The 57671-nt window shown below is 65.2% G+C and carries 44 protein-coding genes, 2 pseudogenes and 1 riboswitch (2 of these 47 cut by a window edge); of the genes and pseudogenes, 24 read left to right on the top strand and 22 right to left on the bottom strand.

The genetic code is table 11. The features are described from left to right. The 4 genes from GKC70_RS21805 to GKC70_RS21790 form a co-directional block, all read left to right on the top strand. Window positions 1–987: the final stretch of a methyl-accepting chemotaxis protein gene (locus GKC70_RS21805; protein ID WP_116890006.1), read on the top strand. Its footprint begins 1035 nt before the window's first position; the window shows 987 of its 2022 coding nt (coding positions 1036–2022); its start codon lies beyond the left edge, outside the window; the stop codon is at window positions 985–987. Window positions 988–997: 10 nt separating this feature from the next. Next, on the top strand, window positions 998–6292 hold the full coding sequence (locus tag GKC70_RS21800) for an Hpt domain-containing protein (RefSeq protein WP_342649905.1): 5295 nt from the start codon (window positions 998–1000) through the stop codon (window positions 6290–6292). Further along, window positions 6285–6758, top strand: coding sequence for a chemotaxis protein CheW (locus GKC70_RS21795; RefSeq protein ID WP_039582751.1), 474 nt, complete (start codon window positions 6285–6287; stop codon window positions 6756–6758). The genes GKC70_RS21800 and GKC70_RS21795 overlap by 8 nt, the downstream gene beginning before the upstream one ends. A 96-nt stretch (window positions 6759–6854) precedes the next feature. Further along, window positions 6855–7472, top strand: a complete 618-nt coding sequence (locus GKC70_RS21790; protein WP_342649904.1) for a hemolysin III family protein — start codon at window positions 6855–6857, stop codon at window positions 7470–7472. A gap of 6 nt (window positions 7473–7478) precedes the next feature. Here GKC70_RS21790 and GKC70_RS21785 read toward each other — a convergent pair whose 3' ends face one another. Both GKC70_RS21785 and GKC70_RS21780 read right to left on the bottom strand, forming a co-directional pair. Beyond that, window positions 7479–8198, bottom strand: a complete 720-nt coding sequence (locus GKC70_RS21785; RefSeq protein ID WP_342649903.1) for a 16S rRNA (uracil(1498)-N(3))-methyltransferase — start codon at window positions 8196–8198, stop codon at window positions 7479–7481. 87 nt (window positions 8199–8285) lie between these two features. After that, entirely contained in the window at window positions 8286–9692 is a 1407-nt protein-coding gene (locus GKC70_RS21780) for an adenosylmethionine--8-amino-7-oxononanoate transaminase (protein ID WP_342649902.1), read from the bottom strand. A gap of 305 nt (window positions 9693–9997) precedes the next feature. On the opposite strand from GKC70_RS21780, the gene GKC70_RS21775 reads away from it, so the two are divergent. From GKC70_RS21775 to GKC70_RS21765, 3 genes are all read left to right on the top strand, one after another. Continuing rightward, window positions 9998–11914 (top strand): flavin monoamine oxidase family protein, encoded by a 1917-nt coding sequence (locus GKC70_RS21775; RefSeq protein ID WP_342649901.1) that lies wholly within the window; start codon window positions 9998–10000, stop codon window positions 11912–11914. 203 nt (window positions 11915–12117) lie between these two features. Continuing rightward, window positions 12118–12669 carry a cytochrome b gene (locus GKC70_RS21770; RefSeq protein ID WP_342649900.1) on the top strand — a complete coding sequence of 184 codons (552 nt, stop codon included), beginning with the start codon at window positions 12118–12120 and terminating at the stop codon, window positions 12667–12669. A 34-nt stretch (window positions 12670–12703) separates the two neighbouring features. Beyond that, on the top strand, window positions 12704–13282 hold the full coding sequence (locus GKC70_RS21765; protein WP_342649899.1) for a YceI family protein: 579 nt from the start codon (window positions 12704–12706) through the stop codon (window positions 13280–13282). Window positions 13283–13336: 54 nt separating this feature from the next. On the opposite strand, the gene GKC70_RS21760 is transcribed toward GKC70_RS21765, so the two are convergent. The 5 genes and pseudogenes from GKC70_RS21760 to ahcY form a co-directional block, all read right to left on the bottom strand. After that, window positions 13337–15235, bottom strand: a complete 1899-nt coding sequence (locus GKC70_RS21760; protein ID WP_342649898.1) for a DEAD/DEAH box helicase — start codon at window positions 15233–15235, stop codon at window positions 13337–13339. 219 nt (window positions 15236–15454) lie between these two features. Beyond that, the gene (locus tag GKC70_RS21755) at window positions 15455–16243 is read right to left on the bottom strand and encodes a transporter substrate-binding domain-containing protein (RefSeq protein WP_342649897.1); all 789 of its coding nucleotides are present in this window, start codon (window positions 16241–16243) and stop codon (window positions 15455–15457) included. A 47-nt stretch (window positions 16244–16290) separates the two neighbouring features. Further along, window positions 16291–17366 (bottom strand): annotated as a pseudogene (locus GKC70_RS21750) (hypothetical protein). A gap of 91 nt (window positions 17367–17457) precedes the next feature. Next, window positions 17458–18303, bottom strand: coding sequence for a methylenetetrahydrofolate reductase [NAD(P)H] (metF, locus tag GKC70_RS21745; RefSeq protein ID WP_342649896.1), 846 nt, complete (start codon window positions 18301–18303; stop codon window positions 17458–17460). A gap of 162 nt (window positions 18304–18465) precedes the next feature. Continuing rightward, window positions 18466–19875, bottom strand: coding sequence for an adenosylhomocysteinase (ahcY, locus tag GKC70_RS21740; RefSeq protein ID WP_342649895.1), 1410 nt, complete (start codon window positions 19873–19875; stop codon window positions 18466–18468). 21 nt (window positions 19876–19896) lie between these two features. Continuing rightward, a riboswitch (S-adenosyl-L-homocysteine riboswitch) is annotated at window positions 19897–19992 on the bottom strand. A gap of 179 nt (window positions 19993–20171) precedes the next feature. On the opposite strand from ahcY, the gene GKC70_RS21735 reads away from it, so the two are divergent. Next, the gene (locus GKC70_RS21735) at window positions 20172–20573 is read left to right on the top strand and encodes a hotdog domain-containing protein (RefSeq protein ID WP_029614545.1); all 402 of its coding nucleotides are present in this window, start codon (window positions 20172–20174) and stop codon (window positions 20571–20573) included. Window positions 20574–20623: 50 nt separating this feature from the next. Here the strand turns inward: GKC70_RS21735 and GKC70_RS21730 are convergent, their stop codons facing one another. After that, entirely contained in the window at window positions 20624–21859 is a 1236-nt protein-coding gene (locus tag GKC70_RS21730) for a sodium:proton antiporter (RefSeq protein ID WP_029614544.1), read from the bottom strand. A gap of 262 nt (window positions 21860–22121) precedes the next feature. On the opposite strand from GKC70_RS21730, the gene GKC70_RS21725 reads away from it, so the two are divergent. After that, complete coding sequence (locus GKC70_RS21725; protein ID WP_342649894.1) at window positions 22122–22508, top strand: MAPEG family protein; 387 nt, start codon at window positions 22122–22124, stop codon at window positions 22506–22508. 76 nt (window positions 22509–22584) lie between these two features. On the opposite strand, the gene GKC70_RS21720 is transcribed toward GKC70_RS21725, so the two are convergent. Continuing rightward, window positions 22585–23742, bottom strand: a complete 1158-nt coding sequence (locus tag GKC70_RS21720) for a murein transglycosylase A (RefSeq protein WP_342649893.1) — start codon at window positions 23740–23742, stop codon at window positions 22585–22587. Window positions 23743–23861: 119 nt separating this feature from the next. Here GKC70_RS21720 and GKC70_RS21715 point away from each other — a divergent pair, with 119 nt between their 5' ends. Further along, window positions 23862–24308: a cytochrome c gene (locus tag GKC70_RS21715; protein ID WP_342649892.1), complete on the top strand. Its 447-nt coding sequence runs from the start codon at window positions 23862–23864 to the stop codon at window positions 24306–24308. Window positions 24309–24348: 40 nt separating this feature from the next. On the opposite strand, the gene GKC70_RS21710 is transcribed toward GKC70_RS21715, so the two are convergent. From GKC70_RS21710 to GKC70_RS21700, 3 genes are all read right to left on the bottom strand, one after another. Further along, a complete protein-coding gene (locus tag GKC70_RS21710) occupies window positions 24349–24744 on the bottom strand; it encodes a DUF1090 domain-containing protein (RefSeq protein ID WP_342649891.1) in 396 nt (131 codons plus the stop codon). A gap of 187 nt (window positions 24745–24931) precedes the next feature. After that, on the bottom strand, window positions 24932–26122 hold the full coding sequence (gene metK / locus GKC70_RS21705; protein WP_029614541.1) for a methionine adenosyltransferase: 1191 nt from the start codon (window positions 26120–26122) through the stop codon (window positions 24932–24934). A gap of 12 nt (window positions 26123–26134) precedes the next feature. After that, window positions 26135–27133: a metalloregulator ArsR/SmtB family transcription factor gene (locus GKC70_RS21700; RefSeq protein WP_116887424.1), complete on the bottom strand. Its 999-nt coding sequence runs from the start codon at window positions 27131–27133 to the stop codon at window positions 26135–26137. A 260-nt stretch (window positions 27134–27393) separates the two neighbouring features. Here GKC70_RS21700 and tkt point away from each other — a divergent pair, with 260 nt between their 5' ends. The 8 genes from tkt (at window position 27394) to GKC70_RS21660 (ending at window position 36980) form a co-directional block, all read left to right on the top strand. Continuing rightward, a complete protein-coding gene (tkt, locus tag GKC70_RS21695; RefSeq protein ID WP_342649890.1) occupies window positions 27394–29391 on the top strand; it encodes a transketolase in 1998 nt (665 codons plus the stop codon). Between the two features lie 153 nt (window positions 29392–29544). Next, window positions 29545–30621, top strand: a complete 1077-nt coding sequence (epd, locus tag GKC70_RS21690) for an erythrose-4-phosphate dehydrogenase (protein ID WP_039582772.1) — start codon at window positions 29545–29547, stop codon at window positions 30619–30621. Continuing rightward, window positions 30618–31781 carry a phosphoglycerate kinase gene (locus GKC70_RS21685; protein ID WP_342649889.1) on the top strand — a complete coding sequence of 388 codons (1164 nt, stop codon included), beginning with the start codon at window positions 30618–30620 and terminating at the stop codon, window positions 31779–31781. Before epd ends, GKC70_RS21685 begins: the two co-directional genes overlap by 4 nt. A gap of 33 nt (window positions 31782–31814) precedes the next feature. Next, a complete protein-coding gene (locus tag GKC70_RS21680) occupies window positions 31815–32033 on the top strand; it encodes a hypothetical protein (protein ID WP_342649888.1) in 219 nt (72 codons plus the stop codon). A gap of 85 nt (window positions 32034–32118) precedes the next feature. Further along, the gene (locus tag GKC70_RS21675) at window positions 32119–32445 is read left to right on the top strand and encodes an MliC family protein (RefSeq protein WP_342649887.1); all 327 of its coding nucleotides are present in this window, start codon (window positions 32119–32121) and stop codon (window positions 32443–32445) included. 100 nt (window positions 32446–32545) lie between these two features. Then, window positions 32546–33610 carry a class II fructose-bisphosphate aldolase gene (fba, locus tag GKC70_RS21670; protein ID WP_029614535.1) on the top strand — a complete coding sequence of 355 codons (1065 nt, stop codon included), beginning with the start codon at window positions 32546–32548 and terminating at the stop codon, window positions 33608–33610. Between the two features lie 185 nt (window positions 33611–33795). After that, window positions 33796–35079 carry a GGDEF domain-containing protein gene (locus GKC70_RS21665; RefSeq protein WP_039582776.1) on the top strand — a complete coding sequence of 428 codons (1284 nt, stop codon included), beginning with the start codon at window positions 33796–33798 and terminating at the stop codon, window positions 35077–35079. A 122-nt stretch (window positions 35080–35201) separates the two neighbouring features. After that, window positions 35202–36980, top strand: coding sequence for an acyl-CoA dehydrogenase C-terminal domain-containing protein (locus GKC70_RS21660; protein ID WP_342649886.1), 1779 nt, complete (start codon window positions 35202–35204; stop codon window positions 36978–36980). 282 nt (window positions 36981–37262) lie between these two features. On the opposite strand, the gene GKC70_RS21655 is transcribed toward GKC70_RS21660, so the two are convergent. After that, the gene (locus tag GKC70_RS21655) at window positions 37263–38168 is read right to left on the bottom strand and encodes a LysR family transcriptional regulator (RefSeq protein WP_342649885.1); all 906 of its coding nucleotides are present in this window, start codon (window positions 38166–38168) and stop codon (window positions 37263–37265) included. 209 nt (window positions 38169–38377) lie between these two features. Between GKC70_RS21655 and GKC70_RS21650 the strand changes: the two genes are divergently transcribed. The 3 genes from GKC70_RS21650 (at window position 38378) to GKC70_RS21640 (ending at window position 44854) form a co-directional block, all read left to right on the top strand. Beyond that, complete coding sequence (locus tag GKC70_RS21650) at window positions 38378–39562, top strand: aminotransferase class III-fold pyridoxal phosphate-dependent enzyme (RefSeq protein ID WP_342649884.1); 1185 nt, start codon at window positions 38378–38380, stop codon at window positions 39560–39562. A 287-nt stretch (window positions 39563–39849) separates the two neighbouring features. Beyond that, window positions 39850–41991, top strand: a complete 2142-nt coding sequence (locus GKC70_RS21645; protein WP_342649883.1) for an EAL domain-containing protein — start codon at window positions 39850–39852, stop codon at window positions 41989–41991. Window positions 41992–42067: 76 nt separating this feature from the next. Next, window positions 42068–44854, top strand: coding sequence for an RHS repeat-associated core domain-containing protein (locus GKC70_RS21640; protein ID WP_342649882.1), 2787 nt, complete (start codon window positions 42068–42070; stop codon window positions 44852–44854). Between the two features lie 15 nt (window positions 44855–44869). On the opposite strand, the gene GKC70_RS21635 is transcribed toward GKC70_RS21640, so the two are convergent. The 8 genes from GKC70_RS21635 to GKC70_RS21600 form a co-directional block, all read right to left on the bottom strand. Then, window positions 44870–45802 carry a carbohydrate kinase gene (locus GKC70_RS21635; RefSeq protein ID WP_342649881.1) on the bottom strand — a complete coding sequence of 311 codons (933 nt, stop codon included), beginning with the start codon at window positions 45800–45802 and terminating at the stop codon, window positions 44870–44872. Between the two features lie 35 nt (window positions 45803–45837). Beyond that, complete coding sequence (gene xylB, locus GKC70_RS21630; protein WP_342649880.1) at window positions 45838–47328, bottom strand: xylulokinase; 1491 nt, start codon at window positions 47326–47328, stop codon at window positions 45838–45840. A gap of 14 nt (window positions 47329–47342) precedes the next feature. Further along, complete coding sequence (locus GKC70_RS21625; RefSeq protein WP_342649879.1) at window positions 47343–48818, bottom strand: mannitol dehydrogenase family protein; 1476 nt, start codon at window positions 48816–48818, stop codon at window positions 47343–47345. An 11-nt stretch (window positions 48819–48829) separates the two neighbouring features. Continuing rightward, on the bottom strand, window positions 48830–49936 hold the full coding sequence (gene ugpC, locus GKC70_RS21620) for a sn-glycerol-3-phosphate ABC transporter ATP-binding protein UgpC (RefSeq protein ID WP_342649878.1): 1107 nt from the start codon (window positions 49934–49936) through the stop codon (window positions 48830–48832). A 70-nt stretch (window positions 49937–50006) separates the two neighbouring features. Further along, window positions 50007–50840 carry a carbohydrate ABC transporter permease gene (locus GKC70_RS21615; protein ID WP_039582787.1) on the bottom strand — a complete coding sequence of 278 codons (834 nt, stop codon included), beginning with the start codon at window positions 50838–50840 and terminating at the stop codon, window positions 50007–50009. A gap of 10 nt (window positions 50841–50850) precedes the next feature. Next, window positions 50851–51774 (bottom strand): sugar ABC transporter permease, encoded by a 924-nt coding sequence (locus tag GKC70_RS21610; protein WP_342649877.1) that lies wholly within the window; start codon window positions 51772–51774, stop codon window positions 50851–50853. A gap of 76 nt (window positions 51775–51850) precedes the next feature. After that, a complete protein-coding gene (locus GKC70_RS21605; RefSeq protein WP_342649876.1) occupies window positions 51851–53161 on the bottom strand; it encodes a sugar ABC transporter substrate-binding protein in 1311 nt (436 codons plus the stop codon). Window positions 53162–53342: 181 nt separating this feature from the next. Then, window positions 53343–54248, bottom strand: coding sequence for an AraC family transcriptional regulator (locus GKC70_RS21600; RefSeq protein ID WP_342651562.1), 906 nt, complete (start codon window positions 54246–54248; stop codon window positions 53343–53345). A 105-nt stretch (window positions 54249–54353) separates the two neighbouring features. Here GKC70_RS21600 and GKC70_RS21595 point away from each other — a divergent pair, with 105 nt between their 5' ends. The 3 genes and pseudogenes from GKC70_RS21595 (at window position 54354) to GKC70_RS21585 (ending at window position 56058) form a co-directional block, all read left to right on the top strand. Beyond that, entirely contained in the window at window positions 54354–54854 is a 501-nt protein-coding gene (locus GKC70_RS21595; RefSeq protein WP_342649875.1) for a M48 family metallopeptidase, read from the top strand. An 11-nt stretch (window positions 54855–54865) separates the two neighbouring features. Then, complete coding sequence (locus GKC70_RS21590) at window positions 54866–55162, top strand: winged helix-turn-helix domain-containing protein (RefSeq protein WP_342649874.1); 297 nt, start codon at window positions 54866–54868, stop codon at window positions 55160–55162. 159 nt (window positions 55163–55321) lie between these two features. Beyond that, window positions 55322–56058 (top strand): annotated as a pseudogene (locus GKC70_RS21585) (transporter substrate-binding domain-containing protein). Between the two features lie 12 nt (window positions 56059–56070). Here the strand turns inward: GKC70_RS21585 and yccS are convergent. Next, on the bottom strand, window positions 56071–57671 hold the 3' portion of the coding sequence (yccS, locus tag GKC70_RS21580; RefSeq protein WP_304484429.1) for a YccS family putative transporter. 583 nt of this gene lie beyond the right edge of the window; the window shows 1601 of its 2184 coding nt (coding positions 584–2184); its start codon lies beyond the right edge, outside the window; its stop codon occupies window positions 56071–56073.

The raw sequence follows: 57671 nt of genomic DNA, 5'->3' as shown, positions 1-57671 counted from the left end.
CGCCTGCTCGACGAGATCGAAGAACTGGCCGACGGCGACCTGACCGTGAATGTCTCGGTCACCGAAGACTTCACCGGGGCCATCGCCGATTCCATCAACTATTCGGTGGACCAGTTGCGCGACCTGGTGGCGACCATCAACCACAGTGCCGAGCAGGTCGCCGCCGCCGTCCAGGATACCCAGAACACCGCGCGCCAGTTGGCCAAGGCCTCGGAGCACCAAGCCGATCAGATCAGCGAGGCGTCGCTGGCGGTGGGCGACATGGTCGAGTCCATCGACCGCGTGTCGGCCCACGCCTACGAGTCGGCCAAGGTGGCCGAGCGCTCGGTGGCCATCGCCAACAAAGGCAACGAAGTGGTGCACAACACCATCGACGGCATGGACAACATCCGCGAGCAGATCCAGGACACCGCCAAGCGCATCAAGCGCCTGGGCGAGTCGTCCCAGGAGATCGGCGATATCGTCAGCCTAATCGACGACATTGCCGAGCAGACCAACATCCTGGCGCTCAACGCGGCGATCCAGGCGTCGCTGGCGGGCGAGGCCGGTCGCGGTTTCGCGGTGGTCGCCGATGAAGTCCAGCGCCTGGCCGAGCGCTCGTCGTCGGCCACCCGGCAGATCGAGGCGTTGGTGCGCACCATCCAGGCCGACACCAACGAAGCGGTGATCTCCATGGAGCAGACCACCGCCGAAGTGGTGCGCGGCGCGCGCCTGGCCCAGGACGCCGGCGTGGCCCTGGCCGAGATCGAAGGCGTGTCGCAGACCCTGGCCGACCTGATCCACAGCATTTCCGATGCGGCGCAGTTGCAGACCTCGTCGGCCGGACAGATTTCCCACACCATGGCGGTGATCCAGCAGATCACCGCACAGACTTCCCACGGCTCCGGCGCCACCGCCGACAGCATCCGCCACCTGGCGAAGATGGCCAGTGAGATGCGTCGCTCGGTCTCGGGGTTCACCCTGCCGCCGCCGGCCGAGCCGAGCTGAGGCGCCGTCGATGGCCATCACCCCCATGAACCCCGCACGCCACGACACCGTCGCCCTGAGCTGGAGCAAGCCGGCCATCGCCGGATGCCTGGCACAGGCCCGCCAGGCCCTCGAACGCTTCGCCAGCGAACCGGGCGAGCCTGCCCACCTGGCGCCGATGGTGGACAACCTGCACCAGGTCCATGGCTGCCTGGCGCTGCTCGAACTCAAGGGGGCCGCGCGCCTGGCCGAAGAGCTCGAACAGCTCGGGCGGGCGCTGCTCGACGGCCAGGTCAGCCCGCGTGGCGACTGCCTCGGCGCGCTGTTCCGTGGCCTGGAGCAACTGCCGTCCTATCTCGAGCGCCTGCGCGGCGCGCGCCACGACCTGCCGCTGGTGGTGCTGCCGCTGCTCAACCAGTTGCGCCTGTGCCGCGGCGCCGAGGCACTGGCTCAGGACAGCCTGATGGGCGAGGCCGCGCAGCGCCTGGCCGGGGCCAGTGATCTGGCCAATCTCGACCTGTCGCTGGGCAGTTGGCGCGACCAGTTGCAGGCCGGTCAGGGGCGCGATGCCCTGCGCTCGGTGATCACCGCCCTGTGCGACGACCTGGTGCGCATCAAGGAGCGCCTCGACCCGTTCATGGCCGGTGGCCAAGCCCCGCGCGAGCCGCTGCAACGCTTGCTGGCGCCGCTGCGGCACGTGGCCGACACCCTGGCGGTGCTTGGCTTCCAGCAGCCACGGCGGGTGATCATCGACCAGGTGCTGGCGTTGCAGGCGCTGGTCGAGGGTGAGAAGGCGGTCAGCGATGCGCTGCTGATGGACGTGGCCGGCGCCCTGCTGTACGTCGAGGCGACGCTCAACGGTATGGTTGGCGGCCTGGCCGAAGGGCTGGAGGGCGGCATGCCCGGCGCCGAGCTGGGCGAAATCCGCCAGCGGGTGTTCGAAGAATCGCTGTCGGTGCTGCAACAGGCCAAGGACCTGCTGAGCGACTGCCTGGAGTGCGACTGGTCGCGTCAGCGCCTGTTGCCGTTGCCGGGCCTGTTGCAGCAAGTACGCGGCGCGCTGGCCATGCTCATGTTGGCGAACGCGTCCGAGTTGTTCGGCCTGTGCGCGGCCCATGTGCAGGACGCGCTGCTGCCGCTGGAACAGGTGCCGCCCGAGGCGCAGCTCACACCGCTGGCCGAGGCCCTGAGTGCGCTGGAGTGTTACCTGCAATGGCAAGTGGCGGACCCGCTGGCCGATGCCGGGCATTTTCTTGACCTGGCCGGCACCCGCCTGGCCTCGCTGGGGCTGCGCGGCAGCGGCGAGACCGAGGCGGCTGGACTGCCCGCCGCACAGGACGGCGTTGACGAGACCCTGCGCGAGGTGTTCCTCGAAGAAGCCGGCGAGCTGCTGCCGGAAATCGAGCGCCAGTGGTTGCGCTGGCGCGCCGACGATCACCCGCGCGAGGCGTTGATCGCCCTGCGCCGCGCCCTGCACACGCTCAAGGGCAGCGGGCGGATGGTCGAGGCGCGGGCCGTGGCCGAACTGGCCTGGGCGGCCGAACATTTGCTCAATCGCGCCCTCGAAGGGCGCGTCGCGCTGGGCGGCGAGGGCCTGGTGGCCTTGCAGCAAGCCTTCGTGCATCTACCCGACCTGCTCGCCGATTTCGCCGTCGGTCAGCCGCCACGCCTGGCGGAGCTTGAGCGGCTGGGCGATCACTTGCATGCCCTGGCGGTGCGTGACAAGCCGCCGCCCAGCACCGTCGAAGGGCTCGACCCGCAGTTGCTGGAGATCTTCCGCAACGAAGCCCAGGGCCACCTGGCCAGCCTCGACGCGTTTCTGCTTGCTGCCCAGGGTCAGGAGGCAGCGGTCACCGACGCCCTGCAACGTGCCCTGCACACGCTCAAAGGCAGCGCGGCCATGGCCGGGGTGATGCCCATCGCCGAGTTGGCCACTGCCTTCGACCGTCTGGCGCGCGAGTACAAAGTGCATCAATTGCCGGTGCAGGTAAGCGATCTGGACGCGCTGACTGCGGCTGGCACGCTGTTCCGGCAGGGCCTGGCGCAGCTCGACAGTGCGCCACTGGCGGCCATCCCCGGCGCCGCCGCCCTGATCGAACAGGTCGGCGAGGCGGTGGATGCGCGCCAGGCTGCATTGCAGCACGAGCCGGCGCACGCGCGCCGCGTGCGCCGCGACCCGCAGATCATCGCCAGCTTCCTGGCCCAAGGCATGGACAGCCTGCTCGATGCCGAATCGCTGCTGTCGCGCTGGCAGGAGCACCCTCGCGAGGGCCAGGCGCTGGAGACCTTGCTGGACGAATTGACCACCCTGGGCCACGCCGCCCACCTGGCCGATTTCTGGCAGGTGGACGCGCTCTGCGAAGCCTTGCTCGACGTCTACGGGGCCGTGGAGGAGGGGCGTCTGGTGGCCGATGCGCGCTTTTTCGTCCAGGCGCGCCAGGCCCACGAACGGCTGCTCGACATGTTCGACGAGATCGCTGCCGGGCAGGACATCACGCCAGCCGACGACTGCCAGCACGCCTTGCGCGCGCTGCTCGACGGTGCGCTCGACCCGGCCGCCAGCGGTGTGGTCCGTGCCGACGGCGTAACGCCGCTGGCGGCGGCCGTGGACCTGCCGGAACCGGCGGTGGTGCAACTGTTCCTCGACGAAGCCAGCGACCTCCTCGATAGCGCCCAGCAGGCCCTGCAGCGCTGGCAGCAGGCGCCGGAGGGCGTCTCGGCGCTGTCGGCCCTGCAGCAGGACGTGCAGACCCTGCGCGGCGGCGCGCAACTGGCGGCGATCGGCCCGGTCGAAGTGCTGGCCCAGGAGCTGGCACGGGTCTACGAGGGCCTGGTCGACCGCCGCCTGCGCGCCGACAGCACGCTGGCCGAGTTGCTGCAACGCAGCCATGCGGCGTTGGCGCAGATGCTCGACGACCTGCGCCAGGGCCAACTGCCCGCCTCGGCGGTAGCCCTGCTGGGAGAACTGCGCGAGTTTCGCCATGCCCCACCGTCGCAGTTGCCCCTGGACGCGCCGGTCGATGACGAACAGGCACCGGCCGACAAGGAACTGCTGGAGGTTTTCCTCGAGGAAAGCTCCGACATCGTCGAGAGCGCCGCCGCCGCGTTGGCCCGTTGGCAGGCCGACCCGCGCAATCGCGCCGAAGCGGAGAACCTGCTGCGCGACCTGCACACCCTCAAGGGCGGCGCGCGCATGGTGCAGATCGCCGCCATCGGCGATCTGGCCCACGAGCTCGAGTTTCTCTACGAACTGCTTGCCGCCGGTCGCCTACCGCCGACCCCGGCCTTATTCAGCCTGTTGCAGAACTGCCACGACCGTGTGGCGCAAATGATCGATGCCGTGCGCCTGGGCCAACCGCTGCATGCGGCGACCGCGCTGATCGACTACATCCGCAACTTCTCCAGCGCTGCCCTCACCGACAGCGCAGCGGGCCAGGCGACGGTTCAGGCCGAACCTGCCGAGGCGCCGGCACTGGCACCGGAGCGCACGCCTGCAGACCTGGTCAAGGTCGATGCCGAACTGCTCGACGACCTCGGCAACCTGGCCAGCGAGCACGCGATCATTCGCGGGCGTATCGAGCAGCAGGTCAACGATGCGCAGTTCGCCTTGAGCGAAATGGAAACCACGTTGGAGCGCATGCGCGACCAACTGCTGCGCCTGGACACCGAGACCCAGGGGCGCATGGCCGGTCGCTGGCAGGCCGAGGGCGATGTCTACGATGACTTCGACCCGCTGGAGATGGACCGTCACTCGCAGTTGCAGCAGTTGTCCCAGGCCCTGTTCGAATCGGCCTCCGACCTGCTCGACCTGAAGGAAACCCTGGCGCTCAAGACCCAGGAAGCGCAGGGCCTGTTGCAGCAGCAGGCGCGGATCAACAGCCAGTTGCAGGAGGGCCTGACCGCCACCCTGATGGTGCCCTTCGAGCGTCTGGTGCCGCGCTTGCAGCGCGTGGTGCGACAAGTGGCCAGCGAGCTGGGCAAGCAGGTGGAACTGGTGGTCGGCAATGCCGAGGGCGAGCTCGATCGCAGCGTGCTCGAACGTATGGTTGCGCCGCTGGAGCACATGCTGCGCAACGCCGTGGACCATGGCCTGGAGCCGCGCGAGGTGCGCCTGGCGGCCGGCAAGCCCGAGCAGGGCACCATTCACCTGGACCTGCTCCACGAAGGCGCCGACATCGTCATCGAGATGAGCGACGATGGCGCCGGTGTGCCGCTGGAGGCGGTGCGCGACAAGGCCATCAAGCGCGGCCTGCTGGCGCCGCAGGCGCAGTTGAGCGATCACGAGATTTTGCAGTTCATCCTGCGCCCTGGTTTTTCCACCGCAGAGAAGATCACCCAGATTTCCGGTCGCGGCCTGGGCATGGACGTGGTGCATGAAGAGGTCAAGCAGCTCGGCGGCTCGATGAGCATCGAGTCCAGTGCCGGCAAGGGCGCGCGCTTCCAGATCCGCCTGCCGTTCACGGTGTCGCTGAATCGGGCGCTGATGGTGCACCTGGGCGAGGAGCAGTACGCGATCCCGCTCAACACCATCGAAGGCATCGTCCGGGTGCCGCCCGCCGAGCTCGAAGCCTGTTACCAGCAGGACCCGCCGCGCTACCGCTACGGTGGCCAGGACTATGCCCTGCGCTATCTCGGTGAGCTGCTCCAGGCGGTCGCGCGTCCGCGACTGTTGGGGCAGCGCGTGCCGTTGCCGGTGCTGCTGGTGCATGCCCAGGAGCAGTCGTTCGCGATCCAGGCCGATGGCCTGTCACCCAGCCGCGAGATCGTGGTCAAGAGCCTGGGGCCGCAGTTCGCTGCGGTGCCGGGGTTGTCGGGCGCGACCTTGCTGGGCGATGGCCGGGTGGTGCTGATTCTCGACGTGCTCGGGCAACTGCGCGGCCAGCAACGGCGCCTGGCGCGGCTGCCGTTGGGCGAGGGCGGACGACGCCCGCTGCTGGGCCCGGCGCCGCGACGTCAGTTGCTGGTGATGGTGGTGGACGACTCGGTGACCGTGCGCAAGGTCACCAGCCGCCTGCTCGAGCGGCACGGCATGAGCGTGCTGACCGCCAAGGACGGCGTCGATGCCATGGCGCTGCTGGAGCAGCACCGTCCGGACGTGCTGTTGCTGGACATCGAGATGCCGCGCATGGACGGTTTCGAGGTGGCCACGCGGATCCGCCGCGACAGCCGTCTGAGCGCGCTGCCGATCATCATGATCACCTCGCGCACCGGCCAGAAGCACCGTGAGCGGGCCATGGCCATTGGCGTCAACGAGTACCTCGGCAAGCCGTATCAGGAGTCGCTCCTGCTGCAAAGCATCGCCCACTGGAGCCAGCCCCATGCTTGAACATATCGCCGGCCAGCGCAGCAGCCTGACCGGGCTGTTGCTGCCTTTGGGCGACCGCACCCTGGTGCTGCCCAACGTCGCCGTGGCCGAACTGATCGGCGAGCGTGCCTGGGTGTGCGAGCGCTTCGCGTTGAACTGGCACATGGGCTGGCTCGACTGGCGCCAGCAGCGCCTGCCGCTGATCGGCTTCGAGGCCGCCTGCGGCGGGCAGACCCCGTGCGGCGAGCGGGCGCGCATCGTGGTGCTCAACGCCCTGGGCGATACCGGCCTGCGCTACCTGGCGCTGCTGCTGCAGGGCATTCCTCGCTCGTGCAAGCTCGACAGCCAGCTCAACTATGTGGACGTGCCCCTGGGGCCGTTCGAGCTGGCGGCCGTGCAGGTGGGCGAGCAAGTGGCCCACGTTCCCGACCTCGCGGCGCTGGAGCGCCTGGTGCGTGACGCCGATCTGCAACCTGGGGCGGGGTAGAGTTGTCGTTTTACCGGTCTGGTCGCGGGTTGCCCGTGATCTGGCGGCATGGTCTTCAGGCCGGAACCCCGTCTTTTTCATAAGGTCTCTGTCTGCATGTATTACGGTGAACGTTTCAATGCTTGGACTCACCTGTTTGGCGCCTTGCTGGCGGCGGTCGGTGCCATTTGGCTGGTGGTCATCGCGGGGTTGCAGGGCGACCCGTGGAAGATCGTCAGCTTTTCGATCTACGGTTTCACCCTGCTGCTGCTCTACAGCATCTCCACGCTCTACCACAGCACCCGTGGGCGGACGAAGGTGATCATGCGCAAGCTCGATCACCTGTCGATCTATTTGCTGATTGCCGGCAGCTACACGCCGTTCTGCCTGGTCAGCCTGCGCGGGCCGTGGGGCTGGAGCTTGTTCGGTGTGGTCTGGGGGCTGGCGCTGATCGGCATGCTGCAGGAGATCAAGCCGCGCTCCGAGGCGCGCATCCTGTCGATCATCATCTATGCGGTCATGGGCTGGATCGTGCTGGTGGCGGTCGATCCCTTGCTGCGTCAGTTGGGCACCGCTGGCTTCGCCTGGCTGGCGGCCGGCGGCGTGTTGTACACCGTCGGCATCATTTTCTTCGCCTTCGACAGCCGCTTCCGTCACTGGCACGGCATCTGGCACCTGTTCGTCATCGCCGGCAGCCTGATGCACTTCGTCGCGGTGTCGCTCTACGTGGCCTGAGCGGCTTTAGAAGTCGCCCCACAGCTGTTGTGCCACCGACAGCGCCACCACCGGCGCAGTTTCGGTGCGCAGCACGCGCGGGCCGAGGCGGGCAGCCTGGAAGCCGGCGGCGTTGGCCTGCTCCACTTCCACCTCGCTCAGGCCGCCCTCGGGGCCGATCAAAAAGGCCAGGCGCGCGGGTTTGGCGTGGCTGATCAGCGGCTCGGCCACCGGGTGCAGCACCAGCTTCAGGTCGGCGTCGGTCGCTTTCAACCACTCGGCCAGGGTCACCGGTGCATGGATCGTCGGCAGGCTGGAGCGGCCACATTGCTCGCAGGCGCTGATCGCCACCTGCCGCCAGTGGGCCAGGCGCTTGTCGGCGCGCTCATCCTTCAAGCGCACTTCGCAGCGCTCGCTGACGATCGGGGTGATGGCGTTGACGCCCAGCTCGGTAGCCTTCTGGATCGCCCAGTCCATGCGCTCGCCGCGCGACAGGCCTTGACCCAGGTGGATGTGCAGCGGTGAGTCCGGCTGCCCGGACAGGGCCTGGTCGAGGCCGACCCGCACGGATTTCTTGCCCACTTCGAGCAACTGGCCGAGGTACTCCTGGCCGCTGCCGTCGAACAACTGCACGGCGTCACCCGCGTTCATGCGCAGCACGCGACCGATGTAATGGGCCTGGGCTTCGGGGAGTTCGTGCTCGCCGAGGCTCAGGGGGGCGTCGATGAAGAAGCGGGACAGTCTCATGGTTTGGCTCGAAAGGGTCGTGGGCATCATCCTCTGTCGGCGCGGCGAACTGCCGTGCCGACAGGGTCTGGCGGTGGGCTCGAGGGGTTAGCCCGGATCGCGGAAGTCCGGGTGAAAATCAGCGGGCACGGCCACGCTAACCCGATCACGGGTAGCGATATCGATGCCTTCGCTGGCCACCTCGGCGAGGAAGTCGATCTGCTCCGGGGTGATCACGTACGGCGGCAGGAAGTACACCACACTGCCCAGCGGGCGCAGCAGGGCGCCCCGGCTCAGGGCGTGCTCGAACACCTTCAGCCCGCGACGCTCCTGCCAGGAGTAGGCGAGCTTGCCGGCCTTGTCCTTGACCATCTCGATGGCCAGGGCCATGCCGGTCTGACGGACCTCGGCCACGTGCGGGTGATCGACCAGGTGCGCGGTGGCGCTGGCCATGCGCGCCGAAAGCGCTTTGTTGGCCTCGATCACCTGGTCCTGTTCGAAGATGTCCAGCGTGGCCAAGGCCGCCGCGCAGGCCAGCGGGTTGCCGGTGTAGCTGTGCGAGTGGAGGAAGGCGCGCAGGGTCGGGTAGTCGTCGTAGAACGCCTGGTACACGTCATCGGTGGTCAGGCACGCGGCCAGCGGCAGGTAGCCGCCGGTCAGGGCCTTGGACAGGCAGAGGAAGTCCGGGCGGATGTCGGCCTGCTCGCAGGCGAACATCGTGCCGGTGCGGCCGAAGCCCACGGCGATTTCGTCGTGGATCAGGTGCACGCCGTAGCGGTCGCAGGCCTCGCGCAGCAGCTTCAAGTACACCGGATGGTACATGCGCATGCCGCCGGCGCCCTGGATCAGCGGCTCGACGATCACCGCGGCGACGCTGGCATGGTGCTCGGCCAGGGTCTGCTCCATCACCGCGAACAGGTTGCGCGAGTGCTCCTCCCAGCCCATGCCTTCCGGGCGCAGGTAGCAGTCCGGGCTGGGCACCTTGAGGGTGTCGAGCAGCAGCGCTTTGTAGGTTTCGGTGAACAGCGGCACATCGCCCACCGACATCGCGGCGATGGTCTCGCCGTGGTAGCTGTTGGTCAGGGTGACGAAGCGCTTCTTTTCCGGCTGGCCCTTATTCTGCCAGTAGTGGAAGCTCATCTTCAGCGCCACTTCGATGCACGACGAGCCGTTGTCGGCGTAGAACACCCGGTCCAGGCCGGCTGGGGTCATGGCCACCAGGCGTTCGGACAACTCGATCACTGGCTGGTGGCTGAAGCCTGCGAGGATCACGTGTTCGAGCTGGTCGACCTGATCCTTGATGCGCTGGTTGATGCGCGGATTGGCGTGACCGAACACGTTGACCCACCAGGAGCTGACCGCATCCAGGTAGCGCTTGCCTTCGAAGTCCTCCAGCCACACGCCTTCGCCGCGACGAATCGGTATCAGCGGCAGGTGCTCGTGGTCTTTCATCTGGGTGCAGGGGTGCCACAGGACCTTGAGGTCGCGCTGCATCCACTGTTGATTCAGGCCCATGGGCAAATCTCCTGGCGGGGGCATTTAGGCTCTGTCTGAACGGCATCGACTCGCCCATACGGCGTTGAAACGGGGCTCGCATGCGCGTGCGCTCCCCGCTACAGATGCTTTCCAGACAGACCCTGGGACGGCGTAAGCCTAAGCAAAGGCACCTGTGGCGACAACCTTGGCTTGCCTGGCGCCCTGGTCTGGCTCACGTCATAGCGCCGCGCTGGCGGCGCCGAGGGCTCCTGACGTATTCTTCACGCGCCTCCCGGGGAATCCCTCCCTACTTACATTTCGCTTCTGATCCGGAGTTCGCCGACATGGCTGCTGCTTGGGTGCGCCTGTGCGCATTGGTGTTGATAGGTGCATCCAGCGCGACTGCGCTGGCGAAGGACAAAACGCCCTCGGCCATCGTGGTCGGTGGCGGCATGGCGGGCTTGACGGCCGCCTACGAGCTGCAGGCCAAGGGCTGGCAGGTGACGTTGCTCGAGGCCAAGGACAGCATGGGCGGGCGCTCGGGGCTGGCGACCGGTGAGTGGATCGGCAACGACAAGGCGCAGCCGGTGCTCAATCAGTACCTGCAACGCTTCAAGCTCGATACGCTGCCGGCGCCGGAGTTCGTGCGTACCCCCGGCTACCTGATCGACGGCGAGTATTTCAGCGCTGCCGACCTGGCCATCAAGCAGCCTGCCACGGCCGACGCGATCAAGCGCTACGAGAAGACCCTCGACGACCTCGCCCGCTCCATCGACGACCCGCTCAATCCTGCGGCCAGCAGCACGCTGTTCGCCCTCGACCAGATCAACGTGTCGGCCTGGCTCGACAAGCTGCAACTGCCCGCCACTGCGCGTCAGTTGATCAATCAGGAAATCCGCACCCGTTACGACGAGCCTTCGCGCCTGTCGCTGCTGTACTTCGCCCAGCAGGCGCGGGTGTACCGGGGTGTCGGCGATCGTGACCTGCGTGCGGCGCGCTTGCCCGGCGGCAGCCCGGTGCTGGCCCAGGCCTTCGTCAAGCAGCTCAAGACCCTCAAGACCCATTCGCCGGTCACTGCCATCGTCCAGGACAAAGACGGCGTGACGGTGAAGGTCGGTGCCGTCGGCTATCAGGCCGACTACCTAGTGCTGGCCGTGCCGCTGCGGGCGCTGGCGAAGATCCAGATGACCCCAGGCCTGGATGCCCAGCACATGGCTGCCCTCAAGGGCACCAACTATGGCTGGCGCGACCAGTTGCTGCTCAAGTTCAAGAATCCGGTGTGGGAAAGCCGCGCGCGGATGTCGGGCGAGATCTTCAGCAACGCCGGTCTCGGCATGCTGTGGGTCGAGCCGGCGCTCAAGGGCGGCGCGAACTTGGTGATCAATCTGTCCGGCGATAACGCCCGCCTGCTGCAGGCCTTCGGCGACAAGCAGATGGTCGATCAGGTGCTGATCCGCCTGCACGCCTTCTATCCGCAGGCCCGTGGCGCGTTCACCGGCTATGAGGTCAAGCGCTACAGCGCCGACCCAGGCACCGGTGGCGCCTACCTGGCCTACGGCCCGGGGCAGATCAGCAAGTACTGGCGTCTGTGGGAACGTCCAATGCAGCGGGTCACCTTTGCCGGTGAGCACACCGACGCGCTGTATCCGGGCACGTTGGAAGGCGCGCTGCGCAGCGGCCAGCGTGCGGCAGGTCAGGTCGAGGACCTGGCGGCGGGCAAGTCCTTCGACCCGGTAGCCAAGGCCGCGCCGGTCGCGGCTGCAGCCGGAGCAGCGGCCGCTGGCGCTGTGGCTACGAAGGAAAAACCGGGCTTCTTCTCGGGGCTGTTCGGCGGTGGCGACAAGCCGGCTGCCAAGCCTGAACCGAGCGCCAAGCCTGCGCCAGAGGCTGCGCCGGCCAAGGAAAAGCCGGGCTTCTTCTCGCGCCTGTTCGGTGCTGACGAGGCGCCTGCCGCGCAGCCGCAACCGGCCGTCAAGGCCGCAGAGCCAGCTGTGATGCCTCCTCCAGCACCGGCTGCCGAACCCGTTGCCCCAGCCGCTGCGGCTGCCGCGCCTGCGGTGAAGCCGGAGCCGGTAAAGGCAACCAGCAAACCCGCTGCCGCCAAGCCGGCACCGGCCAAGGCCGCCGTGAAGCACGCGCCGGCCCACAAGCCTGCCGCCAAGCAACCCAGCAAGGCCGAGGCGGCGAAGAAGAAGGCGCCGAGCAAAACCGAGCCGGTGAAGAAGCAGCCGGCTGCTGACACCGCTACCCAAGCCAACTGACGCCAACGTCGTCCAGGGGCTCCGACGAGACACGCTCGTCGGGGCTTCGGGGGTGAACTGAATCGTTCGCGTTAATGTTTCCTTAATAGGCTGATTACAGAATAATCAATCGACTCTATCGATAATATGAAGCGGTTTTTTCTTCTTTATTTCGATACTTAGTGCGTTATCGTGTGCACAGCTCTCACGGGGATTCCGCCACCATGCAATTGCGCAATTCTGCTTCGCGCTACGGCGCCGTCAGCATCATTCTTCACTGGGGTGTGGCGCTTGCCGTCTTCGGTCTGTTCGGCCTGGGGCTGTGGATGGTCGGGCTCGACTACTATGATCCATGGCGCAAGGCCGCGCCTGACCTGCACAAGAGCATCGGTCTGGTGCTGCTGGCGGTGATGGTGCTGCGCGTGCTCTGGCGTCTGCTCAATCCGCCGCCACCGGCACCGGCCAACCACGGGCCATTCACCCGTGTGGCGGCCAAGTTCGGGCATCTGGCGCTGTATCTGGGGCTGTTCGCGGTGATGACCGCCGGCTACCTGATTTCCACCGCCGACGGTGTCGGCATCCCGGTCTTCGGTCTGTTCGACGTGCCGGCGCTGGTCAGTAATCTGCCCGATCAGGCAGACACCGCTGGCGTGATTCATCTGTACCTGGCCTGGGGGCTGGTGATTTTCGCCGGTCTGCATGGCCTGGCCGCCCTGAAGCACCATTTCATCGACCGTGACGCGACCCTCATTCGCATGCTGGGCCGCAAGGCTTGACCCTCAACCTCAATTGCAAAGGAAGGAAGTAAGGATGTTGAAGAAGACTTTTGCCGCCCTGGCGCTCGGTACCGCTCTGCTCTCTGCCGGCCAGGTCATGGCCGCCGAGTACAAGATCGACAAGGAAGGCCAGCACGCCTTCGTCGACTGGAAGATCAGCCACCTGGGCTACAGCTTCATCCACGGCACGTTCAAGGACTTCGACGGTGCCTTCAGTTGGGACAGCGCCAAGCCTGAGGCCAGCAAGATCAGCGTCGATGTGAAGACCGCCAGCCTGTGGTCCAACCACGCCGAGCGTGACAAGCACATTGCCAGCGCCGACTTCCTCGATGTGGCGAAGTACCCGGACGCCAAGTTCGTCTCCACCGCGGTGAAACCGACCGGTGACAAGACTGCCGATGTGACCGGTGATCTGACCTTGCACGGCGTGACCAAGCCGGTCACCTTCAAGGCCGTCTTCAATGGCGAAGGCAAGGATCCGTGGGGCGGCGAGCGTGCGGGCTTCAACGCCAAGACCACGCTGAACCTGAACGACTTCGGCATCAAAGGCCCAGGCCCGACGTCCCAGACGCTGGATCTGGACATCACGCTGGAAGGTGTGAAGCAGAAGTAAGTTTCTCCCGCCGAACGAAAGAGGGGCCGCAAAAGCGGCCCCTCTTTTTTACTGTCAGCCCTTGCGGGTCAGCAGTGCCGGACGCTCGCCCCGTGGGCGGCTCGGCATGTCTTCCAATTGCTCAGGCGTCGGGTAACGGTCGAGCTTGGATTCCTTGCGGATGATCACGGGCGCCGACTGCGATTCGCGCGGGTTACGCACGGCCGGTTCCTGGCGTGCGCTGTCTTCACGACGACCACGTCCCGGATTACCGTCACGACGCGCGCCACCGTTGTTGTTGCGAGGACGCTTGTCGCCTGCGCCCTGACCGCCTTGGCGCTGAGCACCGCCGCCGTTGTTGCTGCGCGGCTGACCGGAGCCTGCCCGCTGCTGGCCTTGGCCTTGCGCCTGTCCACCGCCGCCGGGACGGCGATTGCGGCCCTGGCCCTTGCCGTTCTGGTACGGGCTGACGTAGTCGGCGCGGTTACCAAAGTTGTCTACGTCATCGTCCAGGAACTCCTCCGGGTCGCGGTCGGCAGGCGCCTTGGGCGCGCTGGTCTGGCCCTGGCCGGCCTGCTGTTGACGAGGCTTGCGATTGTCGCGCGGCTTGCGCGGCTCCTGCTTCCTGGCCTGCGACTTGTCGGCAGAGGCGTCTTTGTCGGCAGGCTTCTCGGCGGCCTGGGACTTGGCCCGACCTTTATCCTTGCCTTTGTCCTTGCGGCCGCCGCTGCTGTCCTTGCTGCCTTCGCCACGCGGCTGATTGCGACCGCCGCGCCCGGCGTTCGGCTGGCGCTCGCGCACCTCGGGCTTCTCGGCTTCGACTTGCGAGGCATCGAAGCCCATCAGGTCGCCATCGGCGATCTTCTGCCGAGTGACGCGCTCGATGCTCTTGAGCAGCTTTTCCTCGTCCGGCGCGACCAGCGAGATCGCTTCACCGGAGCGACCGGCGCGGCCGGTACGGCCAATACGGTGGACGTAGTCTTCCTCGACGTTGGGCAGCTCGAAGTTGACCACGTGCGGCAACTGATCGATGTCCAGGCCGCGGGCGGCGATGTCGGTGGCGACCAGTACACGTACGGTATTGGCCTTGAAGTCGGCCAGGGCCTTGGTGCGGGCGTTCTGACTCTTGTTGCCGTGGATCGCGGCGGCGGTCAGGCCGTGCTTTTCCAGGTACTCGGCCAGACGGTTGGCGCCGTGCTTGGTACGGGTGAACACCAGCACCTGTTCCCAGGCACCGAGGGTGATCAAGTGCGCCAGCAGCGCGCGCTTGTGGCTGGCGGCCAGGCGATAGACGCGTTGCTCAATGCGCTCGACGGTGGTGTTCGGCGGCGTGACCTCGATGCGCTCGGGGTTGTGCAGCAGCTTGTCGGCCAGGTCGGTGATGTCTTTGGAGAAGGTGGCCGAGAACAGCAGGTTCTGGCGCTTGGCCGGCAGGCGGGCCAGCACCTTCTTGACGTCGTGGATGAAGCCCATGTCGAGCATGCGGTCAGCTTCATCGAGCACCAGGATTTCGACCTTCGACAGGTCGACGCTGCCTTGGCCGGCCAGGTCGAGCAGGCGGCCCGGGCAGGCGACCAGGACATCGACGCCCTTGGCCATGGCCTGGACTTGCGGGTTCATACCGACGCCGCCAAAGATGCAGGCGCTGACGAAATGCAGGTCGCGAGCGTAGAGCTTGAAACTGTCGTGGACTTGCGCCGCCAGTTCGCGGGTCGGGGTCAGGACCAGCACGCGCGGTTGGCGTGGGCCGTGACGCTGGGATTTGTCGGGATGGCCATCCGGGAACAGACGCTCGAGGATCGGCAGGGCGAAGCCACCGGTTTTACCAGTACCTGTCTGCGCGGCGACCATCAGGTCGCGACCTTGCAACACGGCGGGAATGGCCCGCTGTTGCACCGGGGTGGGCTGGGTGTAGCCCGCAGCCTCGATAGCGCGGACAAGTGCCTCGGAGAGACCGAGGGAAGCAAAGGACATGGGCAATCCTGTTCTCGTGTGGGCTGGGCCCTGTGGGATGTTCTGCCTGGCGCGACGGGCATCGGTGAGATGCGATCGCGTCCGGTCCAGCTGGGCTTACACTGCGCATCCGGGAGGCGGCGGGCGGGCACCTGAGGTGCGTCGCTGCTGGTCGAGATGCCTGTTGCGAGGCCGAGCGTCCGGGCGTGAGCCGGGCGGGAAGGCCCGAGTATAACAGAGCTAGCGCGGCGTGCTGCGATCGTGCTGCTCAACGGTGTCGAGAAAATCCTCGGCGGCCTGGGTGTAGCGGGCGGCGAGGGCGGCATACGCCGGTTCCTGCTTGAACCGCTGCAGCTCTTCGCTGAAGGCCTTGGCCAACGCTTCGCGGCCCGGTTTGCGTGCCAATCCGAGGAATTGCGGCTGGCGTTCGATCACCAGCGGCAGCTCCCGGACACTGTCCTGCAGGCCCAATTGCTGACGCAGATAGCGGCCGGCACGACGATCGGTAATGAGCAGATCGATACGCCCGAGCATCAGTTTGCCGAAGTTGGCTTCATGGGTGGGGGCGTCTTCGCGGTGCAGCCGCGTGCTGTCATCGAGCGCATTGCCATAGGTGTAGCCAGGTGAGGTGCCGATCCTGAGGCCTGCCAGGTCGTCCAGGCGCTGTACGGGATGCGGCCGGGCGTTGGCTTGGTAGAGCACGAACTCGACCGTCGACAGCGGCTCTGACGGGTAGATCAGATAGGATTCGCGCTCGCCGACGTGAAAGGTGTCCATGATGCCGTCGGCCAAGCCCTGCTCGACCATCGCCAGGCAGCGCTTCCAGGGCAGGAATTGCCAATCGACTTCGATACCCAGGCGTTTGAACACTTCGCTGACCACTTCGTGATCGATCCCGGCGGGTCGCCCGTACTGCCGATAGATGTACGGCGCCCAGTCGTCGCTGACCAGGCGCAACCGTTCGGCCTGGGCCAACGGGCTCAGGCAGGCGAGCAGCAGTAAGCAGACCAGACGGTTGAAGGCGGACATCAGGCGAGAGTACGCGGTCCCTACTGGCCTGGCCAGTAGGGACCGCTTCAGTCTTTGTGGGTGGCCAGCAAATGCTGTTCGACTTCTTTACGACGTGAGCCCAGCGTCAAGCGCAAGCCGGGCCGGCGCAGGCACCGACGCAACTGCTCAGGACCGAGGTGGCCATGTCGCTGATCCATATTCTCCCGCGCCTTGTCCCACCACGCCGTCGCACAGGCGCGATCAAACTCGTTGGCATAGGGGTAGCTGCCATACAGCAGTTCACGCGCGAATTGGCGTTGTTGGCTAGGCAAGGTCAAGCTCATGACCTTGTAGCTAAGGCGGTGCAGCAATGGTGGGCGTGGGAGTTGGTCGCTGACGTTCTGAATATCGGCCAATGCGGCATGGCTCAGTGGGTCGGCGCCGTGTTTGTGCAGCCAGGCCTGGATCTTGGCGCGGAATTGCTTTTTGTGGCTCCAGTAATGATGGATGACATCGGTGCATTCGCTGAGCTTCAGTGTGGAGGCAGCGACCACTGCCAAGCAGAACTCCTCGAGCGAATAAGCTTCGCGGGCCAGCGGGTAGCATTCATCCATCAAGGCAATGGAGCGGTCGAGAATGGCCGAGTCCTGGGCTGTCAGCCCGATTACCCCGGAGTTGACCAGTGGCATCCCGTCATCGGCCAAGCCTCGTTGCTGAAGCAGGCCGTGAAGCTTGGTATACAGCGGGCAGTGCGTGTTGTGGTCGTAGCGGCCACCGAAAGCGTTGCAGAGCAAAGTACCTGTCTCGACCCGATGCATCAGCGCGGCTGGGGAGGTTCGGAAAAAAGTATCCGTATCGATCAAAACCGCTTTCTTGTAGTGGTCCAACACTTGGCGAAGCGCCACGTGTTTGCTACGGAAATGGTAGCCATGGGGCTGGTTCCAGAGGTGGCGGGTCTGTTCGTCGAGCAGGTGCACGGTGACCGGAAGCAGTGCGTAGGGGCAGGATCATCCGTGAATACCTGGATTTGCAGTGCCTGGCCAGGAGTGTTGCGCAGATGGGCCAAGGCGCTGACGATACTGAAGCAGGCTTCCTGGTGGTAGGTGGTTGGCCCGAAGGCGAGATAGATCAGTTGAGGGATTTCGTAGTTAGAAAGTGACATCGAGCAGACCTGCCAGGCCCTGAGTTGAAAAGAGCTCCCATTGTAAGTTGGGAGCTCTAAGCTTTTCTTAAGATGGCGTTATCTTAGGATTTCAGCGCGGCAGTTTGAGGTTTTGCCACACCGCCAGGCTTGGCTCGGCCTGGTTCAGGGTATAGAAGTGCAGCCCCGGTGCGCCGCCTTGCAGCAACTCGTCGCACAGGGCGGTGATCACCTCTTCGCCGAAGGCCTGGATGCTGGCGCTGTCGTCGGCATAGGCTTCCAACTGCTTGCGAATCCAGCGCGGGATCTCGGCGCCGCAGGCGTCGGAAAAACGCGCCAGCTTGCTGTAGTTGGTGATCGGCATGATGCCCGGCACGATCGGGATGTCCACCCCCAACTTCTGGGCGCGCTCGACGAAATAGAAATAGCTGTCGGCGTTGAAGAAGTACTGGGTGATGGCGCTGTCGGCGCCGGCCTTGACCTTGCGCACGAAGTTGGCCAGATCGTCCTCGAAGTTGCGCGCCTGCGGGTGCATCTCGGGGTAGGCAGCCACTTCCAGGTGGAAGTGATCACCGATCTCTTGACGGATGAACTCGACCAAGTCGCTGGCGTGGCGCAGTTCGCCGCTGGCCATGCCCATGCCGGACGGCAGGTCGCCGCGCAGGGCGACGATGCGCTTGATCCCGGCCGCCTTGTACTCGGCAATCAGGGCGCGCAGCTCGGCCTTGGTGTCGCCGACGCACGACAGGTGCGGGGCGGCGGGAATCTTCACTTCGCTTTCCAGTTGCAGCACGGTGTTGAGCGTGCGGTCGCGGGTCGAGCCGCCGGCGCCGTAGGTGCAGGAAAAGAAGTCGGGGTTGTAGGTCGCCAATTGACGGGCGACGGCCATGAGCTTTTCATGGCCGGCGTCGGTCTTGGTCGGGAAGAACTCGAAGCTGTAACGGCGTTCTTGTGACATCTCTGGTTCCTCAGCTTCAAGCGTCGAGCTTCAAGCTGCAAGTAGACGCCAGTTCGGTGATGGCCGACCTGGCGTAGCATGATCAAGATCCAAGCACAGCAGCTTCACGCGGCAACCACGCGCGCCGCCCTTGCTTGCCGCTTGAAGCTCAAAGCTTGCCGCTTAGTAGCGGTAAGCGTCCGGCTTGAACGGACCTTCGACGGTCACGCCGATGTACTCGGCCTGCTGCGGCGTCAGTTGGGTGACCACGCCGCCGAAGCCGCGGACCATTTCCAGGGCCACTTCTTCGTCGAGCTTCTTGGGCAGCACTTCGACGGTCAGGCGCTGGGCCTTCTTCTCGGCGCTCAGGTCGGCGAACTTCTGCTCGAACAGGAAGATCTGCGCCAGCACCTGGTTGGCGAACGAGCCGTCCATGATCCGGCTCGGGTGGCCGGTGGCGTTGCCCAGGTTCACCAGACGGCCTTCGGCCAGCAGGATCAGGTAGTCGTCGTTCTGCGGATCGAAGGTGCCGGCGCCGGTGCGGTGGATCTTGTGCACCTGAGGCTTGACCTCTTCCCATGCCCAGTTCTTGCGCATGAAGGCGGTGTCGATCTCGTTGTCGAAGTGACCGATGTTGCAGACCACGGCGCGCTTCTTCAGGGCCTTGAGCATGTTGGCGTCGCACACGTTGACGTTACCGGTGGTGGTGACGATCAGGTCGATGCGGCCCAGCAGGTCTTTGTTGATACCGGCTTCGGTGCCAGTGTTGACACCATCCTTGAATGGCGAGACCACTTCGAAGCCGTCCATGCACGCCTGCATCGCGCAGATCGGGTCGACTTCGGTGACCTTGACGATCATGCCTTCCTGACGCAGCGACTGGGCCGAGCCCTTGCCCACGTCACCGTAGCCGATCACCAGGGCCTGCTTGCCCGACAGCAGGTGGTCGGTGCCGCGCTTGATGGCGTCGTTCAGGCTGTGACGGCAGCCGTACTTGTTGTCGTTCTTGCTCTTGGTGACCGAGTCGTTGACGTTGATCGCCGGGACTTTCAGCTCGCCCTTGGCCAGCATGTCCAGCAGGCGGTGCACGCCGGTGGTGGTCTCTTCGGTGACGCCGTGGATCTTGGCCAGCATGGCCGGGTATTTCTTGTGCAGGATTTCGGTCAGGTCACCGCCGTCGTCCAGCACCATGTTGGCGTCCCATGGCTGACCGTCCTTGAGGATGGTCTGCTCGATGCACCACTCGTATTCCTGCTCGGTCTCGCCTTTCCAGGCGAACACCGGGATGCCCGCAGCGGCGATGGCGGCAGCGGCCTGGTCCTGGGTGGAGAAGATGTTGCAGGACGACCAGCGCACTTCGGCGCCCAGCGCGACCAGGGTCTCGATGAGCACGGCGGTCTGGATGGTCATGTGGATGCAGCCGAGGATGCGTGCGCCCTTGAGCGGTTGCTCAGCCTGATACTTGCGGCGCAGGCCCATCAGCGCCGGCATTTCCGACTCGGCGATGATGACTTCCTTGCGGCCCCAGTCGGCCAGGGAAATGTCGGCGACCTTGAAATCGGAAAAACCAGCAGGCGTGTTTACAGCGCTCATGAAGAGCCTCCATTCGTAGTGTGCGAATGGGCGCCGTTGTGCGTTGAGCGTCCGCTGGAGCGGACAACGCCCCGTCCGAGCCTGACAGGAAGACCTGCTGCAGCGCCCCTCGGACGGGTGGCGGGATGACCACCGCAGCGGGTGGCCATTTGGAAACGGGCAGATTATAGCCGCGCCGATGTGACACACCCAAGACTTTCCGTCGATTAATCGAGACGATAGTCGATGCCCGGTGGAGGCCGGTGGGCCGCTCTGCCATCATGGTCGTCCGTCAGTCAGGCATCCGAGGAGTCGCCATGAATTTCCACACGCGCAAGTGGGTGAAGCCCGAAGACCTCAACCCCAACGGCACCCTGTTCGGTGGCAGCCTGCTGCGCTGGATCGACGAGGAAGCCGCGATCTACGCCATCGTGCAACTGGGCAACCAGCGCGTGGTGACCAAGTACATCTCCGAGATTAACTTCGTCAGCGCCTCGCGCCAGGGCGAGATCATCGAGCTGGGCATCACCGCCACCGAGTTCGGCCGCACCTCCATCACCCTCAAGTGCGAAGTGCGCAACAAGATCACCCGCAAGAGCATCCTCACCGTGGACCGCATGGTCTTCGTCAACCTGGGCGAAGATGGCCTGCCGGCGCCCCATGGGCAGACCCGCATCAAGTACATCGGCGACCAATTCCCGGACGCGGACGAACAATAACGCGCAGTGCGCGCTTCGCGGGGTGGCCGGCGAAGCGCGCTGAGCCGTGGTCAGGGCTGGGCGCTGACCCGGCGGACCACTTTGCCGACGGTCAAGCCCTGCACCAGGATCGACGACAGCACCACGATGTAGGTGATCGACAGCAGCAGGTCGCGTTCGTCGCCCATCGGCAGCGAGAGCGCCAGGGCCACCGAGACACCGCCGCGCAGACCGCCCCAGGTGAGCACGCGCACGGTGCCGCGCGGCACTTCGCGCCAGCGGCGCAGCAGCAGGATGGCCGGCGCCACGGTCAGCAGGCGCGAAGCCAGCACCGCCACTGCCAGCACGCCACCGGCGGCCAGGTGCATCCAGTTGAACGGCAGCAGCAGCAGCTCCAGGCCGATCAGGGCGAACAGCAGGGCGTTGAGCATGTCGTCGATCAGTTCCCAGAAACCGTCCATGTAGCGGCGGGTCATGTCGTTCATCGCCAGGTTGCGCCCCAGGTTGCCGATGATCAGACCGGCCACCACCATCGCGATCGGTGCCGACACGTGCAGCTCGTAGCACATGGCCGAGCCGCCGATCACCAGCGCCAGGGTCAGCATGACCTCCACCTGGTACTGCTCGATGCCCTTGATCATGCGGTAGGTGGCGTAGCCGATGAGGCCACCGAACACCACGCCGCCAATGGCTTCGCGGGCGAACAGCAAGGCGGTGTCGGCCACGCTCGGGGTCTCGCCCAGCTGGATGATGCCCAGCAGCACGGTGAACACCACCACCGCCGTGCCGTCGTTGAACAGCGATTCACCGACGATGGTGGTCTTCAGGGGTTTGGATGCGTTGGCCGTGCGCAGTGCGCCGAGCACGGCGATGGGGTCGGTCGGCGAGATCAGCGCGCCGAACAGCAGACAATAGATCAGCGGGACGTCCCAGCCGAACATCGCGAACACCCAGTGCGCCAGGTAGCCGATCACGAAGGTGGCGATCAGCACGCCGATGGTCGCCAGCAGGCCGATCGGCCAGCGGTAGCTGCGCAGGTCGCCCAGATTCACGTGGAGGGCGCCGGCGAACAGCAGGAACGACAGCATCCAGTGCATCAGCAGGTCGTTGAAGTCGATCTGGTTCATCAGGCTCTCGACGCGCTCCTCCAGACCCGGAAAGCCGATCAGGCTCAGGCCTTGCAGAATCAGCGAGAACAGCAGAGCCGTGACCATCACGCCGATGGCGGGCGGCAGGCCGATGAACCGGTAGTTGACGTAAGTGAGGAGGGTGGTGAGGCAGATGAACGCGGCGACTAATTCAAGCATCCTGAATCCTGTGACAGTGGCTTCCAAATCGTACCCGAAGGGTCCGTGCAGTTCTTTGATGACCTGATGCGCGTATCGGGACACACCTTATGACCAGAATTCTCAGCTTCGTTCCTGGATGGAACGCTTCGTCCGCCTCGCAGGGATGAGCAATGCCTGGCCGCAGAACCTTTCCCGGACGGCGTGATCCCAGTTGGCAAGCGGTGTCCGGCGCCCAGGCGGGCGATCGCGCTGCGACTTTCCCGAACCGAGGAGCCTGAACATGACCGTAGCCCTGTGGTGCATCCTTATCGCGCTGTTCCTACCGCCGCTGTGCGCGTTGATCGCCAAGGTGGCCAGCGGCCGCTTCGGCATGAGCGACAACCGCGACCCGCGTGCCTTCCTCGATACCCTCTCCGGGCTGCCGCGCAGGGCGCATGCCGCCCAGCAGAACGGCTACGAAGCCTTCCCCGCCTTCGCGGCGGCAGTGCTGGTGGCCGATGTCGTCGGCAACGCCGAGCAGGTGACCCAGGACGTGCTGGCCGTGATGTACATCACCAGCCGGTTGCTCTACATCATCTGCTACCTGGCCGATTGGGCGGCGTTGCGCTCGCTGGTGTGGTTCGCCGGGCTGGCGTTGATCGTGTCGTTCTTCGTGGTGTCGGTCTGAGCCTATTCCGGGCTTTCGGCGCGAGCGCGTCAGGGCCGCCAAGCGGCCCATCGCGGCCCTGAGGTGATCGCCTCAGTCAGGGCACCTTCGGCACATCCGGCAATGCTGCGCCCTTGGGCCAGAGCATCCAGATCTGCCCCTGCTGCTTCATGTTGCCCGCCAGTTCGCCCGCTTCAGGGCCGGTGCCCCAGAACAGGTCGGCGCGGACTTCACCGGTAATCGCGCCACCGGTGTCCTGGGCGCCCACCGGGCGTACCACGGGCGAGCCGTCCGGGCGGGTCGTGGAGAGCCACAGCAGACTGCCCAGGGGAATCACCTTGCGGTCGATGGCCACGCTGTAACCGGCCGTGAGCGGGACGTTCAGCGAACCGCGTGGGCCTTCGTTGCTGTCGGGGCCGGTGGCGAAGAACACATAGCTGGGGTTGCTCGCCAGCAGTTCCGGCACGCGTTGCGGATTGGCCTGGGCCCAGGCGTGGATGCTGCCCATGGTCACGTCTTCTTTCTTCAATTGCCCCTGTTCCACCAGCCAGCGCCCGATGGGCCGGTAGGGATGGCCATTCTGATCGGCGTAGCCCAGGCGCAGTTGCCGGCCATCTTCCAGTTGTACCCGGCCCGAGCCCTGGATCTGCAGGAACTGCAGGTCCATCGGGTCGGTCAGCCAGGCCAGTACCGGCGCCTTGGCGCCGTCGCGATAGATCACTTCGGCGGTGTCGTAGGGTTTGAGCACGCGTCCCTCGACCCGGCCGCGCAGGCGCTTGCCCTTGAGTTCCGGATACACGCTGGCCAGGTCGACGACGATCATGTCGTCCGGCGGGCCATAGACCGGCACGTTGGCCGTGGCCGAGCGCGTGAGGCTGCCTGGATAGACCGGCTCGTAGTAACCGGTGATCAGGCCGTTGGCATCGTTCTGCGCCGAGCGCAGGCCATAGACCTGCAGGTTCTGCTGGAGGAAGCTGCGCACCTGGGCCGGGTCTGCCGGGACTGAGGCGGCCGCGTCGCAGGTGGCGGCCCATACGGGGTCGCGGGTGAGTTTCTGGCAGCCATTGCGCCAGGCCTGGAAACCGGCCAGCAGGTCGGCGTCGCTGACGGCCGGCAGGTCCTTGAACTCGACGCTGCTGTAGGTGGCGATGGCGTGGGGCTCGGGTTTGGCTTTTTCACTGTCGCCGCCGTTGCAGCCGGCCAATAGGGCCAGGGCCGGAAGCACCCAGGCGAGTGGACGCAGAACAGTTTTCATAAGTGCGGTCCTGTGTGGGGCGAAGATGAATTTTCGCCCTTGTCTTTTGTGTGGCTATTGGTCTTTGTCCGATGGGCGACGATACTGCATGCCCGATTCCGTTGGCCGTAGAGACCGTGATGTACAAGCGATTGACCGTAGTGCTGCTCGCCACGCTGGCCCTGTGCGCCTGCGAGCGTGTCGACCCGAACTCGCCGCTGGGCCAGCGCAAGGCGATCTTCAAGGACATGCTCAAGACCAGCGAAGACCTGGGCGGCATGCTGCGCGGACGACTGCCGTTCGATGCGTCGAAGTTCGAGGCCGGTGCCGCGCGCCTCGATACCTTGGCCCATGCGCCGTGGCAGCACTTTCCGGCGGTGCGCGACGACGGCGACAGCAGCGCCCGGCCCGAGGTGTGGCAGCGTCAGGCACGCTTCGAGGCGCTGGCCCGCCAGCTTGAGGGCGAGACCGGCGAGCTGGTCGCCGCCAGCACCGGCCAGCGGCTGAACGCCGAGGTACTGAAAGCGCCGATGGACCGCGTCGAGGCAGCGTGCAAGGCCTGTCATACGGAGTTCCGCAACCACTGATCGGCAGCGCGTGGGGCGAGCCCGGCGCGCCACTCGGTCATCAGCGCTCGAGTTCGTCCACCGCTTCCTGCAGTTCCTTCTTCGATTCGGCGAGCTTTTCCTTGCGCTTGTTGATCTTCTCCGGGTCGCCCTTCTTCATGGCCTTGTCCAGGTCCTTGGTGCGCTGGCTGACCTCGTGGCGAGCGTCGAGCACCCTCTGCTCACGCTCCTTGCGCAGGCTGCTGTCGGTGCAGTTGGCAGTGACTTCGCTCAGCGCTTTCTCCAGGCCGGCGGCCTGGTCGCTGTTGTTGTGCGCGCGGGCTTCGCTGAGTTGCTGCTCGATGGCGCTGCGTTTGGCGGCGCAGCCGGTCAGGCCGGCATCGGGTTGAGCCGCCTGCAGCGGGCCGGCGGCCAGGCCGACGACTGCCAGCAGGGCGAGCGTGGAAACTGATTTCATGAACGAGGGCCTCTTTACAGGGCGGGACGACAAAGACGAAATCCTGCCCGGATTTTGCCCATTTGGAAACCGTGGTGACCTGATTGACCTCAAGAGGGAGAAAGTCCCTACGGTTTTGTGCGATCAGGTATGAAAAAGCCCCTGCCAATCGCTCGGCAGGGGCTTGCGGGTTCGACGCCAGATGGCCTTACAGGCCGGCGGCGTCGCGCAGGGCGGCAGCGCGGTCGGTGCGTTCCCAGGTGAAGGTGGTGAAGGTGTCGTCGCCGACGGTCTTTTGCTGCGGCTCACGGCCGAAGTGACCGTAGGCGGCGGTTTCCTGGTACATCGGGTGGAGCAGGTCGAGCATCTTGGTGATGGCGTACGGACGCAGGTCGAAGCACTCGCGCACCAGTTGCACGATCTTCTCGTCGGAGACCTTGCCGGTGCCGAAGGTGTTGATCGAAATGGAGGTCGGCTGGGCCACGCCGATGGCGTAGGACACCTGGATCTCGCAACGCTCGGCCAGGCCCGCGGCGACGATGTTCTTGGCCACGTAGCGGCCGGCGTAGGCGGCGGAACGGTCGACCTTGGACGGGTCCTTGCCGGAGAATGCGCCGCCGCCGTGACGGGCCATGCCGCCGTAGGAGTCGACGATGATCTTGCGGCCGGTCAGGCCGCAGTCGCCCACCGGGCCACCGATGATGAAGTTGCCGGTCGGGTTGATGTGGAACTGGGTGCCTTTGTGCAGCAGTTCGGCCGGCAAGGTGTGCTTGACGATCAGTTCCATCACCGCTTCCTGCAGGTCTTTCTGCGACACTTCGGGGTTGTGCTGGGTCGACAGCACCACCGCGTCGATGCCCACTACCTTGCCGTTTTCGTAGCGGCAGGTGACCTGCGATTTGGCGTCCGGGCGCAGCCACGGCAGCAGCTTGGACTTGCGCGCTTCGGCCTGGCGCTCGACCAGACGGTGCGAGAAGCAGATGGGCGCCGGCATCAGCACGTCGGTTTCGTTGCTGGCGTAGCCGAACATCAGGCCTTGGTCGCCAGCGCCCTGGTCTTCCGGCTTGGAACGATCGACGCCCTGGGCGATGTCCACCGACTGCTTGCCGATGATGTTCATCACGGCGCAGGTGGCGCCGTCGAAGCCGACGTCGGAGCTGTTGTAGCCGATGTCGATGATGACCTTGCGCACCAGCTCTTCCAGGTCGACCCAGGCCGAGGTGGTGACTTCGCCGGCGATGATCGCCACGCCGGTCTTGACCAGGGTTTCACAGGCCACGCGGGCGTACTTGTCCTGGGCGATGATCGCGTCCAGGACGGCATCGGAAATCTGGTCGGCGATCTTGTCCGGATGCCCTTCGGACACGGACTCGGAGGTGAAAAGGGAGTATTCGCTCATCTCGAAGGGTTCCTAAAATGTACCGATGTGTGTGTTGCCAGCGGCCCGCTGGAAATGCCGGACCTGGATCTGGAAACCGTTACGCAAGCCCACATAGAGGCTGTCGCCGGGGGTGAGCCCGGCCAAGGTGGCCCAACGGGCCAGATCGTCCTGCTCGAAGCCCAGCCACAGGTCGCCGCAGGCTTCGCGGGCCCACGCCTGATCGTGACTGCACAAGTCGGTGACCAGCAGGCTGCCGCCGGCCTTCACCCGTGCGGCCAACTGGCGCAGCGCCTGGGCCGGGTCGGGGAAATGGTGCAGCACCATGTTCAGCACCACGCAGTCAGCCTGCACGTCCGCAGCGCCGAGGGCGTCGGCCAGGTGCAGGGTGACGTTGTCCAGCGCCTCGCGCTCGCACACCTGGCGGGCCAGCTCGAGCATGGTCGGGCTGTTGTCCAGTGCCGTGACGTGGGCGAAGCGCCGGGCCAGGTCGGGCAGGAAACCGCCGTCGCCGGGGCCGACCTCCAGGGCGCTGGTGTGGGCGCCGAAGTGCAGCTTGTCGAGCAGGGCCAGCAGGCTTTCCCGGTATTGCGGCAAGCCGGCGATCAAGTCCTGCTGGGCACGGAATTTCTCTTCGACGCGCAGGAAAAAGTCCTGGCTGGTGGCCGCGCGACGCTGCTGCACCTGGGCGATGCGGGCCTGCACCTCCTGGGCCAACGCCAGGCCATCGACTTCTTCGAGCAGCGCTGAATGTAGGCGCCCGCCCAAGCGCTGGCTGTCCGGCAGGGCGCGGCGATAGAAGATGGCATTGCCCTCACGGCGGGTGGCCACCAGGTCGGCCTGGGCCAGCACCTTGAGGTGATGGCTCATGCCCGACTGGCCGATATCGAAGATCTGCGCCAGCTCCAGCACGCCGAAGGAGTCGCTGGCCAGCGCGCGCAGCACGTTCAGGCGCAGCGGATCGCCGCCGGCCTTGCACAGGGCGGTCAGCTCGTCGCTGCGGTGAGAGGTGATGGGCGCTTGAAGATTCATGGAGCGGGAGTCTAGACAGCCAACCGTGCCCCCGCAAGGCCAATATCAAAAAGTTTTGATATTGGGCGGCCGTTCGCCGCCAGCGGCAAGCCTCGAGCTTCAGGCGGCACGTCCGAAGCGGTCCGTAAGGGGGGAACCGGCGTCTTGCCGCTTCAAACTTGCCGCTTGAAGCTCGAAATGTTTGCCCCTGGCCGCACAGTGGGGGAAAATGGTCGTCTTTTTCCCGTTTCACCACTTCTTCAAGCCTCAGGAGACCTGCGATGCCCAGCCGTCGTGATCGTGCCAACGCCATTCGTGCCCTCAGCATGGATGCCGTGCAAAAGGCCAACAGCGGCCACCCCGGTGCCCCCATGGGCATGGCGGATATCGCCGAAGTGCTTTGGCGCGACTACCTCAAGCACAACCCGAGCAACCCCAGCTTCGCCGACCGCGACCGCTTCGTGCTGTCCAACGGCCATGGCTCGATGCTGATCTACTCACTGCTGCACCTGAGCGGCTACGACCTGTCCATCGACGACCTCAAGGGCTTCCGCCAACTGCACAGCCGTACTCCAGGTCACCCGGAATATGGCTATACCCCAGGCGTGGAGACCACCACCGGTCCGCTCGGCCAGGGCATCGCCAACGCCGTGGGCTTCGCCCTGGCAGAGAAGATCATGGCGGCGCAGTTCAACCGTGAAGGCCACGACATCGTCGACCACCACACCTATGTGTTCATGGGCGATGGCTGCATGATGGAAGGTATTTCCCACGAAGTCGCCTCCCTGGCCGGCACCCTGGGCCTGAACAAGCTGATCGCCTTCTACGACGACAACGGCATTTCCATCGACGGCGAAGTGCACGGCTGGTTCACCGACAACACCCCGGCGCGTTTCGAAGCCTACAACTGGCAGGTGATTCGCAACGTCAACGGCCACGATGCCGAAGAGATCAAGACCGCCATCGAGACGGCGCGCAAGAGCGACCGTCCGACGCTGATCTGCTGCAAGACCATCATCGGCTTCGGTTCGCCGAACAAGCAGGGCAAGGAAGACTGCCACGGCGCCCCGCTGGGCAACGACGAAATCGCCCTGGCGCGCAAGGAACTGAACTGGAACTACGGTCCGTTCGAGATTCCGGCCGACATCTACGCCGAATGGAACGCCAAGGACGCCGGTGCCAAGGCCGAAGCCGAGTGGAACCAGCGCTTCGAGGCCTACGCCAAGGCCTTCCCGGAACTGGCCGCCGAGTTCAAGCGCCGCAGCGCCGGTGAGTTGCCTGCCGACTTCAGCCAGAAGGCTCAGCAGTACATCGAGGAAGTGGCTGCCAAGGGTGAGACCATCGCCAGCCGCAAGGCCAGCCAGAACACCCTGAACGCCTTCGGTCCGCTGCTGCCTGAACTGCTCGGCGGTTCGGCCGACCTGGCCGGCTCCAACCTTACCCTGTGGAAGGGCTGCAAGGGCGTCGATGCCGTCGATGCCAGCGGCAACTACGTGTTCTACGGCGTGCGCGAGTTCGGCATGACCGCCATCATGAACGGCCTGGCCCTGCACGGCGGCCTGGTGCCCTACGGCGCCACCTTCCTGATGTTCATGGAGTACGCCCGCAACGCGGTGCGCATGTCGGCGCTGATGAAGCAGCGTGTGGTGCATGTGTACACCCACGACTCCATCGGCCTGGGCGAAGACGGCCCGACCCACCAGCCGGTCGAGCAACTGACCAGCCTGCGCAGCACGCCGAACCTGGACACCTGGCGTCCGGGCGATGCGGTCGAGTCGGCCGTGGCCTGGAAAGCCGCGCTGGAGCGCAACGACGGTCCGTCCGCGCTGATCTTCTCCCGGCAGAACCTGCAGCATCAGCCGCGCAGCGCCCAGCAGATCGCTGACATCGCGCGTGGCGGCTACGTGCTCAAGGACTGCGCCGGCGAGCCGGAACTGATCCTCATCGCCACCGGCTCGGAAGTGGGTCTGGCCGTTCAGGCCTTCGACGCGCTCAGCGAGCAGGGCCGCAAGGTCCGCGTGGTGTCGATGCCGAGCACCAGCGTGTTCGACGCCCAGGACGCCGCCTACAAGCAATCGGTGCTGCCGCTGGAAGTCGGTGCGCGCATCGCCATCGAAGCGGCCCATGCCGACTTCTGGTACAAGTACGTCGGCCTCGAAGGTCGCGTCATCGGCATGACCACCTACGGCGAGTCGGCCCCGGCCTCCGCGCTGTTCGAGGAGTTCGGCTTCACCCTGGAGAACATCCTGGGCACCGCCGAAGAGCTGCTGGAAGACTGATTCATGCCGGGCGAGGCGAGGGCGATGCCCTCGTCTCGCGACACAAGGCCGCTTCGACAAGGCACTGCTTGCACCGTGCCCTGTGGAAGCGGCCTTGTGCCGCGCTGGGCCGCATCGCGGCCCCGATGGCCATCCTGCATTAGCGAGTCGCGAATGACCCACGATCGTCCCTACAAAGTTGCACTCAACGGTTACGGCCGCATCGGCCGTTGTGTCCTGCGCGCTCTGTTCGAGCGAGGGGCGAAGGCCGGCTTCGAGATCGTCGCGCTGAACGACCTGGCCGATCAGGCCAGCCTGGAATACCTGACCCGCTTCGACTCCACCCATGGCCGCTTCCCCGGCGAGGTGAAGGTCGATGGCGATTGTCTGCACATCAACGGCGACTGCGTGAAAGTCATGCGCAGTGCCACTCCCGAAGGCATCGACTGGGCGGCACTGGACGTGGACCTGGTGCTCGAATGCTCCGGCGCTTACCACAGCCGAGTCGACGGCCAGCGTTTTCTCCAGGCCGGGGCGCCGCGCGTGCTGTTCTCCCAGCCCATGGCCAGCGAGGCGGATGTCGATGCCACCGTGGTCTACGGCATCAATCAGCACTGCCTGACCGGTCACGAACGCCTGGTCTCCAACGCCTCCTGCACCACCAACTGCGGCGTGCCGCTGCTTCGGGTGCTGGATCAGGCCTTCGGCATCGACTACGTGCAGATCACCACCATCCACTCGGCGATGAACGACCAGCCGGTGATCGATGCCTACCACCACGAAGACCTGCGCCGCACCCGCTCGGCGTTCCAGTCGGTGATCCCGGTGTCCACCGGGCTGGCACGCGGCATCGAGCGCCTGCTGCCGGAACTTGCCGGGCGAATCCAGGCCAAAGCGGTACGCGTGCCGACCGTCAACGTGTCGTGCCTGGACATCACCCTGCTGACCGCTCGCGACACCAGCGCCGCCGAGGTCAACCGGGTGCTGCGCGAGGCCGCACTGGACGGTCCGCTCAAAGGCCTGCTGGCCTACACCGAGCTGCCCCACGCCAGCTGTGATTTCAACCATGATCCGCATTCGGCCATCGTCGATGCCAGCCAGACTCGCGTCAGCGGCCCTCGGCTCGTCAACCTGCTGGCCTGGTTCGACAACGAATGGGGATTCGCCAACCGTATGCTCGACGTCGCGGGGCACTACCTGCACGTCGTCCACCAAACCGCCGCAAACAGCCCTGAAGGACTGCATTCATGACCGTGTTGAAGATGACCGACCTCGACCTGCAAGGTAAACGCGTACTGATCCGCGAAGACCTCAACGTGCCTGTGAAGGACGGTGTGGTTACCAGCGATGCGCGTATCCAGGCTGCGTTGCCGACCATCAAGCTGGCCCTGGAGAAGGGCGCGGCGCTGATGGTCTGCTCGCACCTCGGGCGCCCGAGCGAAGGCGAGTTCTCCCGGGAAAACAGCCTCAAGCCGGTGGCCGAATACCTGAGCAAGGCCCTGGGCCGCGACGTACCGCTGGTGGCCGACTACCTCGACGGCGTCGAGATCAAGGCCGGTGAGGTGGTGCTGTTCGAGAATGTGCGCTTCAACAAGGGCGAGAAAAAGAACGCCGACGAGCTGGCGCAGAAGTACGCGGCCCTGTGCGATGTATTCGTGATGGACGCGTTCGGCACCGCCCACCGCGCAGAAGGTTCCACCCATGGTGTGGCCAAGTTCGCCAAGGTTGCGGCGGCCGGCCCGCTGCTGGCTGCAGAGCTCGATGCCCTGGGCAAGGCGCTGAAGGCGCCGGCCAAGCCGATGGCGGCCATCGTCGCCGGTTCCAAGGTTTCGACCAAGCTCGATGTGCTCAACAGCCTGTCCGGCGTGTGCGACCAACTGATCGTCGGTGGCGGCATCGCCAATACCTTCCTCGCTGCCGCCGGTCACCCGGTTGGCAAGTCGTTGTACGAACCTGACCTGGTCGATACCGCCAAGGCCATCGCCGCCAAGGTCAGCGTGCCGCTGCCGGTGGACGTGGTGGTGGCCAAGGAATTCGCCGAGAGCGCCGAAGCCACGGTCAAGGCCATCGCCGACGTGGCGGACGACGACATGATTCTCGACATCGGCCCGCAAACCGCTGCCCAGTTCGCCGAGCTGCTGAAGTCGTCGAAGACCATCTTGTGGAACGGTCCGGTCGGGGTGTTCGAATTCGACCAGTTCGGCAACGGCACCAAAGTGCTGGCCAAGGCCATCGCCGACAGCGCAGCGTTCTCCATCGCCGGCGGTGGCGACACCCTGGCGGCCATCGACAAATATGGCGTCGGTGCCGATATCTCCTACATTTCCACCGGTGGCGGTGCTTTCCTCGAGTTCGTCGAGGGCAAGGTACTGCCTGCGGTGGCCGTGCTCGAAGAGCGGGCCAAGGGCTGATCGGCGATGGCGCCTGGCAAAGGGAGCGACCTGATGGTCAAGCAATTGCCTGTGCTGGTCCTGATCGCGCTGCTCGGCGCCTGTTCCAGCGATCGTGCGACGGATAGCGAGCCGGCGCACGCGCCCCAGGGCGGCTGCTACCAGTCGCAGTGGCAGGCCGAAACGGTTCCGGTGATCAACAAGCGCCTGGGGCCGGACGGTCTGGAGAAGTACGACGACGAGTACCAGCGCAAGGCGCCCGGCTGCCCTTGATCGGGTCGGGGCAACCGATGGGTGGTTTTGTGGTCTTGAACAGTGGTTCGGTGGCGTCACCACCGGCCCTACGCGAGGAAGCTGAATGAAAGCGCTGCTGGCCGCACTGGCCCTGGCAACCCTGGCCGGTTGCTCGTTGCTGCAACCGACCTCCGCTCCGGCGGACACCTGGACCCGCTGGGTCTGTGACAGCCAGGCCGAGGTGCTGTGGCGCTACGCCGACGCCTCGCAGCACGCGGTGGACGTACGCCTCGGCGGCGCCGACCAGGTCTACCGGCTTAAGGCCGAGCCCGGCGCTTCGGGTGCGTTGTACAGCGATGGCGTGCTCGCCTTCCACACCAAGGGCAACGAAGGCCTGGTGTACTGGGAGGCGACCAACGATCTGATTGGGCGGGGCTGCAAGGCACCGTGATTGGCCGGACCGTCACGGCGGTCCACAACTACTTGAACAGCAACCGCCCCTGCGGCAGGCTTGCACGAAACAACGACGCTTGTCGGGAGAGAGATACACAATGGCACTCATTAGCATGCGCCAGATGCTGGACCACGCCGCCGAGTTCGGCTACGGCGTTCCAGCTTTCAACGTCAACAACCTCGAGCAGATGCGCGCCATCATGGAAGCGGCCGACAAGACCGACTCTCCAGTCATCGTCCAGGCCTCCGCCGGTGCGCGCAAATACGCCGGTGCTCCCTTCCTGCGTCACCTGATCCTGGCGGCCATCGAAGAATTCCCGCACATCCCGGTGTGCATGCACCAGGACCATGGCACCAGCCCTGACGTCTGCCAGCGCTCGATCCAGCTGGGCTTCAGCTCGGTGATGATGGACGGCTCGCTCAAGGAAGACGGCAAGACCCCGTCGGACTACGACTACAACGTGCGCGTGACCCAGCAAACCGTCGCGTTCGCCCACGCCTGCGGCGTGTCGGTCGAAGGCGAGCTGGGTTGCCTGGGCAGCCTGGAAACCGGTCAGGCCGGTGAAGAAGACGGCGTTGGCGCCGAAGGCATCCTGGACCACAGCCAGATGCTGACCGACCCGGAAGAAGCCGCTGATTTCGTCAAGAAGACCCAGGTCGATGCCCTGGCCATCGCCATCGGCACCAGCCACGGCGCCTACAAGTTCACCAAGCCGCCGACCGGCGACATCCTGGCGATCGACCGCATCAAGGCCATTCACCAGCGCATCCCTGACACTCACCTGGTGATGCACGGTTCTTCGTCTGTACCGCAGGACTGGCTGGCGATCATCAATGAGTTCGGCGGCGACATCAAAGAAACCTACGGCGTGCCGGTCGAAGAAATCGTCGAAGGCATCAAGCACGGTGTGCGCAAGGTCAACATCGATACCGACCTGCGCCTGGCCTCCACCGGTGCGATCCGTCGCTTCCTGGAGCAGAACAAGTCCGAGTTCGACCCGCGCAAATACTTCGCCCAGACCGTCGTGGCCATGCGTGACATCTGCATCGCCCGCTACGAAGCCTTTGGCACCGCAGGCAACGCCTCGAAGATCAAACCGATCTCCCTGGACGCCATGTACCTGCGCTACGCCAAAGGCGAGCTGGCCGCGAAGGTCAACTGATCGTTCGAGCGCACTGAAGAAACCCGCAGCGATGCGGGTTTTTTCATGCCTGCATGTCTGAGTTGGAGGAACCTGGCAGATGCGCCAAGGTCGGTAAATCGCCCACCTGTATTCATCTATTCATGCGCGCGGCCGATGAATTAAGGCACAATGCTATTATTGACCTTCCGGGTCGGAGATTGCCCGTGTTTCGCCTATCCGCTGTCCGCCCGAGCCACTTCCTGCCTTCGATCCTGCTGCTGCTGTTCGGGCTCGCAGCCGCGTACGTGCGCGACCTGAGCGTGTTCTTCACCTCGCTATTCAACGTACTGCCGACCATGGTGCTGCTGCTCGGCGGCGCGTACTGTGCGGTCTACCGTCGCCAGCGCGAGCTGTTCCTGATGGTCACGGTGTACATCGCCTATTTCCTGCTCGACACCCAGACCGACTACTACCGCGACCACGGCCAGGTGCGCGAAGACGCTGCGGTGGTGTTCCACCTGGTATGCCTGCTGTTGCCGGGGCTGTATGGCCTGTTTGGCGCCTGGCAGGAACGCACCCACCTGGCCCAGGACATGCTTGCGCGCTTTGCCGTGCTGTTCGCGGTCGGCGGTGTGGCCCTGGCCCTGGAGCAGAGCTACCCGCAGGCGTTGCTGGGCTGGCTGGCGGAAATTCGCTGGCCGTCGTTGCATGGCCAGTGGATGAGCCTGATCCAACTCGCCTACCCGCTGTTCTTCGGGGTGTTCGTGCTGCTCGTGGTGCAGTACCTGCGCCAGCCACGGCCTTTGCATGCGGCGCAGATCGTCGGCCTGATCGGCATTTTCTGGATGCTGCCGCAGACCTTCATCCTGCCCTTCACCCTGAACATCATGTGCAGCCAGGTGATGCTGATGATCGCCGCCGCGGTGTCCCATGAGGCCTATCAGATGGCATTCCGCGATGAGCTGACCGGCCTGCCGGGGCGTCGAGCGCTGAACGAGCGCATGCAGCGCCTGGGGCGCAGCTATGTGATCGCCATGACCGACGTGGATCACTTCAAGAAATTCAACGACACCCACGGCCACGATGTCGGCGACCAAGTGCTGCGGCTGGTCGCCAGCCGCTTGTCGAAAGTGACCGGCGGTGGTCGTGCCTATCGTTACGGCGGTGAAGAGTTCGCGTTGGTGTTCGCCGGGCAAACCCTCGAAGAGTGCCTGCCGCACCTGGAGGCAGTACGCGAAATGATCGCCAACTACGCCATCCAGCTACGCGATCAGAACAGCCGACCGCAGAACGACACCGCCGGTCGCCAGCGGCGTGCCGGATCGGCGGGTAATACGGTGTCGGTGACCATCAGCATCGGTGTCGCCGAGCGTCTGCCGGAGCATCGAAATCCCGATGAGGTGCTCAAGTCGGCCGACCAGGCGCTCTACAGCGCCAAGGCGGCGGGGCGCAACTGCGTGATGCAGACCGGGCAGACGGTGCGGCGTGGCGCTGTACGCACGGCGTGACCATCTCTGACCATTCGGTCGCTTGATGACCCTATGTCTCGTAAAAGTTGTTCGGTTACACTGCCTGCAACCCAGTGTGCGGCCCCGGCGGGCCGCTCCGACTCTACTAGCGAGAGGTTGTCATGGCCGACTATAAAGCGCCCCTGCGCGATATGCGCTTCGTACTCAATGAAGTCTTCAATGTGGCCGATCTGTGGGCTCGGCTACCGGGCCTGGCGGAGGTCGTTGACCTCGACACCGCTATGGCTGTGCTGGAAGAAGCGGGCAAGGTCACCAGTCGCAGCATCGCTCCGCTCAGCCGCGCCGCCGACGAAGAAGGCTGCCACTGGGCCAACGGTGCAGTACGCACCCCGGCAGGCTTCATCGAGGCCTATCGCACCTATGCCGAAGGGGGCTGGGTCGGCGTCGGCGGCGACCCGCTGTTCGGTGGCATGGGCATGCCCAAGGTCGTCTCCGCCCAAGTGGAGGAGATGGTCAACGCGGCGAGCCTGTCGTTCGGCCTGTATCCGATGCTCACCGCCGGGGCCTGCCTGTCCATCAACGCCCATGCCAGCGAGGCGCTCAAGCAGCGCTACCTGCCGAACATGTACGCAGGCGTCTGGGCCGGCTCCATGTGCCTCACCGAGCCTCACGCCGGCACCGACCTGGGCATCATCCGCACCCGTGCCGAGCCTCAGGCCGACGGTAGCTACAAGGTCAGCGGCACCAAGATCTTCATCACCGGCGGCGAGCACGACCTGACCGAGAACATCATTCACCTGGTGCTGGCCAAGCTGCCGGACGCCCCGCCCGGCCCCAAGGGTATCTCGCTGTTCCTGGTGCCCAAGTTCCTGGTCAACGAAGACGGCAGCCTGGGCGCGCGCAACCCGGCCAACTGCGGCTCCATCGAGCACAAGATGGGCATCCAGGCCTCGGCCACCTGCGTGATGAACTTCGACCAGGCGCTGGGTTACCTCGTCGGTGAGCCGAACAAAGGGCTGGCGGCGATGTTCACCATGATGAACTATGAACGCCTGGGCGTGGGTATCCAGGGCCTGGCGTCGGCCGAACGTTCCTATCAGAACGCCGTGGAGTACGCCCGTGACCGTCTGCAGAGCCGCGCACCGACCGGCGCGCAGGCCAAGGACAAGGTGGCTGATCCGATCATCGTCCACCCGGACGTACGGCGCATGCTGCTGACCATGAAGGCGCTGAACGAGGGGGGGCGCGCGTTCTCCACCTATGTGGCCCTGCAACTGGACAGCGCCAAGTTCAGCGAAGACCCTGCCACCCGCAAGCGCAGCGAGGAACTGGTCGCGCTGCTCACGCCTGTGGCCAAGGCCTTCCTCACCGACCTGGGGCTGGAGTGCACGGTGCATGGCCAGCAGGTGTTCGGTGGTCACGGCTACATCCGCGAGTGGGGGCAGGAGCAACTGGTGCGCGACGTGCGCATCACCCAGATCTACGAGGGTACCAACGGCATCCAGGCGCTGGACCTGATGGGGCGCAAGGTGGTGGCCAGTGGTGGCGCCTACTACCGGCTGTTCGCCGATGAGGTCCGTCAGTTCATCGATTCGGCCGACGCTAATATCGGAGAATTCACACGTCCGTTGGGCGTGGCCCTGGATCAGCTCGACGGCCTGACCGAATGGGTGCTGCAGCAGGCCAAGGACAACCCAAACGAAATCGGCGCCGCCTCGGTCGAATACCTGCATGCCTTCGGCTATGTCGCCTACGCCTACATGTGGGCCTTGATGGCCCGCGCCGCACAGGTCGGCGAGGGCGACGAGGCCTTCTACGGCGCCAAGCTCGGCACCGCACGCTTCTATTTCGCACGCCTGCTGCCCAGGGTCGATTCGCTGGTGGCGGCGGTGAAGGCGGGCAGCGAGCCGCTGTACCTGCTGGATGCGGCGCAATTCTGATGGACGGGACGGATAACGTGAGACGTCTCTGACATCTCGGAATCCTCGGCCTTGTAAGCTTTTTCCTACGCTGCGTGGTGACTTTTCGCCTCTTTCCTAAGATTGGATCCAGGGTTAATCTTTCTCACATGGACGCAGCGCAGGAAGCGCAAAGGACAGAACAGGGACACAAAAGGATTTCCCGCCAGGATGGTGGGACGATAAGGATGTCAGGGAAACAGTCTGGATAACCCCGCTTCGGCGGGGTTTCCTTCGTCTGGGGTTTCATTTTCCACGCGCGTCCTACGTCATCGCGCCATGTCGGGCATCAGTTTCTTCCTCCAGCACTGTTCGCAGCAGCTCCACCGAGGCCTGCTGACGTTGTGCATCGCGAAACACCAAACCGACCTTCAGCGGTACCCGTGGCTCGCTCAGCGGCTTCCACAGCAGCGCCTGTTCGTCTTCGGCCGCTTCCTTCGCCCGCCCAGGCAGAATGGTCGCCAACGCAGTGTTGGCCAGGCTGTCGAGGATCCCGCCCATGTTGTTCATTTCCGCCTGAACCTGTGGCCGACGCCCAAGATTGGCCAGTTGCGCCTGCCAGATCTGGCGGATCTGGAACTCTTCGCCCAGCATCAACAGCGGCAGCTCAGCGGCCTGGCGGATCGAGACTTTCTTGAAATCCTTCAATGGGTGGGTGTTGGGGATGACCAGTTGCAGTTCATCTTCATACAGCAACTGGCCGTGCAGCCCCGGCTGGCGCGGCGGCAGGTAGCTGATGCCGATATCCAGGCTGCCGTTGAGCAGCCGCCGCTCGATCTCCAGGCCCGATAACTCATAGATTTGCACCACGAGGTGCGGCTGCGCCCTGCGCAGCTTTTCCAGCAGTCGGGGCACCAGGCTCGGGCGCACGGTCTGCAGCACGCCAATGGCCAGGGTGCGCAGCGATTGCCCCTTGAAACCGAGCATCGCCTCCTGGGCGCGTTGCAGGCCGTCGAGCAGCGGCAGCGCGTGGTTGTAGAGGGTGTGCGCGGCCAGAGTCGGCAACAGACGCTTGTTGCTGCGTTCGAACAAGCTCAGGTCGAGGCTGTGCTCGAGCTGGCGGATCTGCTGCGACAGCGCCGGTTGCGACAGCGACAGTCGCTCGGCGGCTCGGCCTACATGGCCTTCTTCATACACCGCGACGAAATAACGCAGTTGGCGAAAATCCATAAGATTCACTTATCGAAAAAGCTGGGAAAACGAAATGGCCCCGGCGCGCCGAGAGGCCTAGTCTAGCGCCGTCAATCAGCAGGATTAAGTGAACGATAGGCTTGATCTTGATGGTGATGAGTATTCGTTTTCGATAGGCAGAGCAAAACAACGACCTGCGGCGCAGACCGAGGCGCCTTGCCTGCATGCCTGAATGCCGTGGAGCCACCATGAACCTGTTCAAGCGGCGTCGCCCGACGCTCGCGGTTGTCGAGTCGCGCCAGGCGCAGCGTGGCCAAACTGCAGCGGTAGTGCCCAACGTGTGTGCCCGGGCCTTCGTACGCGGCCAGGGTTCCTGGCTGTGGGACGACCGTGGACATGCCTGCCTGGATTTCGACCAGGCGGGGGCGATGAACAGCCTGGGGCACAGCCCGCCAGTGCTGGTCAACGCGCTCGGCGCTCAGGCCCAGGCCCTGATCAATCCCGGCCGTCATTTCGCCAGCGCGCCCGCGCAGGTCTTGATCCAGCGCCTGTGCCAGGCCACCGGCAGCGATCAGGCCTGGGTGCTGGACAGCAGTGCCCAGGCCTGCGAAGACGCGCTCAGGCTGGCCCGTGAGTGGGGCAGACGGCACCGCGGCGGCGCCGAAGGCATCATCACCGCGGGTCGGACCCGAGGGACGGGTGTGAGTCAGGTGCCGTTCAACGACCTGGCGGCGCTGCACGCGCAAGTCGACTCGCGCACCGTGGCCATCATGCTCGAACCGCTCCAGGCTGACGCGGGCGTGATTCCGGCGACCCGAGACTACCTGCTCGGCGCCGAACAGCTTTGCCGCGAACTCGGCATCCTGCTGATCCTCGACGAGACGCAGACCGGCAGCGGCCGTTGTGGCGCGTTGTTGGCCGAGCAGACGTATGGCGTGCGTGCCGATATCGTCATTCTCGGCAGTGGCCTGGGCAGCGGTGTTCCGCTGGCCGCCCTGCTGGCACGCGGCACGGCCCTCTGCACCGAGGCGTGCGCCACGCTCATCAGGCAGGCCGATAACGCCTTGATGAGCGCGGCCGGGCTGGCCGTGCTCGATACCCTGCTCGCGCCGGGTTTTTTCGACCAGGTGCAGGACAGCGGCCGTCACCTGCGCGATGGCCTGAGCCGAGTGGCGCGGCGTCATAGCCACAGCGAGGTGCGTGGCCAGGGCCTGCTGTGGGCGCTTCACCTGCGTGAGGCCCAGGCCCAGGCACTGGTCGAGGCCGCCTTGGGCGAAGGCTTACTGCTCGCTGCGGTGAAACCTGACGTCGTGCGCTTTTCCCCGGCACTGGATGTCAGTCGCGGCAACATCGACGACATGTTGCAGCGTCTGGCGCAATCGTTCGCCCACCTGCAGCCTCGTCAACAGCGTTTTGGTGTGGCACTCGGCTGAGTTTTGCCTTTCAACGAACCGTCTGGCGTATCTGCGCATCGCCCCTGACCTGCTGTGTGTGGTCAGGGGCGTTTTTTTGCCTGTCGCGCGTGTCCCTTCATCTGGATGGCCGCCACCGCCCAATACCCTCGTAAGGCCCATTCCATCGGCCCTGCAGGGCTCCGTTGATCGGCTATTCTCATTTGATTCATTGATAGCGAACTGATTGCATCGCTGACAGTGAACTCCGCTGCCGGGTCGACATCGGATCCAACTACAAGACAAAGACGTTCGCGAAGAGAAGTGGCATGGATGGAGCTCAAGACGCGGCACCGCAAGGCAGCTCCGTGCTGCTGGTAGTCGATGACTACCCGGAAAATCTGATCACCATGCGCGCCTTGCTGGTCGGCCAGGATTGGCAGGTGATCACCGCAGGCTCAGGCAGGGAAGCCTTGAGCGCACTGTTGGAACACGAGGTGGACCTCGTCCTGCTGGACGTGCAGATGCCCGGCATGGACGGTTTCGAAGTCGCTCGGCTGATGCGCGGCAGTCAGCGCACGCGCCTCACGCCGATCATCTTCCTCACCGCCAACGAGCAGAGTCAGGCCGCTGTGCTCAAAGGCTACGCCAGCGGGGCGGTGGACTATCTGTTCAAACCGTTCGACCCGCAGATTCTCAAGCCCAAGGTGCAGGCCATTCTGGAGCAGCAGCGCAACCAGCGCGCGCTGCAACGCTTGAGCCAGGCACTGGAAGCGGCGCATGCGTTCAGCACATCGGTGCTGGAAAATGCTGCCGAGGGCATCGTGGTGGTGGATGACTGCGGCATCATCGGCTTCGCCAACCCGGCCATTTCGCGGCTGCTCCAGGTGCCGGTGGCGCGCTTGCGCGGTGCCCATGTGCTGGACCTGATCCAGTTGCCCAGTGCTGCGCTGTGGCGCGACTCGGACTTCTACCACGCCTATCTGAGCCGGGAGATCTTCCGGGTCCACGATGCCCAGTTGCGTACCCCAGCCGGTTCGCTTATCCCGGTGGCGCTGTCCTGTGCGCCGTTGTCGGTCGAGCAGAAAGCCATGGTGGTGACGGTGCTGGATATGTCGGTGGTGAACAGCCTGCATCAGCAACTGGAGCATCAGGCGGTGACCGATCCCCTGACCGGCCTGCTCAACCGGCGCGGCTTCTATCAGACGGCCGAAGCTGCGCTGGTGCGTAACGAGCGCGCAGACAAGGTCCAGGCGCTGATGTACATGGACCTCGACGGCTTCAAGCAGATCAACGACACGTTTGGGCACGAGGCGGGCGACCGTGTACTGCGCTGGGTCGCCGAACAGCTCAGGGACTGTCTGGATGCCCAGGCGCTGCTCGGGCGCATGGGTGGTGATGAGTTCACTGCATTGTTCGACGGCTTGCCCTATCCGGAACACGCAGGTCGCTATGCCGAGGCGCTGATCGAACGCATGTCCAGTTGTCCGCAGGTTGACGGCCAGGACGTGTGCCTGGGCATCAGCATTGGCATTGCCACCTACCCCGACTGCGGCGCCACCGTCGAAGGCCTGCTGCGCGCAGGCGACACGGCGATGTACGCGGCCAAGCGCGCCGGTCGCCAGCAGTACCGCTTCTACGCGCAGGAGCTCAATGGCCGGGCCCGCTCGCGGCTGATGCTCGAAGACAGCGTGCGCACCGCCATCGATCATCAGGATTTCACCTTGGTCTACCAGCCCCAGGTCGGCTTCGCCGATGGCCATCTGCGTGGCTTCGAAGCCTTGTTGCGCTGGCAGCACCCCAGTGTCGGCGATGTGCCGCCGGGGCTGTTCATCCCACTGCTGGAGGAGGCGCACCTGATCCATCGCCTGGCCAGTTGGATCTACGGCAAGGGCGCTGCACAGCGCCGGGACTGGCAGCACGTGTTCGCCGACGATCTGGTGCTGGGCATCAGCTTGAGCCGCGCCCAGTTCACCCAACCGAACCTGGTCGACGAATTGCGCCGTGCCATCGAGGAACACGGGCTGGCGCCGGCGCAGTTGGAAGTGGAGGTGGCGGAAACCTCGCTGATGTACGACATCGACGCCGCGGCAAAGCAGATCAAGCGCCTGCGCGAGTTGGGGGTGCGCGTGGCGTTGGATGACTTCGGCGCTGGCGACTGTTCGCTGCGCATGTTGCGCGACTTGCCCATCGACACCCTCAAGCTCGATCGCCACCTGGTCGCGCGCTTGCCCGAGTCGCTGGCCGATGCGGCGTTGGTGCGCAGTGTCATTGCCCTGTGCGCCGACTACGCCATCACCGTGATCGCCGAAGGCGTGGAAACGACGGTGCAGGCGCAGTGGCTGCGCGACAACGGCTGCGCCTACGTCCAGGGTTTTCTCGTGGCACGGCCGATGATGGCTGCCGACGCCCAGGGGTTCTCGTCGGTGTATGCCTGGCCGACGACGTGCTCACCGTCGCCCACGACCTGACAAAACTGCTAGTTGCCGTGCCCTGTGGCGCGGTTGACTGTGTGGCCGACGAGACGCCAATCACAGGAAGCAGGGCATGGCCGGCGAACTGTTCCATCAAACACCATCTGTCAGGGTTTATGACAATCGTCGTCTGCCCGTGCGTCAGATCGAGTATTACCGGTGCGAGGCGCTGACAGCCGCCGCTGAGATCCGTATCGCGCGTCACGGTTACGGCCCATCGGGCTTGCCGAGCCAGATGGCTGATCCGCGTTTGCATGCTACCGGTCGGGCCAATTTCCTGTATCGGCAGGGGTTGGCTCGGCAGACCCTGCGGGTGCAGAGTGCCGATGCAGGTACTCGGCTGACCCTTGACGACTGCGCCGGACGTGCGCTCTTTGCGGTCAGTCAGGTGGGCGTTGGCACGGCCGATCAGGACGATTTCACGCAAGCGGTGATGCACCGCCTGGTCTATGAGTTACCCACGCAGGCAGGTCGGCTACTGAGCGTCAGCGAGCAGGTGGTCGGAGCGCCAGCGCGGGTCAGCGAACGCTTGTGCTATGCCGGGCACGCCGCTGCGGACAAAGACCGTAATCTGTCGGGCGATCTGGTGAGTCACTACGACCCTGCCGGGCGGCTCATCACGCAGGGCAAGGCTCTGGTGGGGACGCCGACCTGTGTGTCACGGCAGTTGTTGCGCGAGGCCGACGACGTTGATGTCCACGCCGACTGGCGCGGCGATTCAGCTCAGGATTGGGACCATCTGCTGGACACCGATACCTACCGCACATGCAGCGGCAGCGACGCCACGGGCAGGCCGCTGTGGTCGCTCGATTGTGCCGGGCATCGGCAGCGCATGGCGTACGATGTGGCGGGCGCGCTTAACGCTACTTGGCTGACGCTCGAGAGCAAGCCTGAGCGCGCCATCGTAGTGTCCGTGGACTACTCGGCGCAGGGCCGCAAGCTGCGCGAGGCCCATGGTAATGGCGCGGTGACGGTTTATCGTTACCAGCCCAGGACCTCTCGGTTGGCGTGCGTTCAGACCAGCCGCCAAGCGGTGCTGCCTCGACGTGTGCAAGCGCAGGACTATCGCTACGATCCTGTCGGCAACGTGATCGGGACGAACAACGACGCCGAGCCGACCCGGTTCTGGCGCAACCAGCGCGTTGCCGCCGAGTGCGAGTACCGCTACGACAGCCTCTACCAACTGGTCTTTGCCAGTGGTCGTGAAATGGTCAATGTCGGGCGAGAAGGCAATCTGTTGCCTGAGGCGCTGGTACCGCTGCCGGTGGATGACTCGCTCTACACCCGATACACGCGGCGCTTTACCTACGACAGCGCGGGCAACCTGATCCGCATCCAGCACAGCGCGCCAGCGACCAACAATCATTATGTGACGGCAATCACCGTGAGTCCTCGCAGCAACCGCGGTGTGTGGGATGTGCTGTGCGAGCAGCCGGAGGACATGCAAGCGCTGTTCACTGCCGGGGGCGAACAACGGGCGTTGCTGCCGGGACAGGCGCTGGTCTGGACGGCGCGTGGCGAGTTGCAGCAAGTGTCAGGAGAGGGCGTGGAGCATTATCGCTATGACGCAGGCGGGCAGCGTGTGCTCAAGGTCTGCGGACAGCGGCAGGGGCGTTCGCTGAAGCAACAGCACGTGGTTTACCTCCCGGGCGTGGAGTTGCATCTTGAGTGTGCCGCCGGTGATGTTAAGGAGCGTGTGCACGTTGTGGTGATGGGCAAGGCAGGTAACGCTCAGGCACGGGCCGTGCGTGGCCTGTCGCAAGTGCCGGAGCGTGTCGATAGCGACGACATTCGCTATGGCTATGACGACGTGATCGGCAGTGTCGGGTTGGAGCTCGATGCCGTGGGTGAGGTCATAAGCCGTGAAGCGTTTTACCCGTTTGGTGGAACGGCCAGTTTGGCCGCGCGTCATCAGATCAAAGCAACCAATAAAGCGGTTCGGTATTCCGGGCGAGAGCGGGACGCGGGGGGGCTGTATTACTACGGCTATCGGTATTATCAACCCTGGACGGGGCGTTGGCTGAGTGCGGATCCGGCAGGGGGCGTCGATGGGGCCAATCTATACGCCATGGTGCGAAATAGCCCCGTAACATATTTCGATGCCGCAGGCTTGCGCGTGATGAGCATGAATCTCGATCAAGGGCGAGGTGATCTCGTTTATGGATTGTCCGATCCCCGTCATAACTATCTGAGGGTCGCGATAGAGGGGTATCGAGGGTTGGAGGATGACGCTGCGTTGACCATTGATCACTACAACATAGCCGTCGCTAAAGCCGTGCGCATTGAAGCCTTGGTAAAGTTCAAACTGCCAGAGAACGCTTCACCACACCAACTACTAAGGGCGGCAGCTCCGGGCACTGGAAGTCTCGCGGTCGCTCGGGAGACGTTTGGGACCTATGTGCATTGGGACAGCTATCTTACGGCGGGCGAAAAGAATCCGAAGTTTAATATTCCAAGCATCTACGAGAGCGTAGCCACGCAGTGGGGAGCCAGTAGATTTCACTATTGGATACAGGATGATATCGGCCCGTTGTTACTTTGGAAGCGGGGATCCAAACTGGGTCTTCAAATGGCAACCAATCAGGCAGGACCTAAGATCCACTTTGTCCTTGACGACCTGAGTGAATCGGCCGTTATCAATAAAAGAGGTGAATTCGGATGGTCCATTACAGCCAGCGAGTTGCGCTATGCGTTTCGTAACAGAGCGGCGCTAGCGGGGCAGATTCATTTCTACAAGGGTGGTTGGGAAGTTCCAGCGCCTTGGCACACGGCGCCGTGGCGGTGGAGCGCTTACAAACCGCATTCAGAGCGCAGAGGCCGATATGCACGCTGGCAGTCATTGCGACGCGAACGTAGCTGATGGCGTAACCTTTGATTAAAGCTCCCGGGCAAATGGCAGATCCGGCCCCACCCGCGAACAGGTGATGGCCGCCGCGCGAATGGCGAATTCGAGGAGGTCGTCGATCGCTTCGCGCGTCAGCGCCGCCAGTGCCTGTGGACTGTCCGCGTTCAGCGTGGCCAGACCGCTCAACACTGCCGCCTGAAAGGTATCGCCCGCGCCGACGGTGTCGCGCAAGGGCCGCGAGGTGTCCGCCGGGCGCGTCCATGAGCCCTGCGCCGTGTGCGCGCTGGCGCCGTTTGCCCCGTGGGTGACGAACACCAGCCGACAGCGCGGGTTGAGCCAGCCCCGTGCAACCTCGGCGGGATCGCGCTGCGGGTAGAGCAGGGTCAGGTCTTCCTCGCTGGCCTTGATCAGGTGGGCATGCGCGGCGAATGCTTCCACCTGGCGGCGCCACAGCGCCACGTCGGGCTGCGTGTTCAGGCGCACGTTGGGGTCGAGGCTGATCAGCCGCCGCTCGCTTTCACGCTGCACCAGCGCCAGCAAGCTGTCCGCCACCGGCTGCACCACCAAGGTGTAGGAACCCACATGGATGCCGCGTACCTGACCGTCCAGCACAGGCAGGTGCTCCAGGCGCACCTGACGGTCGGCGCAGCCGTCGCCACGGAATTGGTACTGCGCCGAGCCATCGGCGTTCAAGCCGACCAGTGCCAGGGTTGTGGGCGCCTCGCTGACGACCAGATGGCTGCAATCGACCTGTTCCTCTTGCAGCACCCGACGCAGCCGCGCGCCGAGGTAGTCGCTGGACAGGCCGCCGAACAATGCCGACTCCGCGCCGAGGCGGCGCAGGCCGACCGCGACGTTGAACGGCGAGCCGCCGGCAATCGCCTTGAAATCCAGCTCACTGCTGCGGGGGCTGTCCGCCTGGCTGAACACATCGAACAGCGCTTCGCCACAAACCAGATACATGAAGGTCTCCGAGCAAACATGAACGCGGGCCGCGCTCAGCGCGTCGGCAGGTGCGCCCGATAACGTTGGTAGGCGGTCTCGAAAGCCGCCTGTTGCGCGGGCTGTGGCTCGGTCCGGGTGCTGGGGTCGAGCGCTACGCAGCGCTCGACCAGCGTCGGCAGGTCGTCCCCGCGGCCCAATTGACGCCCCAGGCTCCAGGCCGCCTGAATCGCCGCACCGAGCGCTGCGGCTTCGGTCTGGCGCGGGCAAACCAGCGGCACGCCGAGCAGATCGGCGAGGGTCTGGCGCCACAGCGGGCTCTTCGCCGCACCGCCGACCAGGCGAATTTCCTGGCCCAGCAGGCCGACCTCGCGCAGCAGGTCGAGCCCGTAGCGCAGGCTGAAGCCTGTGCCCTCCAGCACCGCCCGGCACAGGTTGGCGCGGGTGAGGTTGGCGCTGGTCATGCCCAGCAGGCTGGCGCTGGCGTCGGGCAGCGCCGGCACCCGCTCGCCATCGAAGAACGGCAGCATCAGCAGCCCGCCAGCACCGATTGGCGCCTGGCCAGCCAGTTCGCCGAATTGCTGCAGGTCCAGTTGCAGCAGGTCTTGAACCAGCGCGCAGGCACCGGTCAGGTTCATGCTGCAGATCAGCGGCAGCCAGCCGCCGGAAGACCCGCAGAAGGTGGCGACTTCGGCCTGGGGACTGATCTGCGCCAGGTCGGTGTGCGCGACGAGAGTACCGGAAGTGCCCAGGCTCAAGGTGATGAGGCCGGGGCGGATATTGCCCGTGCCGAGGGCGCCGAGCATGTTGTCGCCGCCGCCGCTGGCGACCCAGGTGCTGGCGTCGAGCCCAAGCGCCTGGGCCGCTGCTGTCTGCAACGTGCCGATGCAGTCACCCGACGCCACCAGTTGCGGGAGCGCCGCCGCCAGTCGCCTACCGGGTTCGACCAGTTCCAGTACATCGGTGGCCCAGGCGCGTTGGCGCACATCGTAATAGCCGGTGCCGGACGCATCGCCCGGCTCGGTGCAGGCGCGGCCGGTGAGCCAGTGATTGAGGAAGTCGTGGGGTAGCAGCAGGTGTTCGGCGCGGGCGAACAGCTCGGGGTGGTGACGCTTGCTCCACAGCAGCTTGGACAGCGTGTAGCCCGGCGCGATCACCAGTCCGAGTCGCTCCAGCGAGCCGGCCGGTCCGCCCAGCGCCGCCAGCAGATCCTCGTTCTCGGCGCTGCTCTCGGTGTCGCACCACAGCTTGGCGGGGCGCAGTACTTGGCCCTGGCCATCGAGCATCACCAAGCCGTGCTGCTGGCCGGAGACGGCCAGCGCGCGAATGGCCGAGCCGGGCACACCGGCGCAGGCCAAGGCCTCGGCGACGGCCGTGCGCAAGGCCCGCAGCCAGTCCGCCGGGTCCTGCTCGCGGCGACCCTGCTCGCCCTCGGGCGGGGCATGCGCGGCGCTGCCCAGGCCCAGCACCGCACCGCTACCGGCGTCGAGTACCAGGGCCTTGGTGCCCTGGGTGCCGCAGTCGATACCGAGAAATAGTCCGTCCATCGTCGCGCTCCGTGTCAGTCGCCCAGTACCCGGCGCAGGGTTTCGCTGACGCCGACCTCACGCAAGCTGTCATACAGACGCTCGAAGGCGACGACGAATTCGCGTGACGCCGGGATGGCCGTGCCGAAGAGGGTCTCGTCGCCCAACACCCGTGCAGCCAGTCCGTCGCGCTGTACCACGCGGGCCTGGCACTGGGCGGCGCGAGGGTCGGGGATGGCGTAGTGGTTGCCCTGTTCGTCCACGCCGCCCAGGTACAGCGCCCAGGCCGCGACCACCAGCGCCACGCGTTCCAGCGGCCGGCCGTCGGCGATCAGGCGGTTGGCGGTGGGCACGATGAACTTGGGGAATTTCGACGAGCCGTCCGAGCACACGCGCTCGAGCTGGTCGGCGATGGCGCGATTGGCGAAGCGCTCGATCAGTGCTTCCTTGTAGTGCGCCAGTTCGATGCCCGGCACGGGTGCCAGCTGTGGCGTCACATCCAGGTCCATGAAGGTGCGCATGTAGCGGCGCAGGAGTGGGTCGGCCAGGGTTTCGTGGACGAAGCGGTAGCCCTGCAGAAAGCCCAGGTAGGTGAGGGCCAGGTGGCTGCCGTTGAGCAGCTTGATCTTCATCTCCTCGTAGGGCGTGACGTCGTCGGTGAACTGCACGCCGACCTTTTCCCAGGCCGGTCGGCCACTGACGAACTGGTCTTCCAGCACCCATTGCAGGAAGGGCTCGCAGACCACCGGCCAGGCGTCCTCGATGCCGTGCCGCTCGGCCAGTTGCTCGCGGTGGGCGGCGCTGGTCATGGGCGTGATGCGATCGACCATGGCGTTGGGGAAGCTGACGTGGCGGGCGATCCACTCGGCCAGGTCGACGTCGAGCAAGCGGGCGAAGGCCAGCAGGGCCTTGCGCGCCACTTCGCCGTTGTGCGGAAGGTTGTCGCAGGACATCACTGTGAATGCCGCGTTGCCCGCCTCCCGTCGGCGTCGCAGCGCCTGGCAGAGGAAACCGAACACGCTGCGCGGTTGCTCGGGGCTGGCCAGGTCGTGCTGGATCGCGGGCAACTGGTCGAGGAACTCGCCGGTGCTGTCGTCGATGCAGTAGCCGCCTTCGGTGATGGTCAGCGAGACGATACGGATGGCCGGGTCGGCCAAGGTGTCGAGCAGCGCCGGACCATCGTCCTCGGCCAGTAGCATGCCGTTGATCGCGCCGATCACGCGGACCTCGGTATCGGCTCCATCGCCCAGCTCGAACAGGGTGTAGAGGTGGCCCTGGCTGGCCAGGGCATCGCGCATGGCGCGGTCTTCGCTGCGCAGGCCGGCGCCGCAGATCGCCCAGTCGTGGGCTTCGCCGAGGTTCATCAGGGCGTCGGTGTAGGCCGCCTGGTGGGCGCGGTGGAATCCACCGACACCGATGTGCACGATGCCCTGGCGCAGTTGCGCGGGGTCGTAGGTCGGGCGGGCGACGGTGGTTGGCAGTTGGTCGAGCGTACGCGGGTCGAGTTTCATCGGGACCTCCTTCAGGCGGCCGCTTGCAGGGGTTTGCCCAGGGCCTGGCCCTGGTTGTCGAACAGGTGGCAGTGCTGGGGATCGAGGTGCAGGTGCAGCGGCTCGCCGAAGGTCGGCGCGAAGTCGCCGCGCACCCGTACCGTGAGCATTTCTCCGCAGGCGCTGCGCACGTGGCAGTAACTGTCGCTGCCCAGCCGCTCGCTGACATCGGCGATTACCTGCAGGGCGCCGGGCTCACCGGGGCTGGCGATGTTCAGGTGTTCGGGGCGAATGCCCAGGGTCAGCGGACTGCCGGTGGCCAGCTCGCCGGCGCTCAGCGGCACGTCCAGGCGCGTCCCGCACTCCAGCGCCACTTCGCAGCGCTCGCCATGATTGCGGCTCAGGTGGCCGCGCAGAAAGCCCATCTTCGGCGTGCCGAGAAAGCCTGCGACGAACAGGTTGGCCGGGTGGCGGTAGAGCTCCAGCGGTGAGCCGACCTGCTCGACGCGGCCGCCGTTGAGCACCACCACCTTGTCGGCCAGGGTCATGGCTTCGACCTGATCGTGGGTCACGTAGATCATGGTCGCGGCCAGTTCCTTGTGCAGGCGCGACAGTTCCAGGCGCATCTGCACGCGCAGGGCGGCATCGAGGTTGGACAGCGGCTCGTCGAACAGGAAGATCTTCGGGTTGCGCACGATCGCCCGGCCGATGGCCACGCGCTGGCGTTGGCCGCCGGAGAGCTGGCGCGGCTTGCGTTCGAGCAGCGGTTGCAGTTCGAGGATGCGCGCGGCGTCCTCGACCTTGCGGCTGACCTCGGCCTTGGCCACCCCGGCCAGGTCCAGGGCGAACGACAGGTTCTTGCGCACGGTCATGTGCGGGTACAGGGCGTAGGTCTGGAACACCATGGCCAGGTCGCGCTTGGCCGGGGCGGTGTCGGTGATGTCGCGGCCATCGAGCGCGACGGTGCCGCTGCTGACCTCTTCCAAGCCGGCGATCAGGCGCAGCAGGGTCGACTTGCCGCAGCCCGACGGACCGACGAACACCACGAACTCGCGGTCGTGAACGTCCAGGTCGATGCCTTTGATGATGGCGTGGCCATCGAAGCCTTTGTGCAGGTTACGGATCTTCAGATCAGCCATGTCGAGTGCGCTCCGTGGCGGCAGGGGTTCGATTGGGGGTTGGGCTGCGCAGCAGCCGCACTGAGCCGTTTCATTTCACCGCTCCGAACGACAGCCCGCGCACCAGTTGCTTCTGGCTGATCCAGCCGAAGATCAGGATCGGCGCGCAGGCCAGGGTTGAGACGGCCGAGAGCTTGGCCCAGAACAGGCCTTCGGGGCTGGAATAGGACGCCACCAGCGCGGTGAGCGGGGCGGCGGCCGACGAGGTGAGGTTGAGCGACCAGAACGCTTCGTTCCAGCACAGGATGAGTGACAGCAGCACCGTGGAGGCGAGGCCGCCGCGGGCGATCGGCAGCAGCACGCGGACGATCTCCTGCCAGGTGCCGGCCCCGTCCAGGCGCGCCGCCTCGAGGATGTCCACGGGGATGTCCTTGAAGTAGGTGTAGATCATCCACACCACGATCGGCAGATTGATCAGGGTGTAGACGATGATCAGCGCCAGGCGCGAGTCGAGCAGGCCGAACTGCTTGGCCAGCAGGTAGATGGGCATCAGCACGCCCACTGGCGGCAGCATCTTGGTCGAGAGCATCCACAGCAAGGTGCGCTTGGTATGGCGCGACTCGAAGAAGGCCATGGAATAGGCGGCCGGCACTGCGATCAGCATGCACAGCAGTGTCGCCGTGGCCGAGATCAGTACGGAGTTCCAGGCATAAGCGAAGTAGTCGCTGCGCTCGTTGATGTGCAGGTAGTTCTCCAGCGTCGGCTGGAAGATGAACTGCGGCGGCGTGGCGAAGGCGTCCAGTTCGGTCTTGAAGCTGGTCAGCAGCATCCAGAAGATCGGGAAGAAGATCACCAGGGCGATGCCCCAGCACAGCAGGCCGAGCAGCGCGTCGCGCAGGCGGCGGGTTTGCTTGAGTGTCAGCATGGCGGGCTCCTCAGCTGCGCTCGGTGAGGTTCTTGCCGATCATGCGCACCAGCACGATGGCAGCGACGTTGGCGATCAGCACGGCGATCAGGCCACCAGCCGACGCCATGCCGACGTCGAACTGCAGCAGCGCCTGGTTGTAGATCAGGTAGGCCAGGTTGGTGGACTCGTAGCCCGGTCCGCCGCTGGTGGTGGTGAAGATCTCGGCGAACACCGACAGCAGGAAGATGGTCTCGATCATCAGCACCACGGCGATGGGCCGTGCCAGGTGCGGCAGGGTCAGGTGCCAGAAGATCGCCAGCGGGCCGGCGCCGTCCAGGCGTGCAGCTTCCTTCTGTTCCTGGTCCAGCGACTGCATGGCGGTCATCAGGATCAGGATGGCGAACGGCAGCCACTGCCACGACACGATCAGGATGATCGACAGCAAGGGGTAATGCGCCAGCCAGTCCACCGGCTGCGCGCCGAACAGGCGCCAGAGTGCGGCGAGAATGCCGGACACCGGGTGCAGGATCAGGTTCTTCCACAGCAGCGCACTGACCGTGGGCATGATGAAGAACGGCGAGATCAACAGCACCCGCACCACGCCGCGGCCCCAGAACTCCCCAGCCTCCAGCAGGGCGGCGATGAGCACGCCGAAGACGATGCTGATCGCCAGCACGCTGCCCACCAGGGTCAGGGTGTTGAGCGCGCCGGGCAGAAAGCCCGCGTCGGTGACGAAGAAGCTGAAGTTCTCCAGGCCGACGAAGTCGTTCTCGCCGGGGTACAGCAGGTTGTAGCGGATCAGCGAAAAGTACAGGGTCATGCCCAGGGGCACGATCATCCACAGCAGCAACAGCGCTACCGAGGGGCTGACCAGGAACCAGCCGGGGCCGATGCGGCGTTTGCCCCGGCGCTCGGGGGCCAGGGTCGGGGTGTCCAGGGCCGACGTATTCATCACGATTCCTCAGGCGGCAGGCAGGGCGGGCGAGCGTCGACGCGCCCTGGCGGGCGCGCCGACGGATCCGTTCGGACTACTTGGGGTAGCCGGCGCGTTTCATCTCGCGTTCGGTGGAGGCCTGGGCGGCGGCCAGCGCCTGCTCGGGCTTCATCTGCCCGGTCAGGGCAGCGGCGAACAACTTGCCGACTTGGGTGCCGATGGCCTGGAACTCAGGGATGGTCACCAACTGGATGCCCACATAGGGCACCGGCTTGAGGGTGGGGTTGTTGGGGTCCACCCGCTTGAGCGACTCCAGGGTCACCTTGGCGAACGGCGCAGCCTGCAAGTACGCCTCGCTGTAGGTGGAGGCGCGGGTGCCGGGCGGCACGTTGGCCACACCGTCCTTGTCGGCCACCAGTTGGGCGTAGGCCTGTGAAGTGGCCCAGGTGCTGAAGGCCTTCGCCGCGTCTTTGGACTTGGAACTGGTGGGGATCGCCAGGGCCCAGGAGTACAGCCAGCTCGCGCCTTTGTCGGTGACTTGCTTGGGGGCGAAGGTGAAGCCGGTGACATCGGCCACCTTGCTCTGGGATTTGTCGGTGACGAACGAGCCGGCGACGCTGGCATCGACCCACATTGCGCACTTGCCGCTGTTGAACAGCGCCAGGTTCTCGTTGAAGCCGTTGCTCGACGCGCCGGGCGGCCCGTAGTGCTCCATCGTGTCGACGTAGAAGTTCAGCGCTTGGGTCCATTCGCTGCCGGTGAATTCCGGCTGCCATTGTTCGTTGAACCAACGTGCGCCGAAGGCATTGGCCAGGGTGCCGATCAGGGCCATGTTCTCGCCCCAGCCGGCCTTGCCGCGCAGGCAGATACCGTACTGGCCGTCCTGGGGCTTGTTGAGCTTGGCGGCGAACTCGCCCAGTTGGGTCCAGGTCGGCTGCTCGGGCATGCTCAGGCCGGCCTGCTGGAACAGGTCCTTGCGGTAGTAGGTGATCGAGGCTTCGGCGTAGAAGGGCAGGGCGTAGAGCGTGCCCTTGACCGAAAGACCGTCGCGCACCGAGGGGAAGACGTCATCGAGATGGTAGTCGTCCGGCAGGTCCTGCATCGGCTCCAGCCAGCCCTTGGCGCCCCACAACGCGGCTTCGTACATGCCGATGGTGAGCACGTCGAACTGCCCGCCCTGGGTAGCGATGTCGGTGGTCAGCCGCTGGCGCAGCACGTTTTCTTCGAGCACCACCCACTTCAGCGCGATGTCCGGGTGCTGCTGCTCGAACACCTTGGACAGGCGCTGCATGCGGATCATGTCGCTGTTGTTGACGGTGGCGATGGTCAGGGTTTCGGCGGCCTGGGCCAGTGGCATCAGGCCGAGGCAGGCGACGGCCAGGCAGGCCTTGATCGAGTCGTTCATGCGGTGAACTCCCCTCCCGGACCGCAGAACGGCGCAGGAGACATTATTGTTTTTGTCATGCTCGCCACCGATTACACCTGTCACGGGATTCAGCGACAAAGCCTGGCCTGCACCCTGACCGATACTTTTTTGCTGTGCGTCATTGGCGCGTGGTGTGCTGCCAAACAGCTCGCGCTCAGTCTCAGGCGCGGTTTTGCTCGGTCAGGCGCTGGGTCACCAGGCTGCGGTAGCCGGAGGGGGTCATGCCCTTGAGCTGCTGGAAGCGCCGATTGAAATTGGACAGGTTGCTGAAGCCCGACTCGAAGCACACCTCGGTCACCGGCAGCTCGCTGCGCGCCAGCAGTTCGCAGGACTTGCTGACCCGCAGGCGGTTGACGAACTCGACGAACCCCCGGCCTGCGGCCTGCTTGAAGAAGCGCGAGAAGTAGGTGGTGGTCATGCCCAGGTGCTCGGCTACCTCGCGTTGCGTGAGGTCCTGGGCGTAGTGCTCGAAGATGTAGTCCACGGCCCGGTTGATGCGGTCGACGTTGTGCTCGTCGGCCAGGTGCGAGGAGGTGACGGTGGACAGCAGTTGGTAGTCGTCGCAGGCCGCCAGTTTTTCCATGAGGATAAAAAAGTATCCCAGGCGGGCCATGCCCCGGCTGTCGGCGATGCGTTGCAGCAACAGCCGGCTCTGGTCGATCAGCACCGGGTCGCGGAACTCGATGCCGTAGCTGGCGCGGGCCAGTAGGGGCGCCAACTGGTTCAGCTCGGAGAACACCTGGCTGCCGTGTTCGAGCACCTCGTCGGTGAAATTGACCAGCATGTCGCGGGTGTCCACCACCTCGTCGACGGCGACCTGGCTGATCCAGTTGTGCGGCAGGTTGGGGCCGGTAAGGAACAGGGTGCCGGGCGCGAAGTTGCCGATGTAGTCGCCGATGAACACCTTGCCGGCGCTGGCGACGATCAGGTGCAGCTCGTATTCCTTGTGGAAATGCCAGCGCACCAACGGGCTGGGAAAGCCATGCTGGCGGTAGATCAGCGAGTGGCCTTCGTGGTCGTCCATCAGTTCGTAGGAGGGGTCGATGACTTTGCTGGCTTTGGGCATGGTCAGTGCTTCGAGCGGGGATGAAGGGATCATCGTAGCCAACAATGGCGCCGAGCGCTGGCAGCACGCACACAGGGACGCGGCAATTGGGTAAACTCCCCGGCCATGACGCCCCTACGCTACTTGCAAGCCTACCCGCCGCATCTGCAGGAACAGGTCCGCCAACTGATCGCCCGCAATCGCCTGGGCGACTACCTGCAGCAGCGCTATGCGCAGCGCCACGACGTGCAGAACGACAAGGCGCTGTACCTCTACGCCCAGGACCTGCGCCAACAGTTCCTGCGCAGCGCGCCGCCGCTGGACAAGGTGCTCTATGACAATCGCCTGGACCTCACCCACCGCGCCCTGGGGCTGAACACCGCGGTGACCCGGGTGCAGGGCGGCAAGCTCAAGGCCAAGAAGGAAATCCGCATTGCGTCGCTGTTCAAGGACGCAGCGCCGCAGTTCTTGCGCATGATCGTGGTCCACGAACTGGCCCACCTGCGCGAGCGCGACCACAGCAAGGCGTTCTACCAACTGTGCCAGCACATGGAGCCGGACTACCATCAGCTGGAATTCGACCTGCGTGTCTACCTGACCTGGCGTGAACTGCCGGGCATCGCCTGAGGCTCCCGAGCATGGACGTAAGCAAGACCAAGAGCAGTTTCTACCGCCGGCTGTACGTCGCCTGGCTGATCGACAGCCAGACCGCGACCAGCGTGCCGGCACTGATGGAGGCCACCGGCATGCCCCGGCGCACCGCGCAGGACACCCTCATCGCCCTGGCCGACCTGGATATCGTCTGTGAATTCGAGCAGCTAAGCGGCGCGCGCAACCATGCCGGGCAGTATCGCATCCGCGACTGGGGGGCGATCGACAAACAGTGGATCGAAGCCCATCTGGCGCACATCCGTCAGGTGCTGGGCTATCCCTGAGACGCGTGCAGCGTTCGGCGTCGTGCAGCGCCAGCGCCGCTCAGCGATTCGGCCAAAATAGAGGCTAAATGACATTATTGCCTGCTGCCGTCGGCGGTCGGCTTTGTGTACCCTCGGGCCATCGGCTGCGATCCCTCCAGGCCGCGAGAGGTACTGTGCATGCGCTCACTGCTTGGCGTTGTGGGGTTGATCGCGGTGTTGGCGATGGCACCTGCCGTGGCCCAGCCGACGTTGCGCCTGGTGGCCGATAAATGGCCGCCGTTCTCCGACAGCAGCTTGCCCGGCGGCGGCCTGGCGACCGATCTGGTCAGCGCGGCGCTGGCGCGTGCCGGGTATGCCAGCGAATTCGAGGAGGTGCCGTGGGCCAGGGCGCTGATGGGCGTGGGCGAGGGCCGCTACGACGTGCTGATCAACGCCTGGTACACCGAATCGCGTACCCAACTCGGTAAATTCTCCAGCCCTTACCTGAGCAACCGCATCCGCCTGCTCGGGCGCAAGGATCGACCCTTCAGCTTCACCCAGTTGGCCGATCTGTACCCCTACAGCATCGCCGTGGTGCGTGATTATGCCTATTCTCCGGCCTTCGACAGCGACAGCCGACTCGACAAGGTGCCGGTGCGCAGCTTCTCGTCGGCCATCCGCATGCTGGCTGCCGGCCGGATCGACCTGGCGGTGGAAGACGAACTGGTGGCGCGCTACCTGCTGCAACACGAGCCGCCCGAGGTGCGCGGGCAGGTGGACTTCGTCGCCCAGCCCTGGGCGAGAACAGCCTGCACATACTGGTCAGCCGGAAGAACCCGCAGCATGACCAGATCGTCCAGGGTTTCGACCGCGCGATCCAGGCGATGAAGGCCGATGGCAGCTACGCGCGGATCATGCGCCAGTACGGCTTCTGACGCGCCGACACCTCAGGCCGGCTCGCTGTCCTTGATCAAATGCGCCGCCAGCGTGCGCAGCGGTCCCAATTGCCTGCAGATCAACGCCAGTTGCGACTGCACCAGGCGCTGGTGCTCGTCCAGCTCTTCGGGCATCTGCTCCAGTTGCTGGGCCAGGGCCTCCTCCGCGTCGCTGTGGATGGCCACCGGCGAGCGCGCCGCCAGGCCGCTGGCGATCTCGTCGAGGCTGCGCGCCAGGCTGCTGCCCACGCCATCGATCAACTGCTCGTGCACCTCGGCGGGCAATGCCGTGTCGCGGTGCGCGCCCAGGCCCGACAAGTAGCTGAGCAGGGTGTGCGAGAGCACCAGGAAGCGGAAGCCCACGTCGGCTTCTTTGCGAAAGTGCCCGGGCTCCATGAGCATGTTCGACAGCGTGGTCGACAGCGCCGCGTCGGCGTTGTGCGCGTTACGGCGGGCCAGGCGGTAGGCCAGGTCGTCGCTCTTGCCCACGGCGTACTGCTGCATGATCTGGCGCAGGTACTCGCTGGCGCAGCTCAGGGTGTTGGCCAGCACCTTGTTCAGGCGCCGTCCCTGCCAGTCGGGCAGGAACAGGAACACCGCGAGGATGGCGATCAGGCTGCCGACCAGGGTATCGAACAAGCGCGGCAGGAACAGCCCGTAGCCATCGCCGATCTGGTTGAAGCAGAACAGCACCATCAGCGTGATCGCCGCCGTGGCCAAGGTGTAGCGGGTGGTGCGGTTGACGAAGAACACCACACCGGCCACCACCGCGAACAGCGATTGCACCACCGGGTTGGGGAACAGGTCGAACAGCGCCCAGCCCACCGTCAGGCCGATGGCGGTGCCGAAGATCCGCTGCACCAGCTTGCGTCGGGTCGCGCCGTAGTTGGGCTGGCAGACGAACAGCGTGGTGAGGATGATCCAGTAGCCCTGCGTGGGGTGGATCAGGTGCACCATGCCGTAGCCGATCGACAGCGCCAGCGGCAGGCGCAAGGCATGGCGGAACAGCAGCGAGGTGGGGGTGAGCTGGGTGCGCAGGCGTTTCCAGACTTCCTTGAAGGTGCGCGGCGAGCGGTCCAGCAGGCTGCTGTCGCTGGCAGCGACCAGGCTGTCGGGGTTGCTCGCCGCACCGAGCAGGCGATCGAGGGTCGCCAGGTTCGCCGCCAGGGCGCGCAGCGAGCGCAACAGGCCGCGCCAGGCCGGGTTGTTCTGCTGGCGCAGGTACTCCAGCGAGGCGTTGAGGTCTTCCAGGGCCTCGGGGTAGCCGCTGGCGAGCACGAACGGCTGGCGCAGGCGGATCGAACGGGCCAGTTCCTGACAGGAGGAGCCCTGTTTGCGCAGCAGGCGTTGGCAGCGGAACATCACGTCGCTGTGGAAGAACGTCTCGCTCAGGGCGTTGTAAGGGTAGTGCGAGGCGCTGACCCGTTCATGGATGTCCTGGGCCAGGAAGTACAGTTTCAGGTAGCGGCTGACCTTGGAGTTGGGCTGGCTGTTGCCAACCCGGTGCAGGATGATTTCCTTGGCGGTGTTCAGCGCCGCGACCACCCGGCCATTCTGCTTGGCCAGCTCCAGGCGCGTGGCTTCGACATCCAGGGTGCGCACCGGCTCGAACA

Source organism: Pseudomonas sp. REB1044 (genome assembly GCF_038813925.1).
GTDB classification, from domain to species: domain Bacteria; phylum Pseudomonadota; class Gammaproteobacteria; order Pseudomonadales; family Pseudomonadaceae; genus Aquipseudomonas; species Aquipseudomonas boreofloridensis.
This window is presented reverse-complemented; position numbering and strand designations above follow the sequence as displayed.

Coding starts and splice junctions, on each gene's coding strand:
- GKC70_RS21655 (WP_342649885.1), bottom strand. CDS start 38,168: ATGGATTTTCGCCAACTGCGTTATTTCGTCGCGGTGTATGAAGAAGGC.
- GKC70_RS21780 (WP_342649902.1), bottom strand. CDS start 9,692: ATGGGCCTGAATCAACAGTGGATGCAGCGCGACCTCAAGGTCCTGTGG.
- epd (WP_039582772.1), top strand. CDS start 29,545: ATGACCCACGATCGTCCCTACAAAGTTGCACTCAACGGTTACGGCCGC.
- GKC70_RS21795 (WP_039582751.1), top strand. CDS start 6,285: ATGCTTGAACATATCGCCGGCCAGCGCAGCAGCCTGACCGGGCTGTTG.
- GKC70_RS21785 (WP_342649903.1), bottom strand. CDS start 8,198: ATGAGACTGTCCCGCTTCTTCATCGACGCCCCCCTGAGCCTCGGCGAG.
- GKC70_RS21610 (WP_342649877.1), bottom strand. CDS start 51,774: ATGAATACGTCGGCCCTGGACACCCCGACCCTGGCCCCCGAGCGCCGG.
- GKC70_RS21775 (WP_342649901.1), top strand. CDS start 9,998: ATGGCTGCTGCTTGGGTGCGCCTGTGCGCATTGGTGTTGATAGGTGCA.
- GKC70_RS21700 (WP_116887424.1), bottom strand. CDS start 27,133: ATGAATCTTCAAGCGCCCATCACCTCTCACCGCAGCGACGAGCTGACC.
- GKC70_RS21600 (WP_342651562.1), bottom strand. CDS start 54,248: ATGCCCAAAGCCAGCAAAGTCATCGACCCCTCCTACGAACTGATGGAC.
- GKC70_RS21725 (WP_342649894.1), top strand. CDS start 22,122: ATGACCGTAGCCCTGTGGTGCATCCTTATCGCGCTGTTCCTACCGCCG.
- GKC70_RS21635 (WP_342649881.1), bottom strand. CDS start 45,802: ATGTATCTGGTTTGTGGCGAAGCGCTGTTCGATGTGTTCAGCCAGGCG.
- GKC70_RS21790 (WP_342649904.1), top strand. CDS start 6,855: ATGTATTACGGTGAACGTTTCAATGCTTGGACTCACCTGTTTGGCGCC.
- GKC70_RS21735 (WP_029614545.1), top strand. CDS start 20,172: ATGAATTTCCACACGCGCAAGTGGGTGAAGCCCGAAGACCTCAACCCC.
- GKC70_RS21720 (WP_342649893.1), bottom strand. CDS start 23,742: ATGAAAACTGTTCTGCGTCCACTCGCCTGGGTGCTTCCGGCCCTGGCC.
- GKC70_RS21715 (WP_342649892.1), top strand. CDS start 23,862: ATGTACAAGCGATTGACCGTAGTGCTGCTCGCCACGCTGGCCCTGTGC.
- tkt (WP_342649890.1), top strand. CDS start 27,394: ATGCCCAGCCGTCGTGATCGTGCCAACGCCATTCGTGCCCTCAGCATG.
- GKC70_RS21615 (WP_039582787.1), bottom strand. CDS start 50,840: ATGCTGACACTCAAGCAAACCCGCCGCCTGCGCGACGCGCTGCTCGGC.
- GKC70_RS21645 (WP_342649883.1), top strand. CDS start 39,850: ATGGATGGAGCTCAAGACGCGGCACCGCAAGGCAGCTCCGTGCTGCTG.
- GKC70_RS21760 (WP_342649898.1), bottom strand. CDS start 15,235: ATGTCCTTTGCTTCCCTCGGTCTCTCCGAGGCACTTGTCCGCGCTATC.
- GKC70_RS21710 (WP_342649891.1), bottom strand. CDS start 24,744: ATGAAATCAGTTTCCACGCTCGCCCTGCTGGCAGTCGTCGGCCTGGCC.
- xylB (WP_342649880.1), bottom strand. CDS start 47,328: ATGGACGGACTATTTCTCGGTATCGACTGCGGCACCCAGGGCACCAAG.
- GKC70_RS21800 (WP_342649905.1), top strand. CDS start 998: ATGGCCATCACCCCCATGAACCCCGCACGCCACGACACCGTCGCCCTG.
- GKC70_RS21685 (WP_342649889.1), top strand. CDS start 30,618: ATGACCGTGTTGAAGATGACCGACCTCGACCTGCAAGGTAAACGCGTA.
- GKC70_RS21650 (WP_342649884.1), top strand. CDS start 38,378: ATGAACCTGTTCAAGCGGCGTCGCCCGACGCTCGCGGTTGTCGAGTCG.
- GKC70_RS21770 (WP_342649900.1), top strand. CDS start 12,118: ATGCAATTGCGCAATTCTGCTTCGCGCTACGGCGCCGTCAGCATCATT.
- GKC70_RS21765 (WP_342649899.1), top strand. CDS start 12,704: ATGTTGAAGAAGACTTTTGCCGCCCTGGCGCTCGGTACCGCTCTGCTC.
- ahcY (WP_342649895.1), bottom strand. CDS start 19,875: ATGAGCGCTGTAAACACGCCTGCTGGTTTTTCCGATTTCAAGGTCGCC.
- GKC70_RS21605 (WP_342649876.1), bottom strand. CDS start 53,161: ATGAACGACTCGATCAAGGCCTGCCTGGCCGTCGCCTGCCTCGGCCTG.
- GKC70_RS21755 (WP_342649897.1), bottom strand. CDS start 16,243: ATGTCCGCCTTCAACCGTCTGGTCTGCTTACTGCTGCTCGCCTGCCTG.
- GKC70_RS21595 (WP_342649875.1), top strand. CDS start 54,354: ATGACGCCCCTACGCTACTTGCAAGCCTACCCGCCGCATCTGCAGGAA.
- GKC70_RS21660 (WP_342649886.1), top strand. CDS start 35,202: ATGGCCGACTATAAAGCGCCCCTGCGCGATATGCGCTTCGTACTCAAT.
- GKC70_RS21625 (WP_342649879.1), bottom strand. CDS start 48,818: ATGAAACTCGACCCGCGTACGCTCGACCAACTGCCAACCACCGTCGCC.
- ugpC (WP_342649878.1), bottom strand. CDS start 49,936: ATGGCTGATCTGAAGATCCGTAACCTGCACAAAGGCTTCGATGGCCAC.
- metK (WP_029614541.1), bottom strand. CDS start 26,122: ATGAGCGAATACTCCCTTTTCACCTCCGAGTCCGTGTCCGAAGGGCAT.
- fba (WP_029614535.1), top strand. CDS start 32,546: ATGGCACTCATTAGCATGCGCCAGATGCTGGACCACGCCGCCGAGTTC.
- GKC70_RS21730 (WP_029614544.1), bottom strand. CDS start 21,859: ATGCTTGAATTAGTCGCCGCGTTCATCTGCCTCACCACCCTCCTCACT.
- GKC70_RS21640 (WP_342649882.1), top strand. CDS start 42,068: ATGGCCGGCGAACTGTTCCATCAAACACCATCTGTCAGGGTTTATGAC.
- GKC70_RS21590 (WP_342649874.1), top strand. CDS start 54,866: ATGGACGTAAGCAAGACCAAGAGCAGTTTCTACCGCCGGCTGTACGTC.
- GKC70_RS21675 (WP_342649887.1), top strand. CDS start 32,119: ATGAAAGCGCTGCTGGCCGCACTGGCCCTGGCAACCCTGGCCGGTTGC.
- GKC70_RS21680 (WP_342649888.1), top strand. CDS start 31,815: ATGGTCAAGCAATTGCCTGTGCTGGTCCTGATCGCGCTGCTCGGCGCC.
- metF (WP_342649896.1), bottom strand. CDS start 18,303: ATGTCACAAGAACGCCGTTACAGCTTCGAGTTCTTCCCGACCAAGACC.